Origin of the sequence: Pedobacter steynii (assembly GCF_001721645.1) — a bacterium.
In the GTDB taxonomy this organism is placed as follows: domain Bacteria; phylum Bacteroidota; class Bacteroidia; order Sphingobacteriales; family Sphingobacteriaceae; genus Pedobacter; species Pedobacter steynii_A.
The window spans coordinates 2,422,199-2,479,869 of sequence record NZ_CP017141.1; the positions used below are offsets into that span (position 1 = coordinate 2,422,199).

The following is a 57,671-nucleotide window of genomic DNA, read 5'->3' on the forward strand; positions in this document are numbered from 1 at the left end:
ACGGCTTGTCATTTAGCGAGACCAGGAGATATCATCCTGCTTGCCGGAAAAGGTCATGAGAAGTATCAGGAAATCAATGGTGTAAGGTATCATTTTGATGATAAGGAAATATTAACGGAACAACTAAACTTAATCAGCTAATGTTATACTACCTGTTTGAATATTTAAATCAGCATTACGATTTCCCTGGATTGAGGTTGTTTCAGTACATCACTTTCCGTACTTCATTAGCGGTAATTATTTCTTTGATCATTACTACAGTATATGGTCGCAGGATTATTGATTATCTGCAAAAAATGCAGGTAGGTGAGACCGTGAGAAATTTGGGGCTGGAAGGACAAATGCAAAAACAAGGAACGCCAACAATGGGTGGAATCATGATTCTTTTGGGAATTCTGGTGCCTACACTTTTATTGGCGAATCTTTCTAATATTTATGTGTTGCTAATGATCATCACCACCGTATGGATGGGGATTATCGGTTTTGTGGATGATTATATCAAGGTCTTTAAGAAAAATAAAGAAGGCTTAGCCGGAAGGTTTAAGATTGTCGGGCAGGTTGGTCTGGCTTTAATCATTGGATGGACGATGTATTTCAATCCAAATATTGTGGTGAGACAAACGGTAGATGAATCCGGAATCTCAAAAACCACGGCCCCAATGGTATTGAGGCAAAAAGGAGAAAGCTTTTACTATACTCAGGATGTGAAATCTACCCTGACAAATGTGCCTTTCTATAAAAATAATGAGTTTGATTATGCTAAAGTCCTTAAGTTCCTGGGTGATGGCTATGAGAAATATGCGGTATTTGTATTCCTGTTGTTTGTGGTGATTATCGTAACCGCGGTCTCCAACGGAGCGAATATTACAGATGGGATTGACGGCCTGGCAACAGGTACTTCGGCCATTATCGGACTTACACTGGGCTTATTGGCTTATGTATCCGGTAATACCGTGATCGCTGATTACCTGAATATCATGTATATTCCTAACTCGGGAGAGCTGATGATTTTTGCAGGTGCTTTTGTGGGTGCGTGTGTTGGCTTTTTATGGTACAACTCCTATCCTGCACAGGTGTTTATGGGAGATACCGGAAGTCTTGCCATCGGAGGGATCATCGCCGCATTCGCAATTATGATTCGTAAAGAATTGTTAATCCCGGTTTTATGCGGTGTATTCCTGATAGAAAACCTATCGGTAATTATCCAGGTGAGCTATTTTAAATATACCAAAAAACGTTTTGGAGAAGGTAGAAGGGTGTTCCTAATGTCTCCTTTACACCATCACTATCAGAAAAAAGGATACCATGAGGCTAAGATCGTTACCCGTTTCTGGATCATTGGAATTCTACTGGCTATTATTACCATCATCACTTTAAAACTAAGATAATGGAAAATAAAAGGATAGTTGTTTTAGGTGCCGGTGAAAGCGGTGTAGGTGCAGCAATGCTAGCGCAGAAACATGGATTTGATGTTTTTGTGTCTGACTTTGGCGCCATAGCTTCTCAGTATAAAGAGCGTTTGCAGGAGCTGAATATCTCATTTGAAGAAAAACAACATACCCTAACGGAGATCTTAAGTGCTGCAGAAGTGATTAAGAGCCCGGGAATCCCTGATGCTGCTCCGGTCATTGTAGCGTTAAAAAAGAAAGGAACCCCCGTAATTTCTGAGATTGAGTTTGCGAAGAGGTATACCGACGCCAAAACGATCTGTATTACAGGTTCTAATGGGAAAACAACGACGAGTATGCTGACTTATCATATTCTAAAAAAGGCAGGTTTGCATGTTGGGCTGGCAGGAAATATAGGAAATAGCTTTGCGGCTTTGGTAGCTACAGCTGATTTTGATTGGTATGTACTGGAAATATCGAGCTTTATGTTGGATGATATGTATGATTTCAGAGCGGATATAGCTGTTTTATTAAACATTACTCCGGATCATCTGGACCGATATGACTACAAATTAGGAAACTATGCTGCATCGAAAATGCGCATTGCCCAAAATCAGGGTAGTAATGATACCTTCATCTATTGTGCCGATGATGAAGAGACGATAAAGGCAATGAAACACATCAGGTTTAATTCAAAAATGTACCCCTTTTCTATTCGAAAACAAATCGAAGAAGGAGCATACCTGGAAAGTAACAACATGCATATCAATATAAACCATAAAGACCCATTAACCATGTCCATCATAGAACTAGCGTTACAAGGCAAGCATAATATTTATAACTCTATGGCCTCTGGCATAGTGGCAAAGGTATTAGAGATCAGGAATGCTACCATTCGCGAGAGTATGGGGGATTTCAGAAATATTGAACACAGATTGGAGCATGTGGCCAAGATCTCGGGTGTGGAGTATATCAACGATTCTAAGGCAACGAATGTAAATTCTACCTGGTATGCCCTGGAAAGTGTGAATACGGATGTAATTCTGATCATGGGTGGCGTGGATAAAGGAAATGATTACGATATGCTGAAGGATTTGGTCCGCCAGAAAGTAAGGGCGATCATTTGCCTTGGAAAAGATAATAAGAGGATTCATGAGGCTTTTGAAGATGATGTGGAAGTGATTGTAAATACTTTTTCTGCAAATGAAGCGGTTCAGGTTTCTTATCATCTGGCTAAAAAGGGAGAAACGGTATTGTTATCTCCGGCCTGTGCAAGTTTTGACCTGTTCAAGAATTATGAAGACCGAGGCAATCAATTTAAGATGGCTGTGAAAGAATTATAGATTATGATCGCAATAAATAAGATTTTAGACAAAACAAAAGGAGATCGCTGGATATGGCTGATCATTATCCTTTTGTCTCTGATCTCTATACTTACCGTGTATAGTGCTACAGGAACCTATGCTTATAAAGTTGGTAAAACAGTGGAGAAAGTTTTATTAACCAAGCATTTGATTTTTGTAATTATCGGGGTAGGAATGATCTATGTTGCGCATTTATTGGATTACAAATATTACGCAGGGATATCAAAGATCCTGATGATCATTACAATTCCATTATTGTTTTATACCGCAATATTCGGAGCGAGCATCAATGAAGCATCCCGTTGGGTCAAGATTCCTGTTATCGGATTAACTTTCCAAACTTCCGATTTGGCGAAACTGGCTCTGATTACTTTCCTGGCAAGAATGCTGACAAAAAAACAGGAAAATATTAAGGATGTTAAAGAGGCCTTTATCCCAATCATGGGGTCGGTATGTGTGGTTTTCGCATTGATTGCATGGGCGAATTTATCCACTGCAATTATGCTTTTTGGTGTAAGTATCCTTTTGTTGATCATTGGAAGAATTAGTATTAAACAGATCTCTATTGTATGTGCAGGAGGAGCTGTGTTGTTGCTGTTAATTGTATTCTTAGGTCCGAGATCAGGCACTTATAAATCCAGGGTAAATGCTTTCTTGCATCCAGAGAAGCAGAATTCAGATAAAACATATCAGGCGGACCAATCTAAAATAGCGTTGGCGACCGGCGGTGTTTTTGGAAAAGGCCCGGGAAATAGTACTCAAAGAAATTTCTTACCCCATCCATATTCTGACTTTATTTTCGCAATTATCGTAGAAGAATATGGTTTGATGGGAGCAATAACAGTGATTGTATTGTATCTGGTCTTACTCTATCGATGTGTCCGGATTGTAACCCAAAGCCCGAAGGCTTTTGGGGCTTTGCTGGCGGCGGGCCTAAGTTTTAGTCTCACTATCCAGGCTTTTGCTAATATGGCAGTAGCTGTAGGATTGGGTCCGGTAACAGGGGTTCCATTACCACTGGTAAGTATGGGAGGAACATCGATGATCTTTACCAGTATCGCATTCGGAATTATTCTGAGTGTGAGCAGAGATGTAGAAGAAAAAGGCAGTAAAAAAGTAGTAGTAGGTGAAATACCTGCTATGGCATAATATAAGATGAAGAGAGCAACGAGGATAATTATTTCAGGTGGTGGTACCGGCGGACATATATTTCCGGCGATATCAATAGCTAATGCTTTAAAACGCATGGAGCCGGGCTGTGAAATTTTATTTGTCGGGGCTACAGGTAGAATGGAAATGGAAAAAGTTCCCGCTGCCGGATATAAGATTATTGGTTTAAACATCAGCGGTATACAAAGAGGCTCCATAGCGAAAAATTTAAGTTTGCCATTTAAATTGCTTGGAAGCATGCGTAAGGCCTTGCAGTTAATTGCTGATTTTAAACCTGATGTGGTGGTTGGTGTTGGGGGGTATGCTTCTGGTCCGATCTTGTTTGCAGCATCATTGAAAAATGTTCCGTATCTGATTCAGGAGCAGAATTCTTATGCAGGGATTACGAATAAATGGCTGGGTAAAAAAGCGGCCAGAATTTGTGTGGCTTTTGATGATATGGACCAGTTTTTTCCAACGGGAAATATCCTTAAAACAGGAAACCCTGTGAGGAAAGATGTGGTTGACATTGCGCAGAAGCATCATGCTGGCGCAGAGTTGCTGAAGCTGGATCCGTTAAAGAAAACGATCCTGGTAACAGGCGGGAGTCTGGGGGCCGGAACCTTAAATAAAAGTATTGAAAAGCACCTTCAGGAATTAATTGATGCAGATGTGCAGGTGATCTGGCAAACCGGTAAATTTTATTATAAAGGAATTGTTGAGCGACTGGGGCTTGATTTTCATCCCAACATCAGAATCCTGGAATTTCTAAATAAAATGGATATGGCTTATGCGGCGGCTGATCTGATCATTTCAAGAGCCGGAGCAGGTACGATTGCAGAGCTTTGTTTGATAAAAAAGCCGGTTATTCTGGTGCCTTCCCCAAATGTGGCTGAAGATCACCAGACAAAAAATGCAATGGCATTGGTGAAGTATAATGCAGCATTGTTAATTGCCGACCGCTCTGCGGAGGATACTTTGGTGAGAGAGGCTTTGAGTTTATTAAAAGATAAGGAACGCGGTAAAATGTTTTCTGAAAATATAGGAAAGATGGCTTTGCCTGATTCGGATAATATAATTGCAGAACAGGTAATGATTTTAGCAGGGAAAGGAGGTCACGATGGAGTTAGAAACGATTAAACGAATTTATTTTGTGGGGATTGGTGGGATTGGTATGAGTGCACTTGCCCGCTATTTCAAGAATCGTGGCTGTGTGGTTTGTGGTTATGATAAAACCAGAACGAATCTCACTATTGCTTTAGAGAATGAAGGGATCCCGGTTTCTTATGTGGATGAAGCGGCTGAATTGCCGGCTGATTTTGCAAAACATGATGTGGATACACTGATTGTATATACCCCGGCGATTCCAAAAAACAGTGCTTTGCTAAACCATTTCAGGGAAGGTGATTTTGTGTTGAAAAAACGTTCTGAAGTACTTGGGATTATTAGTAAAGGTCAGTTCTGTATCGCAGTTGCAGGGACACATGGAAAGACGACGACTTCTTCTATCATTGCTCATGTATTAACAGATACTGGTTTTGGATGTACCGCTTTTTTAGGTGGGATAGCGACAAATTATGATAGCAACTTTTTACTGGGAGATAATCATGTGGTTGTGGTAGAGGCTGACGAGTATGACAGGTCATTTCTGACTCTGCATCCTGATCTTTCTGTAATTACTTCTATGGATGCCGATCACCTGGACATATACGGTGATGCTGGACAACTGGAAGAATCATTTCGCCTGTTTGCCGGACAGCTCAAACCGGAAGGAACCTTGTTTGTGAAATCAGGATTGCCTTTGCAGGGAGGCGTAACTTACAGTGCAGGGCAGTCTTCTGTCATTAAAGGACAGAATATCCGTGTGGAAGGCTCTAAGTTCGTGTTTGATTATTCTGATGGAGACACGATGATTACGGATTTTCAGCTGATGCTGCCAGGAAGACATAATGTCGAAAATGCAGTCGCGGCCATTGCAGTGGCCTTAAAGCTGGGCATTGATACGGATAAAATAAAGGTCGCTATTGCGAATTTTAAAGGAGTAAAAAGGAGATTTGAATATATAGTTAACGGAGATGGTCATATTTATATTGATGATTATGCTCATCATCCGGAAGAATTAAGGGCTTGTTTTGATGCAGTCAGACAGCTGTATCCGGAGAAGAAGTTGACCGTGATTTTTCAGCCGCATCTGTTCACACGGACCCGTGATTTTGCAGATGATTTCGCAAAAATATTGAGTACGGTGGATGAGCTGGTTTTGCTTGAAATTTATCCTGCCAGAGAATTGCCATTGGAAGGAATCGACGCTGCCTTTTTACTAAATAAAATCAGTCTTAAAAATAAAGAGATCATTGCTAAAGGCCTCGTGCCGGAATATATTAAAAATAAAAAACCTGAGCTGTTGTTAACAGTGGGCGCAGGTGATATAGATACGTTAATACAACCACTTAAAGCTAGTTTCACTAATGTTTAAAGACATCAATTGGAAATCGGTATTTAACAAGTTTGCTTGGATATTTTGTCTAGGTGGATTGGTGGTGCTTATGAGTTTTGTAAGCAGCAAAAAGAGTACGGTTGCGATTACTAATGTCAAGATATTAATTCCAGGTGCGGATAACTTTATTGAAAGAGAAGAAATTGATGCGGTTTTAAAACAAAGTCAGGGCTCTTTAATCGGGCGTAAACTGGAGCAGATTAATCTTCAGGACATCGAGAAAAAAATTAAGTCCAATCCTTATATCGCTCTGGCTACAGTGTATGCGGATATGGATGGAGTAATTCATATTGAAATTAAGCAACGTCAGCCGATTTTAAGGGTGATTAATGCGAATGGTCAGGACTATTATATTGATCGGAATGGGTTGAAAATGCCGGTATCTCCAAATTTTACAGCTAATGTATTGGTGGCCAATGGGAATGTTATGGAGCATTTTACCGGGAGGGTAGATACATTAATCACTAAACTGGCCAGGGATTTGTATGAGACTTCATTATTTATTAAGAAAGATACTTTGTGGGATGCACAAATCGAACAGTTGTTTGTAAATGATAAAGCTGATATCGAGTTGATCCCAAGGGTAGGTAATCAACGCATCATTCTCGGTTCTGCAGACTCTTTACAGGTGAAAATGAGAAACCTGCTTGCTTTTTATAAGCAGGCAATGCCTAAGGTTGGGTGGGATACTTATAAAACAATTAATGTAAAGTATACCAATCAGGTGGTGTGCGTGAAAAATAAACCAGATTCTGTTATCGTCAACGGAGTTAAAAGACCTAAAATTGTTGATACACTGAAGGCGAATAAAGGAGTAGTTGATAAACTGGTGATGCAGCAAATTGCCATGGAAATGAAAAATGATGGAGACGATCCTGATCTGCCTGATGGAGCAGTAGTGCCTCCACCAAAAAAAACAGTTAAGTCAGTAGCAAGTTTAAACCCGGTAACGGCAAAGACCTCTAAAGCTGCAACCGCTAAAGCGGTAAAGAAAAAAGTTGCCTTGCCTGTAAAGAAGGCAACAGTAAAACCACCGGTTAAACCGGTAGCAAAAAAGACGGCTAAACCCTCGACAACAAAAACGGTAAAAAGCACGGTTAAGAAGCCTGTAGCAAAAGACAATAGTAAAACAGATACCAAGAAGAACAAATAGTATAAAACTCAACAAATCGATATAGTTATGGGCAAAGAAAAATCTATCGTGCAGTCTCCAATCGTAGTAGGATTGGATATTGGTACTACAAAGATCTGCGTGATCGTAGGCCGGCGCACGCAGCACTCAAAAATAGAAGTACTGGGCATAGGGAAAGCGGAGTCTGCCGGGGTTACCCGTGGGGTAGTTTCCAACATCCAGAAAACGGTGCAGGGAATCGCACAGGCCGTGGAAGTGGCCAGTGGGCAATCGAATGTAGAAATCCGCGTGGTAAACGTTGGTATTGCTGGTCAGCATATCAAGAGTTTGCAGCATCGTGGAATCCTGACGAGGAGAGAGCTGAACAATGAAATCGGTAAAAAAGATATAGACAAATTAATTGATGATATGTTCAAACTGGTTATGCCCCCGGGAGAAGAAATCATTCATGTTTTGCCTCAGGAATTTACCATTGATAACGAGCCCGGAGTAAAAGATCCTATCGGAATGGCAGGAGTGCGTTTAGAAGCAAACTTTCATATCATTTCAGGACAGGTTACTGCTGTCAAGAATATCATGAGATGTGTAACCAATGCCGGGTTACAAACTCAGGAATTAATTTTGGAGCCTCTTGCTTCTTCTGAATCGGTGTTGAGCGAGGAAGAGAAGGAAGCGGGTATCGCTTTAGTGGATATCGGTGGTGGTACTACTGATATTGCTATTTTTCATGAAGGTATTATCCGCCATACTGCTGTCATCCCATTTGGAGGTAACAGTGTTACGGAAGATATTCGCGAAGGTTGTTCTGTAATGAGAAACCAGGCTGAACTGTTGAAGACCCGTTTCGGTTCTGCCCTGGCGGAAGAAAATAAAGAGAATGAAATTATTTGTGTTCCCGGACTAAGAGGAAGAGAACCAAAAGAGATTTCTGTGAAAAATTTAGCTTATGTGATCCAGGCCCGTATGGAAGAAATCATTGAGCATGTTTATTATGAAATCAAATCGTCTGGTTATGAGAAAAAATTAATCGGTGGTGTGGTTATTACTGGTGGTGGCGCTTTGCTGAAACATCTTTCTCAATTGGTAGAATATGTGACTGGTTTAGATTGCCGTGTTGGCTATCCGAATGAGCATTTGTCGAAATACGAGGACATGCCGAAGACGATTTATGATGATCTGAAAAGCCCGATGTATGCAACGAGTGTGGGACTATTGATCAAAGGAATCCAGAAAGCCGAAGAGTTGATTGAAGAAATGAAACAACCTGGAGTATATGTGGAAAAACCTAAGGATGGTAAAGACAAAACCAAGAATTCAGGTGGTGGCTTGTTTGATAAGCTGTTAGCGAAGGCTAAGGATTTTGTTAAAGACGATATGAACGTAAGTGACGAAGATTATATTAAATCATAATATTTATCCACAATAAACGATTTTTCCACATTTTAAACACTTGTGGGAAACGCCTGTTAAAAAGTGTGTATTATTACATAGGTAGATGAACAGGAAAAACGAATTTTTAAATAACTGATTCATAAAGATATGCAGTTCGAAATGTTAAAAGATAAGTCATCAATCATCAAGGTAATTGGTGTTGGTGGCGGTGGTGGTAATGCGGTAAACCATATGTACCGTCAGGGAATTACAGGAGTAGACTTTATTATTTGTAATACAGATGCGCAAGCATTGGAGTTTAGTCCGATCCCTAATAAAGTGCAATTGGGCGCAAGCCTAACGGAAGGAATGGGTGCAGGCTCAATCCCCGAGGTTGGAAAAAATTCTGCTATTGAAAATATAGATGACATCAAACAAATGCTGGGAAGCACCACTAAGATGTTGTTTATAACAGCCGGAATGGGGGGTGGTACCGGAACTGGTGCAAGCCCGATCATTGCAAAAGCAGCTAAAGAATTAGACATATTAACAGTGGCTATCGTGACTACGCCTTTTGCTTTTGAAGGTAAGAGACGTAAGATGCAGGCCAATGATGGTTTAGATGAGCTGAAGAAATATGTGGATTCGTACCTGGTAATTTCGAACGACAGGTTACGTGAGATCTTTGGTAACCTTACCCTGGGATCTGCTTTCGCACAGGCCGACGATATCTTAACTACTGCCGCAAAAGGAATTGCTGAAATCATTACTGTACCGGGATATATCAACGTGGATTTTAAAGATGTGCGTACCGTGATGAAAGACAGCGGTGTATCTATCATGGGTAGTTTTGCCTGTGATGGTGAAAACAGAGCTTTAAATGCTGTGGAGGGTGCTTTAGCTTCTCCGTTATTGAAAGATAATGAGATTGAAGGTGCCAGATATATTTTGTTAAATATCAGTTCAGGGTTACGTGAAGTAACGATGGATGAGGTAACTATCATTACTGATTATATTCAGGATAAAGCAGGTCTTTCTGCAGACCTGATCTGGGGTAACTGTATTGATGAAAACCTGGAAGATAAATTATCGGTAACGATTATTGCTACAGGATTCCAGACTACGGAGCAACGTGATGAAGAGAAAAAAAATGTAAAAAAGATTTCTTTGCTCACGCCTGAGGAGGCTCCACTGGTAAAACCTATAGAAGCAGTGAACTCTTTTATTGCACCTAAACCTGAAGCGGTTTCAAACGAGCCGGTCATGAAGGCAAAGGAAGAAATTAAGCAATCTGATCTTTTTGGTGACCTTTACGGAAACAATAAAAGAAAAATGGAAGATCCTGAAAACGGGATCGTAAGACATACTCTGGTGGAAGAAGAAGCTTCGGCATCTGAAAGTCAGGAACCTGCTTTTGAATTTGAAATCAAAGTTGCAGAGACTGATTTTGTATTTGAAAAACCAGAAGCAGTATTTAATAATGATGTTGAGCCCCTGAAGCAGGAAGTGCAGGAGACGGGTGCTGATGATGATAAAAGCGATGAATCTATTGAAGATCAGCTGAAAAAATCTAAAGAGAGAATTTTAAGGTTGAAAGACCTGAGTATGAAACTGAGAACCAGCAATGGTTTACAGGAATTAGAGAATGAACCTGCTTACAAACGTAAACAGATGCAATTGCAGCAAGTTCAGCATTCTTCTGAATCTCAGGTTTCAAGGTTTACTTTGAGTAATGATGAGGACGGATCTACAGAGATCAGACCTAACAATTCATTCTTACATGATAATGTTGACTAATAAATGATCTGAATATTTTAAAAAGCCTTAGCAATTTCTTTGCTGAGGCTTTTTTGGCATAATAATCGTACGTTGTGCCTATAAACAGGGATAATTGCTATTAAAGCATAATAACCTTAAATTTGCAAAAAATAAGATATATAATTTAAATAGATACACATTGGATATTTTTGATAAAGTAGCAAAGCGCATGGGCCCGATTGGTCAGCACCAAAAATGGTCACATGGATATTTCTCTTTTCCTAAATTAGAAGGAGATATCGCGCCTCACATGAATTTTCGTGGGAAAGAACATTTAGTTTGGAGTTTAAACAATTATTTAGGCTTAGCGAACCATCCGGAAGTAAGGAAAGCAGATCAGCAGGGAGCAACGGATTTTGGTATGGCTTATCCTATGGGTGCCAGGATGATGTCGGGAAACTCTAAGTACCATGAACAAATGGAGCAGGAACTTGCCACTTTTGTTGGAAAACCGGATGCCTTTTTGTTAAACTATGGCTATCAGGGAATGGTATCGATCATTGACTGCCTGGTAGACAGAAATGACGTTATCGTTTACGATGCAGAGTCTCATGCCTGTATCATAGATGGCTTACGTTTGCATATGGGAAAACGTTTTGTATATCAGCATAATGATATTGAGAGTGCCCGTAAGCAACTGGAGCGTGCTACTAAATTAGTAGAGCAAACCGGTGGGGGAATCCTTTTAATTACTGAAGGTGTTTTTGGAATGTCAGGGGCACAGGGTAAATTAAAAGAACTGATTGAATTAAAAAAAGATTTTGATTTCCGTCTGTTGATCGATGATGCACATGGTTTTGGCACTATGGGACCAACGGGAGCAGGTACCCATGAAGCACAGGATTGTATTGATGGAGTAGATATATATTTTGGTACTTTTGCCAAGTCTATGGCTGGAATTGGTGCTTTCGTTGCTTCTACTGAGGAATTAACGAATTTTTTCCGTTATAACATGCGTTCACAGACTTTTGCAAAAGCTTTACCAATGCCAATGGTAATTGGCTTGCTGAAACGCCTGGAACTGCTTAAAAATAGTCCTGAATTAAGAGAACGGTTGTGGAATATAGCGACTACCCTTCAAAAAGGTCTTAGAGCACGGGGATTCGATTTAGGAGTAACTAATACAATGGTAACACCTGTATTCTTAAAAGGCGAATTATTGGAAGCTACTGCATTAACGATGGACCTTCGTGAGAACTACGGCATCTTCTGTTCAATTGTAGTGTATCCGGTGATCCCTAAGGGACTAATTGAGTTAAGATTGATCCCAACTGCCGTGCATACTCTGGAAGATGTACAGCGTACATTAGATGCCTTCAGTGAGGTGTCAGATAAACTTAAAAGCGGTTATTACAAAGAGAACCAATTCTCTATGGCTTAATCATAACGGCCCTTCAAAAAAAGAGACTGCTTTTAATTAGGTAGTCTCTTTTTTATTTAAAAGATAAATCTGTTTCGATTTCGAAAGAAAGGCCGCATACTGACTCGATAAGGCTGAAAATAGTTCTCATTTGATCCCATTTATTGTCTTAAACTCTTTTTTTATTAAAATAAACATCTTACTTTAGTAATAGAGTATCAATCAAACCATTAAAAACTAAAAGGAGTAAATTAACGATGAAAAAATTTAATGAAGCAAAAGAACTTGTTGCCGCTTTAGAAGCTGATGCAGACAAATTCTACAACAAAGCCAACAGTGCTGCAGGAACTCGTGTACGTAAAGGTATGCAAGATCTTAAAAACCTAGCTCAAGCTATTCGTTTGGAAGTTCAGGAAACTAAAAACAAAGCCACTAAATAAGCTTTTTGGTTCAAAAAAAAGCGTCCAGGAAACCGGGACGCTTTTTTTATGAAATCAGTTTTTTAAGCAGTGATCCTTTTTGTCTCATTAATGATAGCCTGACGTAATTCATCTGATACCTTTACCAATGGTAGACGCACATGATCATCACAAACGCCCAATTGTTTCAGGGCAGCTTTAACACCCGCCGGATTTCCTTCTGCAAACATCTGTCTAGTAAATTCAATCAGGTTCAGGTGTAATGGAGCAGCAGTCTTGAAATCGCCCTTCAAAGCCAGTCTGATCATATCAGACAATTGTTTTGGTAAAGCATTTCCAATTACAGAAATTACACCCACAGCACCCAGGGAAATCATTGGTAAAGCTACGGGGTCATCTCCGGAGATCAGCATGAAATCCGCAGGTTTATCTCTCATGATCTGGTTAAACTGGTCGAAATTTCCGGAAGCCTCCTTTGTCCCGATGATGTTTTTAAAATCATTTGCCAAACGACAGGTAGTTTCCGGACTTACGTTACTAGCCGTACGTCCTGGTACATTGTACAGTAAAATCGGTAGTGCACTGGCTTCTGCCACTGCCTTATAATGTTGATAAATGCCTTCCTGAGTCGGCTTATTGTAGTATGGACTGGCTGATAATATCGCGTCATAACCACTCACTTCAAAATCTTTTATGCTTTGTGCAACCTCGGCAGTATCATTTCCTCCGATACCAGCAACAAGAGGTAAACGGCCATTGTTTATTTCAGCAGTAAATTCCCAGATCTTCTTCTTCTCACTCTTATTCAGGGTTGATGCTTCTCCTGTGGTACCTAAAGATACCAGGTATTCTACCTTTCCTTCGACTAAGTAATTGATGAGGCTTTTCAGTCCGTCATAATCTACTGTTCCGTCTGCATTAAATGGTGTAACCACTGCTACACCTGTTCCGTGAAATTTATTCATCTTTTATGTTTACTTCAATAACTCTAATAGGTCGTCTACAGAAATCAAGGGGACATTTAGTTTGTTTGCTTTCTCCAATTTAGAAGGCCCCATGTTATCACCTGCAACAAGGTAATTAAGCTTTGCAGAAATACCGCTTAATATCTTGCCCCCATTGTTTTCTATCATTTCTTTGAGCTCTTCTCTACTGTAATTCTCAAAAACTCCCGAAATTACAAATGTTTTTCCAGTTAATTTGTCACTTTCCAGTGTAATTTCTTTTTCTATTACTTCGAATTGCAATCCGTAGGCTTTTAATAGGTTAATTTGTTGCAAATGTTCCGGTGTTCCAAAATATTCAATGATACTTTCTGCGATTCTTTGACCAATTTCGTCAATCGCTACCAGCTCTTCCAGGCTTGCACTGGTTAGTTTGTCGATGTCTTTAGTTCCTACGGCCAGTTTTCGGGCAACAGTTTCGCCAACATACCTTATTCCCAATCCAAAAAGCACTTTTTCGAAGGGCATTTGCTTGGACTGTTCAATCCCTTTGAGCATGTTCTCAATGGAACGTTCACCAAAGCGCTCCAGAGTTTTCAATTGATCAGACTTTTCATGCAAGGTATAGAGATCGCTGATGTGCGCAACCAGACCGCGTTGATAAAAAGTTTCTATGGTTTCATCCCCCAGTCCGTCGATGTTCATTGCCTTACGACTGATAAAATGTTGTATTTTGCCAACAATCTGTGGTGGACATGCTTCGTCATTTGGGCAATAGAAAGCCACTTCTCCTTCTTTTCTGATCAAGCCGGTATGGCATTCAGGGCAAAGTGTAGGATAGTTGACTTTTACCGCTCCGGCTTTCCGTTTATCCAAATTGACATTGATAATTTTTGGAATGATTTCTCCGCCTTTTTCAACAAATACGCTATCGCCTTCATGAAGGTCTAGTCTTTCAATTTCATTTGCATTATGCAGGGTAGCCCTTTTTACTGTTGTTCCGGCCAGTTGAACTGGCTTCAGGTTGGCTACAGGGGTAACTGCACCGGTGCGCCCTACCTGATAAGTTACCTTTTCAAGAATGGTCTCTACTTCCTGGGCCTTGTATTTATAGGAAATGGCCCAACGGGGAGATTTTGCTGTAAATCCAAGTTCCTGCTGCTGGGCATAACTGTTTACTTTGATCACAATTCCATCTATCTCATAAGACAACTTAAATCGTGCTTCTTCCCAGTATTGAATAAAAGAGAGTACTTCATCCATACTGTTGCTGAGTTTGGTATGTTCACAAACATTGAATCCCCATTCTTTGAGGCTCTGTAAACTCTCCCAATGGGTTTTGAAATAATTCTTATCCGTATTCAAAGAATAAAGGAAGCAATCCAACGGGCGTTTGGAGACTTCCTTTGAATCCTGCATTTTAACGGTTCCTGCTGCAAAATTTCTGGGATTGGCATATGGGATCTCTCCAAGCTCTTCCCGTTCCTTATTGAGCCGGTCAAATGCTGCACGGTGCATAAAAATCTCCCCTCTGATTTCAAAAAGAGGAGGAATAGTTTCGTTCCTTAATTTATGAGGGATATTACGGATGGTTTTAATATTGGTTGTTACATCATCACCTTTACTTCCATCACCACGGGTTACTGCCCTGATGAGTTTGGAATTTTCGTAAGTAAGACTGATAGACAAACCATCAAATTTCAATTCGCAAACATATTCAAACTGGTCACCAATGGCTTTTCTGATGCGATCGTCGAAATCACGAAGATCTTGCTCATTATAGGTGTTGCCTAAAGAAAGCATCGGCCAGCGGTGGGGAACAGTAGTAAAGTTTTTGGTGATATCTCCCCCAACTTTTAAAGTCGGAGAGTTAGGGTCAGCAAACTCAGGGTGCTCTTTTTCGAGTTTGTCTAACTCCTCTAGCTTCTTATCAAATTCATAATCTGCAATGGTAGGCATTGCCAGAACATAATAATTGTAACTGTGTTGGTTAAGCTCCTTAACCAAGGCTTCCATTTTGTCTTTTATCTCCATAATTGGTATAAGACAAAGATAGAATAAATCAGAATAAAGGAGGAAGCATACCTTCTATGCCATTGAAAATCTCCATATAATCAGGTTCAATAGATTCTTTATATGCTTCAAGTCTTTCGGTAAGCAAAGATAACTGGACTTCTGTAAATGGATTTTCCCATAAGCGCATGCAGATGCGGTTTAGCGCATAAGAAATATTTTCCATCTTTTGATAGCTGAAAAGGTACCTGCTGGATATGAATTGTTCTAAGAAACTGAAAAATGTACTGGTGTTATTCAAGCCGCAATTTTTTAAAAAATGAGCTAATGCTGGTTTATCAGCTAGTGTTAACTGCTCATAAAATGTAGGAATACTGACTGCTCCCTTTACGGTAAGGAGGTGATCAAGAACAAGTTCAAGTCCTATGTGTGCTAGGAAAAAGGGCTTTACAGGGCTCTTCTCATCAAACACGGGTAATATGAGTTGTTTTAAAGCATTGGTTTGAGTTTTGAAAAACTCAGAAGAATGGAAGATCCGGTCTACTTCCAGGTGTTTTTCCCAACCGCTGAGTATGGATAATTGATATTTATCGGCTTCAAAAAGATGCTTTTCTTTTAATGGATAGAGATTACTTTCTTTCTGTGCATTCTTAACCAAATCTGGCAAAATGACACCAATTACCATGTTTTCATCATGGTTGTCTCGTTCAAAATAGAAATGGGATAGAAAGTTCATCGCTTTAAAAGTAGCTATTTTTGTTCAGTGCTTTTCCTATATTTGCGGCAAAAGGATATAATAATGACCAATTTTGTTGAAGAATTACGCTGGAGAGGCATGTTGCAGGATATCATGCCTGGTACTGAAGAAAAATTAAATGAGGGAATGACGTCCGGGTATATTGGTTTTGATCCAACTGCAGATTCATTGCATGTTGGTCACCTGACCCAGATCATGACACTTATTCATTTTCAACGGGCAGGACATAAGCCTTATGCTCTGGTAGGTGGTGCAACAGGAATGGTTGGTGATCCTTCAGGTAAATCTGACGAAAGAAATCTTCAAACCGAGGATATGGTAGAACATAATCTTCGAGGAATGAAAAAACAACTTTCCAAGTTCCTGAAATTTGAAGATGCGGGTAATGGTGCAGTCATGGTAAATAACAATGACTGGTTTAAAGATATGAACCTGTTTACTTTTATCAGGGATGTCGGGAAACACATTACTGTAAATTATATGATGGCTAAGGACAGTGTGAAAAGACGTCTGGATGGTGATTCCGGTTTGTCTTTTACAGAGTTTTGCTATCAGTTGATTCAGGGGTTTGACTTTTACTATTTGTGGAAACATCATAATTGTCTCATTCAAATGGGTGGCTCAGATCAGTGGGGTAATATTGTTACCGGAACAGAATTGATCAGACGTAAAGACGCAGGTACTGCATTTGCAATTACGACCCAGTTGATAAAAAAAGCAGACGGAACTAAATTCGGTAAGACTGAAAGCGGTGCTGTTTGGTTAGATCCTGAGAAAACATCGCCTTATAAGTTCTATCAGTTTTGGTTAAATGCTTCTGATGATGATACCAAGAAGTGGATCCGGATCTTTACTTTAAAAGCTAAGGAAGAAATTGAGGCATTGGAAACGGCACATGATGAGGCCCCTCATCTGCGTATTTTGCAAAAATCATTGGCAGAAGATATTACGGTAAGGACGCACTCTTCGGAAGCATTGGAGACTGCAATTAAAACCTCTGAATTTTTATTCGGAAATGGGTCACTGGAATTTTTCAATACTTTGAGTGAAACACAGGTGCTGGAAATTTTTGAAGGGATTCCTCAGTTTCGGATTTCAAAAGAAGAATTAATTTTGGGTATTGACGCTGCTACCTTACTCGCTGAGAAATCAACTGTTTTTTCTTCTAAAGGAGAGGCAAAGAAATTAATTCAGGGTGGTGGCGTTTCGGTAAATAAAGAGAAGCTAAAAGATGCTGCGGAAGTTATTTCAGCAGATCAGCTGTTAAATGATCAGTTTATTATCGTTCAGAAAGGGAAGAAGAACTACTTCTTGTTGATCGTTAATTAGTTATATTAAAAGAGTTTAAAAAATCCCGGCCTGAATCCGGGATTTTTTTATGAAATAGTTTCTTCAGGGAAAATCATTGAACCAATAGATTACAGCCTCTGATATCGGCATTGTCAAACCGGCCCAATACTTCAAAGGATCCATCAGGAAATAAACGGCCAAGATCTTGTGTAGCGATAAAAGAGCAGGAGTTAACATTTGCGAGGTCAATAACATTGATCCCGCCACTACGGTTATTGCTAAGCAAAGTTAAAGGGTCATTGGTATCTCTCAGGTAAATTTTCATCCATGGCGGACAATCAAAAATGCCCTTGCCCTTGGAGTACGCCTGAGAAAGGAGCTCGGTCATACCATATTCACTATGGATATCGGTTATTCCAAAACCATCTTGTAAAAGCTGATGTAATTCTTCTCTTACCATTTCTTTTCTTTTTCCTTTCATTCCGCCCGTTTCCATAACTACCAGTTGAGGGAAATCAATCTGATATTTTTCGATGAAATCAAGTAGGGCATAGGTTACTCCGATGAGAATGGTTTTTTGACCCGCAGCTTTTAGTTGATCCAATTTTTGATATAGTTCTTCATGGTTATGAAGAAAGTACCCGCTGTCCTGATGTTTGCTCTCCCTTATCAGGGAATCCACCATGTAAATTAAAGAAGAGCCGTCACGTTCAAGGTAAGAGGGGAGTAAGGCCAGGAAACAGGTGTTTTCGATCTTCCCGTAAAATTGCTCAAAAGCAAGGGTAAAACTCTGGTCATAGATTGAAAGATCGGTAACCAGGTGTTTGCTTTGGATCATCCCTGTAGTACCCGAACTGCTGAATGTGATTTCAACAGGAAGCGTACTACTTAATATTTCATGAGTTTTAAAAAAACTGATCGGTAGATAAGGAATTTGTGCGGAATTACTGATCTCTTCAGGCTTAACCCTGAGATGAGAAATGTATTCCTTGTAAATGGAACAATTTGAGGCCTGATGTCTGAATACTTTCAGGCAGGTTTCTTCAAACTGCCTGTGATTGCTGATAGAAAATATTTGCTTGATTAAATCCTTCACCCGGCAAAAATACAGAAGAATGTTTTAGTTAAGCAGTGGTTTTTTTAGATAATACTGCTTTTCTAAAATGATAGCCACAGAAACCACTGATTGCAGCTACGAAAGCGCCTAGTATGGTGCTAATTATCAGTACCATCCACCATGCCTTGAGGCCTATCATTTCTGCTACCCTCGATGCTAGAAGATGCTGATTAGGGATGCTTTTAAATAAAGCAAATCCCAACCACAGCAATAGAATTGCAAAAAAGGGAGACCAGAGCGAAATCTTTGCTGTTTTGCCTATAAGTCCGCAGGTTGCAAAAGAAATTACAACAATAATCCACCAGGGAAGTACCATTTGAAGGAGAAATGAGGCAATAAATATAACTATGAAAACCATCGTATTATTTTTTGGTTATTTTTAATTGAGAAATTATTTTGGCGTTTGGATCATTTGGAGATTGCATGAAATAAAGATCATACAATTTACCTGCTGCCCAGGTGTCAATCATATCGTCGTAGAAACGACTTCCGGGATTGCCGGACTGTCCACCAGGAAATACCCCATGCCCTTTAGGGTTTTTTCCTAATTCTATGACCATTCTCCAGGATGGGCCATTGCTTTCACTTAAAGCATCAATGGTCATTTTTCCACCGCCAATCAGGAGTGTTTTAGATCCGAATCCGGGTATTTTTGCCAGATGTGGCACATTCGTATGTTTAACATTGGCCCATTCCCATTTTTTGCCGATGGCTCCATATTTTCTTTCCAGGCTATCACAAGTATATTTGAAAGCTTCATTTACCAGGTCAGCCAGAGTTTCTTTTGCCGGCGTATGGATATTGTCTATCCATTTTGAATTAGGTTCCTTCAATACCAACTGGAGAGAGCGGTCACGGGATGGGAAGCGCATAGGTACATCATCAACAGTAAATTCATCTTCCCATATATTGGATTGTAATCTCTTTGTCCATAAGTCAAAAATGCTGGCTGCTAAAGATTTTGCTTCGTAGAATTTATTCCACTCCGAAGTGATGCGAAAGGCTTCTTTTTGTGTTGCATTCAATTTACTATGGTCTACCAATCCTAAAATGGCGGGTAGAATATTTTGAGCAAAAATGCTGTAAGTGTCGGTTTGCATTAAACGGATACTATCTGTCGTCGCCTTGGTCATGGCAGTTAAACGGTCATTAATTCTCTTCCCACGTTCATAAGGACTAAATTCCCAGTTGATATAATAGGGATAGCTGGGGTCTGTGGAGGATTGATTTGCTGAGCTGACAAAACCTCTTGGCGGATTCTTCACAGTAGGGTTATGCGCTGGAGGAATCCAACCCTGCCAATCATTTTTAGGATCTGTTCCATCCAGAATAAATTTCCCCTGATCTTTCCACTTTAACGGAAATTTTCCATTTGCCGTAATGGCAATGTCATTGTCTGCAGAGGCGAATATGAAGTTTTGAGCAGGAGCAGTAAAATAAGTTAATGCCTTGCGGTAATCGTCGTAATTTTTTCCGCGGTTTAGCAGATAAAAGGTTTTGAGTTCACTTGATTTTTCATGTGCAACCCAGCGAAGGGCGTGACCTACCGGAACATTTTTTGCCTTAGCATAACCAGTTGGCTTTTGCAGGTATACCACAGGACCATGATGTGTGTAATAAACAGTATCAGTTTCGGGTTTCTCTCCTTTAATTTCAATTTTTTCAAGCCGGGTAGTGGTATTTTTCCATTGGTTGTTATACCAGTAGCTTTTGTGGGTGTTGTCTTTAAATTTTATCTGATAAAAATCAAGAACATCGGCAGCGACATTGGTTACGCCCCATGCAATGTTCTGGTTAAAGCCTATAATAATTCCAGGAGCCCCGGGAAGAGATACTCCATAGGAGTTTAATCCGGGAGCATGTAATTGGATCTGATACCAGATAGAGGGTAAGGTGAGGTCCAGATGTGGATCATTAGATAAAATTGGCGCACCTGAAAGGGTCTTCGCCCCTGATAATGCCCAGTTATTACTTCCGATTCCTTCTTCTTTTTGTTTAGTCTTTACTGATCCTGTTAACACTTCGGTGAAAGAGGAAGGAGGAGTTGGAACAGGAAGCGGTTGGAAATCCCATTTTGTTCCTACCGGGATGATCGGATCTTCTTTGAAAGGATAATCAGGAAAAAGGTCCTTTACCACCTCAGTCCCAAATTTCTTTCGGATATTGGTCATATAAAATTCATCAGATCCCATGGCCAGAATAGCCGACATCTGCTTTAACAATAAAGCACACTTTAAAGGTGTCCAGTCTTCCGGTGTAAAGTCTAAAATTTTATATTCGACAGGTAGTTTTGCAGCAGATAAGGAGTGGATATAGGCGTTGATTCCAGCGGTATAAGCAAGGATCATTTCTTTAGATTTAGGATCAGCCATCATTCCATCCAATGATTTTTCTGCTCCATATACCATTCCCATTCTCCGTTGATACCTGTCGACCTCTATGGCTTTCCTTCCAACTACTTCGGATAACCGTCCGGCGGCAAATCGGGTTTGAAAATCCATTTGCCATAATCTGTGTTTGGCAGTTACATAACCCTGAGCATAATAAACATCATGATCGTTCTGGGCAAAAATATGAGGAATCATGCGATCGTCAAATGCAATGTTGACATTGGCAATCGTCTCTTTCAGCACCAGACTTTTACGTGATTTTACGGTAGCATTCTCGGCATTTTGCCAGAATCCGGTAAAGGGGTTAAGAAACTTTAATATGGGAGGTGTGTTTCCGAATTTTGTATTCAATGCATAAGCTAACAGGATCGGGATTACAATGCAAATCAGGGCTTTTATTTTATTCATCATAATTGAATTAAAGGTACGCTTTATCTTATCAATTAAAGAGCTCAGTTTTTGGTTTCTGCAATTTAACACAAAACTTAATTCGTTTAAAATGAAAATTAGATTTTGTCAATTAAATAACTAGCAGAATGCAGTTTGGATAATTAAAAAATTGTATTAAATTTAAGATAAAATTAACCAAATATAAAATTCTAACGTATGATCAAAACTTTTACAAAAGCAATCTTCACGTTTTTACTGTTCTTTGTTACTGCTGCAGTAGCACAAGCACAAAACGTCGTCATTAGTGGGACAGTGACCGATAAACTCACTAAAGAACCAATACCAGGTGTTGGGATTACAGTCAAAGGCACTACTGCAGGCACGGCTACTGATAACGCTGGAAAATATAATTTCAGTACTTCACAGAAAGCACCTTTTACATTAGTGATTTCTTATTTAGGTTATATTTCGGTTGAAAAGCAAATTACCGGAAATACGTCTAATTTAGATGTGGAGCTGGAACAAACTGCAATTCTGGGACAGGAAGTTGTTATTTCTGCGTCGAGAACTCCTGAAAAGATTCTGGAATCGCCGGTATCTGTGGAGCGGTTGGGCGCTGCTGCAATTAAAGAGGTCGCAGCACCTTCTTTTTATGATGCATTGAACAATATGAAAGGGGTGGAAATCAGCACTCAGAGTTTAACCTTTAAATCTATCAATACCAGAGGTTTTAACTCAAATGGAAATACCAGATTTAATCAATATGTAGATGGGATGGATAATCAGGCTCCCGGCCTGAATTTCTCTGTTGGTAATATTGTTGGGGTAAATGATCTTGATGTAGACAATGTTGAGTTATTACCGGGTGCTTCTTCTGCTTTATATGGTGCGGGGGGGATCAGTGGTACGATGTTGATCACTTCTAAAAATCCTTATGATTATCAAGGTGCAAGTTTTCAGTACAAAAGAGGAATTAACCATGTGAATGACAATACCAGCGATACGCAGCCATTTAATCAGCTGGATGTGCGTATGGCAAAATCATGGAACAATAAATTTGCTGTTAAAGGTACTTTCTCCTTTATGCAGGCCGAAGACTGGCATGCCAATAACTTCAGCAATTTTGACCGTGCTGCCCGCCAGGCTAAGTCTGGAGATAGAAACTCTGATCCCAATTATGATGGGATCAATAGTTATGGCGATGAAGTAAGTCAGAACATGAGAAATGTTGCTCAGGCTGTTGTTAATGCCGGTACTTCAGGTTTTGTACAGCAGGCATTAGGCTTATCCGGACCCCCAACAGCTGCTCAGATTGCTGCTTTCAGGTCTAATCCAGCTGGAAATGCGGCATTGATGGGCTTCCTAAGCACAGATCCACGGTTCAGACCATTCACTGCTGGTTTAAATACACCAGGGTTGCTGCCTGATCAGAATGTTTCCAGAACAGGGTATGAGGAGGTAAATCTGGTTGATTATAAAACTCAGTCGTTGAAAGCTTCCGGCGCTTTACATTATAGATTTACCCCTACAATAGAGGCGGTGGCTCAGGCGAACTGGGGAACGGGAACTTCTGTGTATACCGGCTCAGATCGTTATTCGTTGCGTAATTTTAACATCGGACAATATAAACTGGAACTAAAAGGTCAGGATTTCTTCTTAAAGGGATATACTACTCAGGAGCGTTCCGGAGATTCTTATATTTCTTCTATTCTGGGTAGTTACATTAACGAGAAGTCAAAGAAATCAACAGATTGGTTTCCTCAGTATGTAGGAAATTATGTTGGTGCACGTGCTGTGGGGGCAAATGATGCAGCGGCGCATGCAGCGGCAAGAGCTGCTGCCAATCAGGGAAGATTTGAACCCGGATCAGCTCAATACGAGGCTGCTAAAGATGAAATCATGAATACAACCATCGCCAGTACTGACTTTAAAAAAGGCATTTATGGTGCTAAATTCAATGATAAAACCAATTTATACCACTATGAAGGAATGTACAACTTCAGTAATGTGTTGAATAATGTAGTGGAATTCCAGCTTGGTTCTTCTTACCGTATTTATCAATTGAGATCTGGCGGTACTATCTTTAATGATCTAAATCAAAAAATTGACATTAATGAATATGGTGCTTTTGCTCAATTGGGTAAGAAATTATTCAATGATAAAGTTAAGCTGACTGTGTCTGGTCGTTATGATAAAAGCACAAATTTTGAAGGTCGTTTTACTCCAAGGGTAACAGGAGTATTTACAGTTGCACCTAACAATAATATCCGTTTATCTTATCAGACAGGATACCGAAATCCTACTACACAAAATCAATATATAGATTTATCTGTTGGCGGAGGTTCTCAAAGATTAATAGGTGGATTACCTGAGAGTCTTGAAAACTATAAACTTTATACCAATAAGCCTTATACTGACGTGAGTTATCGTGCCTTCCTGGCTTCAGCTTCAGCAGGTGCACCGAATCCGGCATTATTGCAGCAATATACTTTCGATGCTAAGGGAGTTGTTCCGGAAAGTGTGCAGGCTTATGAAGTTGGTTACAAAGGGTTATTAGGACCTAAGTTCCTGATTGATGCTTATGCTTACTATAACATGTATAAAAACTTCATTACTGCTGTAGATGTTTATCAGGGTAATGCAGATGGTTCTTTCACTAAATTTGGTGTTCCTGTAAACGCTACCGGCGAGGTAAAAGCGTATGGTGCTGCCTTAGGAATAGATTATTTATTAGGTAAATTTAACCTGAGTGGTAACGTTTCTTATAATGAGATCGGCGATCTTCCTTCTGGTTATATCAATGATTTCAACACACCTAAATACCGTTATAACCTGGGATTGGGAAATAAAGAGATCATCAAAAACGTAGGTTTCAACGTAGCCTGGCGCTGGCAGGATAAATTCTATTGGAATTCATCCTTTGCTTCGGGAGAAGTTCCTGCTTACAGCACACTTGATGCACAAATCAACCTGAAAGTACCTTCAGTAAATTCTATGATTAAAATCGGCGGATCAAACGTGTTGAATAAATACTATTTCACTTCTTATGGTAATCCTTCTGTTGGAGCACTGTATTACGTGTCCTATACTTTTAATCCCTAGGGATCTCTCTGCGTAAACGATAAAAAGCCCCGGCCTTCAAACCGGGGCTTTTTGTTGGGTAAACCTATCGCTTCCAATGGAAAAGCTGTAAAATAATCCTTTGCTTTTCATATAAATTTTAACACCTTAGTTGTACAAATTACACGATCTAGGGATCCGCTATTTTTACTTAAACGATTTTCATGGAAGAACAAAACGAACACGGGAAAGAAATAAAGAATGATGGCAAAATTCAGGAAATTGTTGAAGAGACAGTACAACATTTAAATAATCCTGTTACTGACCTCAAGCCTATTGTTAAGAAATACCTCTCAGCAGTGCAAAAGGTTAAGAAAGATGGAAATAAGTTTTATTTTTCCGATGGTGATGCAAGGGTTGAGATCAGAGTGGTGAGTGATGAGATCATTCGGGTCAGACTGGCACCGCATGGTGTTTTTTTGGATGATTTTTCTTATGCCGTTCCGGTAGTCGATCAGAAGGTAACTACTTTTAAGATGGAAGAGCAGGATGATTATTATGCGATCTCCACCAATACGATTACCTGCAAGATTAGAAAGAACGATTTTCACATCTCTTTTACGGAAAACCTAAGCCAGATGGTTATGAGCGAAGATGAATCGCCAATGCACTGGGAAGAAAATATAGAATTTGGGGGCTATTATGTTTATGCCACAAAAAAATGCCTGCCTGAAGAAAATTTCTTTGGTTTAGGTGATAAGTCAGGAAATATGAACCTTCGGGGACGTCATTTTCAGAACTGGAATACAGATGCTTATTCTTTTGGATGGGATCAGGATCCTCTGTACAGGACTATTCCCTTTTATCTGGGGGTGCATCAACAGGCTGCATATGGAATTTTCTTTGACAATACGTTTCGCTCTTATTTTGATTTTGGAAAAGAAGACCATCAAAAGACCAGTTTCTGGGCTGATGGAGGAGAACTGCAATACTATTACATTCATGGTCCACACATGATGGATGTGGTAAAAAGATACCAGACGCTTACAGGTACCCACCCTATGCCTCCTAAATGGGCACTGGGATATCACCAATGCCGTTGGAGTTATTATCCTGAAAAGAAGGTGAAAGAAATTGCCGATGGATTCAGGTCCAGAAATATCCCATGTGATGCAATCTATCTGGATATTGATTATATGGATGGTTACCGTTGCTTTACCTGGAATAAGAACTATTTCCCGGATCCTAAAAGAATGATTAAGGAACTGGCTAATGATGGTTTTAAAACTGTTGTCATGATTGATCCGGGAATTAAAGTGGACGATAATTACTGGGTATTTAAAGAAGGTAAGGAGAACAATTATTTCTGCAGAAGGAGTGATGATTACTTTATGGAAGGTCATGTTTGGCCGGGAAGATGCCAGTTCCCGGATTTTACCAATCCAACAGTAAGAGAGTGGTGGGGAAATCTATATAAGGAGCTGGTAGATATTGGTGTGGCTGGTGTATGGAATGACATGAATGAGCCGGCTGTATTTGGTGCAGGAACATTTCCTAATGATGTAAGGCATAATTTTGATGGCTATCGCGGATCACATCGTAAAGCGCACAATGTATACGGAATGCAGATGGTACGTTCTACTTACGACGGCTTGAAAAAACTCATGCGTAATAAACGTCCTTTTACCATTACGCGTGCCGGCTACTCCGGAATGCAAAGGTATGGTTGTGTATGGACAGGTGATAATGTGGCAACCTGGGAACATTTAAAAATTGGAAATATCCAGTGTCAGCGAATGTCGGTTTCAGGAGTTCCTTTCTGTGGAACTGACATCGGAGGCTTTAGCGGAGAACCAGATGCAGAATTGTTTACCCGATGGATTCAACTCGGTACTTTCTCCCCGTTTATGCGTGCGCACTCTGCCGGAGATACAGCCGAAAGAGAACCATGGAGCTTCGGTGAGCCCTATACCAGTATCAACAGAACATATATCGAGCTTCGGTATCGTTTAATGCCTTATTTATATTCTGTTTTCTGGGAGCATCACCGTTATGGGTTTCCAATCCTTAGACCTTTAGTTATGCTTGAACAGGAAAATGTGAGCAATCACTTCCGTCAGGATGAATTTACCTTTGGGGATAAAATCCTGGTTTGCCCGGTTTTGGAACAAGGAGCTACTTCACGCCTGGTGTATCTGCCCAAAGGGAAATGGTACAACTTTTGGACACATGAGGTCCTGACTGGTGAAAGCGAACATAATATTCAGGCAGCATTGGATCATATGCCTTTATTTGTACGTGCCGGATCTGTGATTCCTGAATATCCGGTAATGCAATATGTAGGAGAGAAAAATGTAGATGAAGTATTATTGAATATCTATTATTCTGATTATGAGGTGAATTCTTTCCTTTACGAAGATCATGGCGATACTTTTGCTTATGAACAGGATATCTATTCCGAGAAAAAATTCAGCGTTAAAGGGGATAAAAAAAGATTGACCATTGAGCAGGGAGTGGACGGACTTTATACACCTAATTATGAACTGTACAATTATAACATTATAGGGGTTCCTTTTAAAGTGAGTAAAATCACCGTAGATGAGAAGGACGTGACAGACTTTTATATGGATGAGCGCAATTGTTTACGCTTTAAGTCCAATAAGAATTTTATGACAATTAAGGTATACGGTGAATAATGTAAACTAGTTAAAATCATTTTTAATGAGCACATCAGGTAAAAGCAGTTCCAGTAAAAAAGTAGCCGGTAAAAAGATGAAGGCAAGTTCTGTTTTAGAAGAACGAAGAAAAAACGTTTGGGTGTATAGCTTATTTACTGATTTTGATATTTCATTATTCATTTCTGGTAAGCACTTCCGTTTGTATGAGAAGATGGGGGCACACCTCCTGAACATCGATGAAACGGATGGTGCTTACTTTGCCGTTTGGGCGCCCAATGCTCAACAGGTAAGTGTAGTCGGTAATTTTAACCACTGGGATCAGACTGCTCACCACCTGAATAAAAGATGGGATGCTTCTGGAATCTGGGAAGGTTTTATCCCTGCATTAAAGAAAGGGGAAGTCTATAAATATGCCATCAGAGGTTTTGATGGAATAGATATTGAAAAAGGAGATCCTTTTGCCAGGCGTTGGGAACATCCGCCGCAAACCGCATCTGTCATCTGGAATACCGATTACAAATGGAAGGATAAATCCTGGTTAAAAAAGCGTCCGAAGCTTAATGCTTTGAACCAGCCAATGTCAGTTTATGAGCTGCATTTAGGCTCCTGGCAAAGAGATCCGGCAGAGCCTAAACGGGTTTTGACTTATAAAGAGATTGCTAAAAGTCTTGTCCCTTATATTTTAGATATGGGATTTACGCATGTGGAGCTGATGCCGATCATGGAATATCCTTATTTCCCGTCCTGGGGCTACCAGATCACCGGATATTTTGCAGCAAGTTCCAGACATGGGACGCCTGAGGAATTAATGTGCCTGGTTGATGAATTACATCAGCACAATATTGCCGTAATTCTAGACTGGGTACCTTCTCATTTTCCTGGAGATGCGCATGGACTTTATCACTTTGACGGAACACATCTTTATGAGCATGCCGATATGCGTAAAGGTTTTCATCCGGACTGGAAATCTTATATTTTTAATTACGATAGAAATGAAGTCCGTTCCTTTCTAATTAGCAATGCATTGTATTGGCTGGATCAATTTCATGTTGATGGGCTTCGTGTAGATGCAGTGGCGTCTATGTTATATTTTAACTTTTCAAGGAAAGAAGATGAAGCGGCCACAAACGAATTTGGTGGTAGTGAAAATCTAGGGGCAATCCAGTTTTTAAAAGATCTGAATGAAGCGGTCTATGGTAATTATGAAGGAGTACAAACTATTGCTGAGGAAAGCAGCACTTATCCTGGCGTCACACATCCTGTGCATGCCGGCGGGCTTGGCTTTGGAATGAAGTGGATGATGGGCTGGATGAATGATACTTTAAAGTATTTTAAGAATGATCCGATCAATAGAAAGTATCACCACCATCAGCTCACTTTTAGCATTACTTATGCTTTCAGTGAAAATTTTATGCTGCCTTTTTCTCATGATGAAGTTGTCCATGGGAAGTCCTCTATGATCTATAAAATGCCTGGAGATGAATGGCAAAAGTTTGCAAACCTCCGCCTTTTATATGCTTATATGTTTACCCAGCCCGGTACAAAATTGTTATTTATGGGCAATGAGTTTGCACAGACCCATGAATGGAATTTCAAAAGTTCTTTGGACTGGCATTTATTGCAGCATGCCCCACATTTGGGTATGCAAAAAACGATAAGGGCAATTAATAGCTTATACCGAAGCGAACCTGCATTATATGAGCATAGTTTCTCTTATGAGGGATTTGAATGGATCAATGCTGATGACGCGGCGCATTCTGTCTATATCTACCTTCGGAAGTCTAAGAAAGCGAAGGATACTCTAATTATAATTTTAAACATGACGCCTGTTTACAGGGAAAATTATATGGTTGGATTACCGTTTAAAGGTAAGTGGAAGGAGATTTTTAGTACTGATGCGGTAGAGTTCTTCGGAAGTGGGAAACATAATGATAAATTGATGGTCTCCAAATCAGTAGGTTGTCATGGCCGGGAAAATTCCATTTCATTGCATATTCCACCACTTGGAGCAATCATTTTAAAGCAGGATAGGTAACTTTCTTATTTTTAGATCGGTAAAAGAGGAAAGTTGCGGTCAATATAAATAGAAAGGTCAGGGAAATGAGTAAATAGGAGGAAACTGACCATCCTGCTTTAGGAAGATTTACCTGCTGGTCATAACCCATAAAGATGAGGGCATCCCAATAATAGGGGAGGTATTGATCTGAAGTAAGCCTGGGATTATTTAACCAGTTTAATTTTGCTTCACGTAAAGAGGAGCTGATTTTCATCTCCTTCAACATATTTTTATACGTGTCCGCTGTTATTTTTGCTGCAGCATCATCATTCACATTCCAGAGACTGGCGATGGTCCCTTGTGTGCCAATAGCTGCAAAGCCTCTGCTTAGACTAATGATTCCCTCTCCATCTGTCATCATTCCATCGGCCGTCCTGCAGGCACTGAGAACGACCAGGCCTGGCGCATTTTTTCTGGCTGCCAGCTCAAACAGGAATACCTCGTCGTCAGAAAAAGAAAGGGTTGGTTCTTTATGCGGTCCGGAAAGATAAGAATGGGTGCTGATGTGCAATACATCTGCTTGCTCAAAAGCATCAAAGAAATTTTTAGTATCCGCTTCATTATCTATTAAAAATCGACCGGAAATCAGCTTTTTTAAGGAAGAAGCCTCTAATGCAACCGCCGGAATGAGTTGTTTATCGTTAACCTGATGAGTCATGAATAGTCCTGCAAAACCTTTATTTTCATTGCCGGAGACTATCATGTGCTTTCTTCTTGATTGGTTGATCCAGGTCTGGAGAGAGAAAGCATAAGAAATCCCTTGTTTCTTAAGGAGGAATGGCCAGCGGGCGATGGATCTCTGATACGACTGATCAGTAATTAAGCTTTCAAAAGAAAGTCTTCCAATAACCTCATCGGGAATAATAATGAGACCTTCATTTTTTTTGAAACTGAATTGACCAAGTAGGAGCTGGTAACAGCGGAAGGAAGCGTCATAGAAATCTTTAGGCTTGTTGGTCATCGCTTCGATGCCATTGTTGTAATAGGTTTCTACAAAGTCACTGATCATTTGTTTTACTTGAAGAGCATGGCTGGTTCTGATCACTTGTTGTACCTGTCTATTGTTGATTTCAACAGTATAAATGTAGTCGAGGCCTGAAAAGAATAGGATAAAATGTGTTCCGGGAGGTACTCTTTTTAGGATGCTTTGGACATTCAGTTCTTCATTCCAGGCCAAAGCAGGATAACGTTCCCTTAGCTTTTTGTTAACGTATTCCAGCTTAAATTTCAGATCAGCGCTGTTTTCTTTGGCATATTTACTACCTCCGGAGCTATGTAACGATATCTTTTCCTGATAAGCGATTGCGCTTTCCAGGTTTTGTTGCTGTAAGAAAAGACTATCCCTGGTCTGAAGGCTCAACTGCTGCTGATTGCGTCTGATGTCGTCCAGTAAAATCCTAGCTTTAGTTTGTTCTATCAGCTGGAGAATGATCTCCGCATAATGGTGTTGTTTTGTTTTCTCCAGCAATCCAAATGCAATAGTAATGGCTTTTTCTGCCATTTGTTTGGTTTCGGATTGAAAGCGCTGTTTTGTTTTTACGTCTGCAAGTTCAAAGCGTATTTTATCTCTTGTTAAAAGAGACCAATAGATATTTTGAAGCGCCTCTTTTTCTTCTCCCAGGTAGGAGTATGCCAGTGACCTCTGGTAAAAAACATCCTGTAAGCGGTTATCACCAAAAATTTTATTCTGATTGACCTGTCCTTTAGCGTCTAGCAGGCCTAAGGTATTTAAAGTCTGATTAAAATAGACTAAAGCCACTTTAGCTTGTTTTAGTCCCAGCTTTATTTTCCCAAGCTGAGTGATGATATAAGCTTTTTCCCTTAATCTGTTCCCTTTATAATATTGATCATTAGTTTGAAGCCCAAGTCGATAATAACGTTCTGCTGCCGGAAAATTTGTTAAGGCGAATTGCACATCTCCTGCTGTAGTATAACTGCTCAATAACCAATAAGCTGTTTCCTGGTCCTGTTTCATTTTTTTTTGCCTTACCATGTTCTTGGTAATAATACTTTCTGCCAGCTTCAACTCATTTTTCTCTTTGTAAATATCAGCGAGTGTATTATTTAGCAGGATAAGCGAAGAAAATGTCGCTTTCTGGCTGCCCAGTTCAATGCACTCCATCGCTTTTTTGAAATCTCCAATAGAACGGTACGAAATACCAAGATTGTTGTAAGTAGTGGCTGCAAGTTCCTCATCTTGTTCCTTCAATGCATAATTCAATGTTTTTTGTTGGATAAAAATGGCCTTTTCATAATCTCCAAGTCTGGTGTAATTATTGGCCCAAGGCTTTAACACAAAATCAGAAATATCCATGTTGACTTGATGATCCTGCCAATAATTATAAGCCTGTTCATAGCAATTAATCGAATTGAGGATATTTCCTGCATACATTTGATTGTAGCCCTGGTGACTAAGTAGCAGTACCCATGCTTGTATTTCTGTTGCGGATTTGGGTTTGCGCCAGGCAGCGGCTGCGCTATTCATCAGAAAGGAGAGGCTCTCACCCGGATAAGCCTGGGCATAATCAATTCTGGTATATATCCAATCGCTAAGGTTATTGTTTTTTTTTAAGGAATCGAGTGATCTTGTGATAACCACAGGTGGACTGCTGACTGTTTGCGCGGCCAGTGTCATTGAAAAAAATAAGAGAAAGGCTGGAAAACAGCCTGCTATGATTTTTTTGATCAGAACTTCCACGTTAAATAAGTAATTAACCTGTTGTTATTTTGTTGTAAAGTATATAAATAGCGGAAGCCAATTGCAGGACCGACATAGACCTTCCCCAGTTGGATGTCAGCAAAGAACGTATTTTGAAAATCGTTAAAACTACTGCTGATTTTTTTAAAAGTTTCTTTGATCGGTGGGCTTGATCCGGCAGCAGTTGCTTCCAGGACAATAGTACGGATTGGCTTTGCCTGTTTATCGAGATTAAAAGAAACCAGAGTACCTATGCCGGCACCAAAATATTTATTAAAATTGCGCCTCAGTTGTAATGGGACTATATTGATGCTGACTACCCTGATCTTTGCAGTACTATCGATATAGTTAATCCTTTCCTCTTTTCTATTTGGAACAGCAATGAATCTTCCATTTCCTGGTGTTCTTTGAATCAAAAATTCTTTTTCAGAAAAAGAATTCATGTACAACTCTGCCTGTAAAAAATACCGGTGCGGAGCATAAGGCGCCACGCTCAACCCAAAAGTAATGTTCTTTTGTCCGGAAAAAGGGCTATTACCATTTTCAAAAGGAAAACCATAACCAGCAATTATTCCAGGAGAGATGCCTGTTTTGTATCTTCCGGCTGCTCTGTTGGTATAGATCGGCTCGTTTTTATCGAATACAATTGCAGCACCGCTTCTGAATGGTAGTTTTTTTGGTTTTTCTAAAAAACCGATTTTATATTCGATATAGCCCATGGTAGAGTCAGCATCATTAACTCCTTTCTGTTGTAAACCTGGGAGATATATGTTTTTAAAGACAAAATGAACACTATCAGCCGTTCTTATTGTATCCATACAACTCTGATTGGTATAGGCTGAATCGCAGCTGATCACTTTAGGTTTTGAATCCAGTATTTCAATAGAGGCCATATTCAGATTTGGAGGAATGACTACACCCACATCTACTCTCTTTGCAGGTCCTTTACCAGTATTTTGAAATTTCACCTTATAAGTTAATTTTCTGTTTTTTCCTGTAAACCGATAATTCATCCTGCTGTTTTTAAGTATCATCTTATTCGGATCATGTGAAGCAACGATTTGCAGTTCCAGTGTGAAAAATTCAGTAGCTGCAAGTGCATCATCAGGAATAAACATGCCAGTTAATTTGACCACAGCATTGGTATCCTTAATCATTTCAGGAGTAGTTTTTAAATGAAGAAAAAGAAAGTTTTCCTGTCCTGCCTTCAGATTTTGAAATTTCCAGCTTTCCACTTTTCTAAAACCATTCAATTTTTCTTTGATTAGTGCTGTTCCTTCCGGATCGAATACAGGAACAACTTCCGGATATGAGGGGCCTTTTAGAGAGGCAGTATAACGATCATCCGTGATTTCAGGTTTTAAAGCAGCGAAGTATTTATCCATTGTGGACTTTTTCTCTTGATGATAGCTTCTGGCTTCAGCGAGTTCAAAATTATCTTTATTAAATTCCTTGTCGTTATATAGGAAGGCAATGGTTCCGCCTAAACTTGGAATTCCGTTTTCCGTTTTATTTCTATAACCAAGGACTACCATCATATCATCTCCAGGTTTTGGCATGCAATTGGTTCTCATCTCAACAGATCCGCCGGATTTAAAAATAGAGGGCTCCCGGTGGTGCTGGATTGATGCGAGTACGGGCCTGCTGGATCCTGGTTTAAGTGGCTTTGGTCTGGTTGGCGGACGCTTTCCATCATCATAGCTGTTGGTGGCAAAAAGACGTACCTGATAGAGAAGACTGTCGGAAAAAAAATGAAGCGGTTCTTTTTCAAATGAAAAACTACCATCGCCAAATTCCCAGAAATAGGTGTAAAATGGTTCCGGGGCACCAGCAATTTGCCTGAGGGGGCGTAAAACTGAACTGAATTTTATTCCGTTAGATTCTACTTTATGATTTATTATGGCTGGGATGGTATCTGCCGGAATAATTTGTGTTTGAGCAAATGCGTTTCCAAAACAGAGTAGAGAGAGTAAGCAGACTAGTTTTTTCATCTTAGCTAATAAATTTAACAATAAAATCTTTAAAAACCAGAAAAGATAAAGCCCCGTTAAGGACTTTATCTGATAGAAGAGCGCATATGTTTTTTAGTAATTGTCGAGGCTGTTGATTGCTGCCTGAACAGTAGATTCTGTAGTTTCAGTTAAGGTAAGCACTATATTTTGTCCGGCGCTGATGGTCACCTCTTCGGAAGCGTAGTAAAAGTGGCCATCTTTGATAGAGAATGAAAGCATACGACCCTGAACACCTATAGGCATCATGTTATCATAACTTTTTACTTTATTCGGGCCATCTGGAGTATACAACTGGGCGGCAACATTACTTCCTTTGGCGCAAAAGAATACATATGTTTCTCCACTATAAGCATGGAAATTGGCAAAGGTTCCTGGATTATTGGTCAGTTCAACGGTGACGGTAGTTTTGGGATTGGCATAGCTGTAGAAGACATCACAATTGATCCATCCCAGTGTTCCAAAGTCGAATGTAAAAGTTGAATTTGTCGCATTCACTTCTTTTTGACCTACACCGTTAGCTTGTGGTCTTGGTGCCTGCCATGCCATCTGATTATTACCTGCGGCAACTAAAGGTTTATTGTTCTGATCTACACCTACCCAGAGTTGAGTTACACCATCTCTTTTGGCGGGTATGGATATTTTTACAGGTACAGCCAGATTCTGATCGACGCTGCCACTATTGGTTTTTACATCCAGAAAGATAAATCCATCAGATGCAAGTGGCGCTCCGGAAGCATGGTTGGTATTTGCACCGGTAAATAAAACTGTACTCCTTTTCAGGACTTCATACGCTTCAACGATTACAGTTCCAGTAACTGGTACCCCGCCCTTTGTTAAAGAGCCTGCAGGGAAATTGATTTTAGTTCCTCCGGCAAGGGTGATAGTCTGAGGTAGAGCAGAGGCGTTGATTTGTACCGTTTGTTGCTGGGCTCCAAATTTCGAAGTAAAATCTTTTGCGTTTTGCACTGTACCTTCATCGGTACCTTTGTCTTTTTTGCATGCAATGGTTAAACAAACAATTGCAATAAATAGTGAGGAGATTAGGTTGAACTTTTTCATGTCTGTAAAATTTAAATTATTGTGTGATTCGAATAGATATCAAGAAGCATGAAATATTGTTACCCCCCTGCCTTCAATTTTTTTTACGGCTTGTCAAAAGAAACTTTAAATTAGCAGGACATCATTTTTGTTTACTTCATTATATGGCTAAAAATGTACATGCAGATCAACGCTTTATTATTGGACTGATAAATAATGATACCATCGTTGTCAACGATATCTATAAACGTTGTGCCCATAAAATAAAATCATGGATCACTTTCAACAACGGGACTGAAGATGATGCAGCTGATATCTTTCAGGAAGCTTTAATGGACATTTATCGGCAGGGAAAATACAAATCACTGGAGCTGACCTGTCCTTTTGAACCATACCTGTTATTGATTTGTAAGCGCAAATGGTTAAATCAGATAAAAAAAAGGTCAATTCTGCCGGTAACAAATTTGGAGGAAGATTTATTACATATTGGAGAAGATACTTTTGCTCAGGCAGATGAGCTGGAAAATCAGAGCAGGCAATCTGACTTATTTTACGGTGCATTTGAAAAACTTGGAGCACGCTGTCAGGAAATCATCGCCTGGAGTATGAAAGGAGAAGCACAAGAGAAAGTTGCAGAAGCACTTGGGGTAACTTATGGTTACCTGCGTAAAAAGAAATCTGAATGCATGGCCTCACTGATTAAAATGGTTCAATCAATTAAAATGGAAGAATAATGGCTAACGAGGATAAATTAACCAATGTGGTGCGATATGTGGAAGGAGATATGGAAGCAGGGGAGTTAGAGGCCTTTGAAATAATGCTCAGAAAGGATGCTAAATTACAGGACTTGCTGATTGAATATAGAGATATCCATCAAACGTTAAAGATGAAAATAGCTCCTGACGCTAAGGATGAAGCTTTGAAAGCGACATTGACCGAGTTAAACGGAAAATATTTCAGCAAGGGGAAAAAAGTAATGACCCTGAATGGCTATTTGAAATGGGTCAGTATTGCTGCAGTTTTAGTGATCGGACTACTGGTCTGGGCGCCATGGTCTGCTGGATTATATGAGAAATATGCCATCAGCAGGGAAATGTCAGTTGCAGAGCGGGGAGCTGCTGCATCGCAAAAAATAGAACAGGCAGCCGCACTCTATAATGCGGGCGATTTCTCCGGAGCAGCCAAAATATTGGGGCCCGTTTATCAATCCAATCCGGAAAGGGCGAGGATTGCTTATTATTATGGGATTAGTCTGATCGAGAATAACCACGAAAGTGAAGCCCGAAAGGTATTGCTAAGGTTATACGAAGGAACCTCCGTGTTTAAATACGATGCCCTGTATAATATCGGACTTAGCTATGTGAAACAGAGGAATAATAAACAGGCACTGGTATGGCTGGATAAAGTTCCTGTTGCTGATCATAACTATGAACAGGCGAGGGAACTAATTGGGAAATTGAAATAGCATTTAAAAAAAGAACCTGTACACAATTTATGATACAGGCTCTTTTATACTGTTTGAATGATTTGAATCAAGAGAAAATAATAATTACTATTGCTAATTGTAAGGACTGCTTTAATCGAAAGTAATCTGTAGTGGCCCGGAGATTTTGTCAATGTGACAGGCACATTTGCCACCTTTTACTTTAATTGTAGCTGATTTTGTCTGGTTGGTCTCTACAGATGTTCCGGTGATTTTTAAATCATCCCCTTCCTCTGACAGGCTTTTCGTATTTCCGTCATCTACGATTAAGTAGCTACCTTTCGTAAGGTTCGTCGTCATACTGGAATTCGCGTATACTCTTTCTCCAGTCCTTTGATTAATTACACTGAGGTCTTTCACTTCAGTGCCGACTGCTTTGTTATTTAGGAATGTGATCACAAATGAACGAAATTCCTCAGTACATATCCTGTCTCCACATTCAGAATCTGTTGTCTTTTTTTTACAGGATAGCAATGCGCTCCCCATTAATAATATAAGTATCAGCTTTTTCATAATTTATCGGTTTTAATGATAAACGCAACAATTCAAAAAAACGCTACAGCTGAAATTAGGTAACGGTATTAAATTGGTGTTAAATGAGTAATGTGTAAAAAAATGAAGCTGTACATAATTGCAGTGCCCCCAAAAAATATCTAACTTTTTAGGGGCACTGCAGATGCTTATTGGGGCCTCTTTTTTACTCGAAATCGTAAATGACGCGTTGTGTCAGCTGTTTTTTATCTCTCAATCGCTGGAGGTTATCATGTAAAGCACTCTTATCTTCAATGCCGGTACTGCTTAAAAGCGCCTGCTTATAAAGTTCATTTGCCACTTCCCAACGCTTCTCCTGTTCTGCATAATTCCCCATTTGTTCGTAAATGCAGCATTTACATACCCCTTTTATCAGGAGTGCCTGGCTAAAAACTTGTTCTGCTAATTTTGACATTTCCAAAGTGGTTAGCAATCGGAGGTAGGGTAGGTAAACATCAGGGAATTCTGGTTCCAGGCCGATACATTTTTTGTAGTAGTATCCCGCAGTCTGGTAGTTTTTGAATCTATCCTGATAAATATTCCCCAAATGATAATATGCCCGGGCATATTCGGGATCAATCTGAATAATTTCATTCATGAGATGAAGTGCTTTCTGAGGCTCGCCGTGTTCGAGTTCGTCGATGGCTTCGAGGTATTTCTCTTCGGTAGTATATAAAATGTCCATAAGGATACTTGTCTTTTTTTGTTCCCGGTAAGAAAATCTTCCGGAAGGGTGTTAAATCATTAATTCGGGTAATCGTTGAATATCGGAGGGATGCGTTATATCCCGGATAGAATAGGAAGATACATGCCTATCCCTGGCAGGCATACCATTGGGCTGCTGCTGTTCATATGGATATGTTGGTATTTAAGCATGTTCTTGTTTTTTACAAATGTAAGTATATGTATCTAAATATCAAAACGTTTGGCTTTTTGTGCAAGATCTTGATTGAGAAGAGGAAGGGCTTTCTTCAGAAAGAATTCTTAGATCCTGAGCAGGTCCTACCAGAGCTTATTATTGGTGTATCAAAAATATTACTCAATAATCCGCTATCTGCTCAATTCTAAAGGAAATATAGTGTCAGTATTGGAGAATCTATGTGAAGTCTGATAAAGTAGCTTCCCTTATCTTTAGTTTTTAATTAAATAATATCAGATGGAAGTTTTTTGTAAAGAAAGAACTCCATAACTATTTGTAAATTACCTGAACTAACCAAATGTATGATTCCCGGTATGAAATTATTCCGTAGCAAAAAGTTGCTTGTGATCCTTATTATTTTAGGAGTCGTGGTATTGGGCTCTTTTCTGATGCCTTCCTCAGATAAAGTAGATTTCAATACGCAAATTAAACCCATCTTGAATAAGAAATGTATTTCCTGTCATGGTGGGGTGAAGAAACAAGGTGGTTTTAGTGTGTTGTTTCATGAAGAAGCACTTGCCGCAACTAAAAGCGGTAAGCCCGCTATTATCCCGGGAGATCCTGAAGGAAGTGAAATGATCAAAAGACTACTTAGTAAAGATCCGGAACTCAGAATGCCTTATCAGCATGAAGCTTTGAATGAGGAAGAAATTGACCTTTTTAAACGTTGGATCAAACAAGGAGCAAAGTGGGGAGACCATTGGGCTTATCTTCCTGTCAAAGAAGTAGAAGTCCCTGATGTATCAGAAGACTGGGTAAGGAATGACATCGATAAATTCATTTATGCAAAGCTGGAAGAAAAGAAAATGAAACCTTCCACAGAAGCAGATAAAGCAACCTTATTAAGGAGGGTAAGTCTTGACCTGATTGGCCTGGCGCCTTCATATCAGGTGATGCGTCAATACCTCAATAGTAAAGACAGCGATAAAGCCTATGAAACGCTTGTCGATTCTTTGATGAATTCTCCTCGTTTTGGCGAAAAATGGGCTTCCATGTGGTTAGATGTTGCCAGGTACGCAGATACCAAAGGTTATGAATCTGATGGCGGCAGAGAAGTTTGGAAATACCGGGATTGGGTAATTAAAGCCTTCAATCAGGATAAACCCTATAATCAGTTTATTACCGAACAAATTGCCGGAGATTTTTTGATCAATCCCACAGATGAACAATACATCGCCACCGCTTTCCACAGAAATACCATGACCAATGATGAAGGAGGAACAAACAATGAAGAGTTCCGGGTTTCTGCTGTCCTGGACCGGGTGAATACGACCTGGGAAGGTTTATTGAGTACCACATTTGCCTGTGTACAATGTCATAGCCATCCATATGACCCTTTTAAACATGATGAGTTTTATAAGTTTATGGCTTATTTTAACAATACCAGAGATGAAGACCTGGCGTCTGAATATCCTTTACTGAGACAATACGATGATTCTTTGCAAAGAAAGCTTACTGGCTTGACTTCCTGGATAACACAAAATGCAGGAAAGGAAAAAGCAGCGGAAGTATACAAGTTCCTTAAAACCGGACAACCCAGTATTAATTCTACAACTACAGACAGTCTGAAGAATGCGGTAATTGGAAACAATAATATTGCCTTATTTTTCAAGAATAATGCGGTGGCGCGTATCCCGCAGGTAGACTTAAAAGGGGTAAGGCAAATGATTTATCGCTATTCTTCCAATTTGCCAGGTGGAAATATGAAATTGCGTTTAGCCCATCCCAATGGGCCGGTGATTGCTTCCTGGAAGGTTCCTTCAGGGGATCAATATCAGAACTTACAGGTCGAGATCAAACCTCAAAATGGGGTTCATGATATATACCTCAGTTATCAGAATCCGACAATTAAAAATAAAGATCAGTTCGCAGTATATTTTGACTGGTTTTATTTCTCGGATTCCTTTCCTGGTAAGACTAAACCTGGGTATGAGGAAAATAAAAAACTGTTTTGGACCTTGCTGAACTCAAACCCATCTTCAATTCCGGTGATGGTAGAAAATCCAGCCAACAGACAACGGAAAAGCTTTGTCTTTGAAAGAGGAGCATGGACCTCCAGAGGGAAAGAAGTGCAGGCGGGAGTGCCAAAAACGCTGGCTTATGCCATGCCTAAAAACGCACCTCAGAATAGAATGGGATTGGCTATGTGGTTAACTGATCCAAGAAATCCATTGCTCTCCCGTACCATGGTAAACCGGCTTTGGGAACAATTGTTCGGAACCGGAATTGTAGAAACACTGGAGGATATGGGAACCCAGGGAATGACGCCCACACATAAAGAAATGCTGGATCATTTGTCGTGGGAGTTCATGCACAAACATAAATGGAGTGTAAAGTCGATGCTGAAGGAAATGGTGATGAGCGCGACGTACAGACAGGATTCCAAACTTTCAGAAGAGGTTAAGGAAAAAGATTTATTCAATCATTACTATGCCAGAGGACCACGAACCCGTTTGAGTGCGGAACAGCTAAGGGATCAGCACTTAATGGCAAGTGGGGTCCTGAGTACCAAAATGTATGGACATGGTGTAATGCCATGGCAACCCGAAGGAATCTGGAATTCACCTTATAATGGTGCAAAATGGGAGAACTCAAAAGGGGAAGATCAATATAGAAGGGCAATTTATACTTATTGGAAAAGATCTGCACCATATCCTTCTATGATTGCATTTGATGGGGCGCAAAGAGTCGTTTGCAGTCCAAGACGAATTCGTACCAATACTCCCTTACAGGCATTGGTTACCCTGAATGATGAGGCTTACATAGAAATGGCACGTCACCTTGCAAATAGAATGGAACAGAAAGGTGGCAAAGATATCGGACAGCGGATCAGCAATGGGTATCAATGGATTATGTACAGACCTATTGCTACAGCTAAGCTCCAAATCCTGGATAAACTGTATATGCAAGCCTTTAATGACTATAAACATAATCCTGCGAAGATGGAAGAGATCCTTGGAACAGGAAATAAAGATAAAAAGCCGGAAAAAGCAGCTTTGGTAATTGTAGCGAATGCCATGTTGAATCTGGATGAGGTAGTGACCAAAAATTAAATAACGTCATGACAAGAGATGAATTAAATGCACATCGCCTGGTAAAAGAGGCTAAGGAAACAGAGTTGAGGTCTTTTACCCGCCGACATTTTTTAAAAGAAAGCGCAATGGGTCTGGGTGCTATTGCAATGGGTTCCTTATTGGGAGGTTGTAACTTTGGAGCTAAGACCAATAACCCGGTTTTATACGATCCAGCACATCCTTTATTGCCTAAGTCGCCGCCGTATTTTGGAAAGGCTAAAAGTGTCATCTATCTGCATATGGCCGGAGCACCTTCTCAACTGGAGCTTTTTGACTATAAACCGGAACTGGTGAAAATGGACGGTCAGGACTGCCCGCCTTCTCTTCTTGCAGGGAAAAAGTTTGCCTTTATTACCGGTGTTCCTAAAATGCTGGGCCCACAGGCTCAATTTGCTCAACATGGACAGAGCCGTGCCTGGATTAGTGATAATATGCCTCATTTTTCTACTATGGCAGATGAGGTGAGTTTCCTGAAAGCAGTGAGTACTGATCAGTTTAATCATGCTCCGGCGCAACTGCTGATTCATACCGGAAGTGCTCGTCTGGGCAGACCAAGTATTGGTAGCTGGGCCACCTACGGACTTGGAACGGAGAACCAGAACTTGCCGGGATACGTAGTGCTCACTAGTGGAGGAAGCTTCCCCGATGCAGGAAAGAGTATCTGGGGGAGCGGTTTTTTACCCTCAGTTTATCAGGGAGTACAATGCAGAAGTGAGGGGGATCCTGTTTTATTTATTAAAGATCCGCACGGTATGAGCCGTGATTTACGCAAAGCCTCAATTGATGCCATCAATGCTTCAAATGAGCTGGAATATGCAAACTATAATGATCCGGAGATTCTTTCCAGGATCTCTCAATATGAAATGGCTTACCGGATGCAGATTTCGGCTCCTGAAGTGATGAACATCAATGATGAACCGCAATATATTCATGAGATGTACGGCACTGAGCCAGGGAAATCTTCATTTGCGAATAATGTACTGCTGGCCCGCAAGCTGGTGGAAAAAGGAGTGAGGTATGTTCAGCTCTTTGACTGGGGATGGGATGCTCATGGTGACGGGCCCAATAACTCACTTAATATTGGTTTGAAAAATAAATGCAGGAGTACAGATAAACCGATTACAGCTTTATTACTGGATTTGAAACAAAGAGGATTACTGGACGAAACCCTGGTGGTTTGGGGCGGTGAGTTTGGTCGTACGCCAATGATGGAGAATAGAAACGGAATTCAAAATCCATATAACGGAAGAGATCACCATACTGAAGCATTCACAATGTGGATGGCTGGTGGTGGAATCAAAAAAGGCTTTACACATGGCGAGACCGACGAAATTGGCTATAGTGCGGTGAGTGGAAAAGTAGATCCTTTTGATATTCAGGCTACCATACTTAACCAGCTTGGGTTTAATCATGAACAGTTTACCTATCCTTTTCAGGGTAGACCATTCCGTTTAACCGATGTTGCGGGAAAGGTAATTCAGGACATCGTTGCCTAATCTAAAATTAACCAAACAACCACAGAAATCAATGCACCAAAACCGAAGGAATTTTATTAAAACTACTGCCACCGCTACTGCTGCGGGAATATTTAGCCCGCTTACGGAGCTGATTGCGAAGAATACTATTGATGTTAAAGCTGCTATAGGTTATGAATTGCTGTTTATGGCTACCGACTGGGGCTTCAGCGGTAGTACTGACGACTTCTGCCGGGAGGCAAAAAAGGAGGGGTACGAAGGAGTTGAGGTATGGTGGCCTGCGGACAATACTGCCGCACAGCAATTGTTATATGATGCTTTAAAAAAGCATCAGCTACAGGTCGGTTTTCTTTGCGGCGCTGGTCAGCCTAAAGCAAAACCTCACCTGGAAACGTTTATGAAAAACCTGGATGCTGCATTAAACAGTACCCAAAAGCCTGTTTATATCAACTGTCATTCGGGAAAGGATTATTTCAGTTACGACGAAAATAAAGCGATTATTGACTATACTACTAAGAAATCCAAAGAAAGTGGGATTCCCGTTTATCATGAGACCCATCGTGGACGTATGTTATATTCAGCACCTGTAGCACGTCAGTTTATAGAGAAGAATCCGGAGCTACGTCTCACCCTGGACATTTCACATTGGTGCAACGTGCATGAAAGTTTATTGGCAGACCAACAGGAAACGATTGATCTGGCATTGGAAAGAGTCTCTCATATTCATTCCAGAATTGGACATCCTCAGGGACCACAGGTAAATGATCCAAGAGCCCCGGAATGGGAAAATGCACTCCAGGCACATCTGGCATGGTGGGATAAGGTAATTGCCCGTAAAAAGAGAAACGGAGAGAGGATGACGATTCTGACCGAATTTGGTCCGGCAGATTATATGCCAACGCTCCCGTTTACGCGTCAGCCAGTCGCCGATCAATGGGGGATAAATGTGTATATGATGAATCTATTGCGTAAACGTTATCAATAACTTGAGGCCATAATGATGCTTTTATCTATATCAGACCTTATCGGGAGACTTCATCCCATATTGGTACACCTTCCAATAGGAATTTTATTAATGGGCTGTTTGTTTCAACTGCTCAGCAGATACCCTAAATTCTCGGGAATAAAAACCGCAATTCCTTTGATTTACCTTTTTGGTTTTTTTGGAGCGGTATTTTCTTGTGTGAGTGGTTATCTTTTATCTCAGAGCGGAGATTATGATGGTGGTCTTGTAGGGATTCACCAATGGCTGGGGATCGGTACAGCACTCTTTTCTCTGTTTTCATATTTCATGGTTCAAAAAGCTATTCGGGAAGTTATCTTAAATATAGCGGCTGTAGGATTATTGTTACTGATTACGGTGACAGGACATTATGGGGGCTCTTTGACTCATGGTTCTGATTATCTGACAGTAGCATTGGCAGATAGCCCGGCAAAAGGAGGGGCCGCAATCCCTCCGGTAGCAAACGTACAACAGGCGATGGTCTATACACATATGGTTCAGCCCTTGCTGAAAAACCGGTGCTACAGTTGCCATGGCAGTGAAAAACAAAAGGGAAAGCTTCGGTTGGATAACCGTGAATTTATGCTGAAAGGTGGAGAAGAGGGAAAGGCACTGGTCCCTGGAAGTGCGGAAGAAAGCGCGCTGATCAAAAGGCTGCTGTTACCGATCAGTAATGAAGACCACATGCCGCCAAAAGAAAAGCCGCAGCTTTCGGCTCAGGAGCTGGCTCTATTGGAATGGTGGATCAAAGAGGGCGCAGATATTAATAAAAAAGTACAGGACCTGAAACAAAATGAAAAGATTAAGCCTGTATTGCTGAGTTTTCAGACAGGAGCGAAGAAAGAAGCGGTAAAGATTTTGGAAATTCCCGAAAAAGAAGTGGGCAAAGCCGATACTAAAGTGATTGCAAATCTGAAAGCTGCTGGAGTGGTGGTGATTCCGGTAACAAACAATAGTAATTATCTATCGGTCAGTTTTGTAACAGCCAAACCATCTGCCGATTTATTAGTGCTGCTGAAATCTTTAAGTGCACAACTGATCTGGTTAAATCTGGCCAATACGAATCTGGATGATAAAGGAATGGAGGTAATCGCAGGATTAAAAAACCTGGTCAGGATTAATTTGACCCAAACACGGATTACCGACAAAGGATTGTCTCTGTTGAAAGCAATAAATACCTTGCAATATCTAAACCTGACAGGCACGAAAATAACGACAAAAGGATTGATTGCTTTGAAAGGTTTAAAGGAGCTTCGGCAAGTTTATTTATACCAATCTTCAGTAAATAAGATGGAGGAACAGGAACTGAAGAAAAGTTTTCCAAAAACTGTTCTTGACTTTGGAGGGTATCAGGTACCTACACTGGCCAAAGACACGACAGAAGTAAAACCATAAAAATATCGGTTGTTAGCATCATATAAGAATGGAATCACTATTTTAGAAATAGAATTCATCTGCTAAACCTAGTTTTATTAATGACCACCTTAACCAAAGAAAAAAGTGCACTGACATATTTGCTGAGTGCACCTGTGATTGTAGCTTCCCTGGGCTATTTTGTCGACATTTATGATCTCCTTTTGTTTGGAATTGTACGAATCCCCAGCTTAACAGAGTTAGGTCTTGACGAAGCTGCACGTTCCATAGAAGGAGCAAGTATCCTCAATTGGCAAATGACTGGCTTGCTGCTAGGAGGCGTGTTATGGGGTGTATTAGGTGATAAAAAAGGGCGGCTTTCTGTACTTTTTGGTTCGATCATTACTTACTCCATCGCAAATTTTGCCTGCGGTTTTGTACATGACGTTTTTATTTATAAGGTTTTACGTTTTATTGCAGGCATTGGCCTGGCTGGGGAGTTGGGGGCCGGAATTACCTTGGTTTCCGAGAGCTTGCCAAAGCGTTTACGGGCATTAGGTACTTCATTGGTTGCGGGAGTTGGGGTGCTCGGCGCAGTGGTCGGCTACTTTACAGTGGAGTTGTTTAGCTGGAGAAATGCTTATTTCATCGGTGGGGGCATGGGAATCCTCTTGTTGTTCTTAAGGATCGGTGTGTTTGAATCCGGAATGTTCCATGCGATGAAGGCAAAAGAACAGCTGAGTAAGGGGAATTTCTTTTCTTTTTTTACCAGGAAGAGCCGGTTGATCCTATACCTGAAATGCATTGGCGTTGGACTTCCCACCTGGTTTGTAATTGGAATTCTAGCCACATTTAGCAATGAAATTGGAAAAGCATTACACATCTCTGAAGTGATTAAACCCGGTCTGGCGGTAATGTGGTGTTATGTTGGTCTGGCAGCAGGAGACCTGGTGAGTGGCTTATTGAGTTATTGGCTGGAATCACGGCGTAAGGCAGTCGCTTTACTGATGTTATTTGCAGCTATTGGAACACTGATCTTTTTATATGCCGGAATTAGAACCTCTACAGGGTTATATCTCATGTGTCTCTGGACCGGCTTCGGAATCGGATATTGGGCCATGTTTGTCACCATTGGAGCAGAGCAGTTCGGTACGAATGTACGTGCAACAGCAGCGACTACCATTCCAAATATGGTAAGGGGCACTGTGGTCTTAATGACTACACTTTACACCTTTTTAAAACCACAGGTGCTGGAACTTTATGCGGCAGGCATCGTTGGCCTCATCTGTTTTGGAATTGGCTTTTATTGCATTAAAACAATTCCTGAAACACACCATAAAGACCTGGATTTTGTGGAAGATTGATCTATTAACTATTTGATTTTATGAAATAAATGCTTGCTTTTCAGCCATTATAAAACAGGTTGCAGAATCACAGACTTTAATTTGAATAATTCTTTCGCATTTGTTTCCGGACTTATTTTTATTGTATAAATCCCTGTTTTGGCCACAGATACAATAGCTACAGGGTGTTTAATAAATAATAATGGTTTTCCCGAACTGTATTCGGAAGTTCTCAGGGTTTGAAATTTGTATGTTTTATGGGCAAATTCCATAATTCCTTCCTGTTTTGCATTTTCTTCGGAACAGGAGTATTCCAATAGAATTTTATAGTCGCCAGATGCTGTAATGTTAAATTTAAATTCTACCTGATCCTCAGGTTTGGTCATATGGAGGATGCAGGGAATATGTTTCCAGTCTCCGAAATAATGACTGTAAGTAAGGGTTTCCATTTTTGCAGCTCCACTGGTGTTGGCATTAGCCACCTCCAGAATATTCGCTTCATATTGATCGGAAACCGTTGGGATATTGTTTAGATAGCCATCATTCAATATTCCTTTATACTCTACCGCAATCACAGTATTGTACTGGTCTGGGGAATGCGGCATGTCGACGCTAAGGATCTGATCTTTCAGGGAATATTTTAAAGGAGCATTATCGGTGAGCCGGTAAACTTTAGTAATGGTGCTGTTTATGCCTGGCACAATGATTTTGCCATTTCCTGGGGGATAAAGAACATGAAGAAATAATCTTCCAGGTTTAGAAGTGCTGACACCCCAGGGCTGCGCTGGAATGGGCCCGTAGGTACTTTCGTATATGCTTTCTCCGTTAGCTTTTAACCAGACACCGGTTGCCCTGAGAAATTTTTCTGAATAATAGGGGATTTTTCCTTCTCCATCCGGACCTACATTAAGCATCAGATTTCCACCTTTAGAAGCCACATTTGCCAACAGGTGAATGATTTCAGCAGGTGATTTGAAATTCATATCATGACTGATGTAACCCCAGGAGTCATTATGGGTATAGATGGATTCCCAGGCACCCTTAATTGGAGTTGCAGGAACTTCCGAATCCCCAAAAGTCCGGTAGTCGCCTAATCCCTGCCCAACGCGGCTGCTAAACAAACTTTTAGGCTGAAGAGCATGCATTTCGTCTACCAGTTTCTGAGTCTGTTCTTTATTTAATCCACCAGGCATATCAAACCAGACTATGCCAAGATTGCCATAATTGGTTAATAATTCTTTGAGTTGCGGGATCGATTTTTCCTTATAATATTTTAGATAGTCTTTATCTGCCTCTTTGAAATCCCATTTGTTACCTCCTCCATTAGGCTCATGCCAGTCTAGAAACTGAGAATAATAAAAACCAAATTCAATGCCTCTTTTTCTGGTAGCATCTGCCAGGGCTTTCATGGGATCTTTGCCATAAGGAGAGGCTTTTACGATATTGAAATCACTGACTTTAGAGTCATACATCGCAAATCCTTCATGATGTTTTGCGGTGATCACCAGATAACGGATTCCGGCATCTTTCGCCAGGTCTGCCCATTTCTGAGCATTAAACTTAACCGGATTAAAACTGGAAGCAACCTTTGCATATTCTGTGGCAGGGATTTTTGCCTGATTCATCAGCCACTCTCCACTACCATAATAATCTTTATCTTTCCATACACCAGCCAGCTTTGAATATAGTCCCCAATGAATAAATAGGCCAAACTTGGCATTCTTAAACCAAAGGGTATTTGGATTTTCCTTTGCATTTACCTCTTTGTCCCATCTGTCAATATCCTGTGCAAATGAAAAGCTATAGGACAAAAAGCATAAAAAAATGCAAATAATGGTTTTTCTGATATGGTTCATACAATTATTAGTCCTTGCTGGTTAGTCGGTTACTAAGTTAATAAGCATGAATTTTTATTGTTCTCTCTTTATAGCTAATCATTAAGCTTTTTTGGCAAGATATTCACATTCTTGGGCAATACTTGGTTGTTTGCGTTAAATGGTTTAGGTTTATCCTCCCAAATGTGCAGAAAGCGTAGAAATAGAAGCTGGAATAGAAATGGAATTAGGTAGAATGACGAATATTAAAGTAACAATTAACTGGCTAGATTTATTAAAAGTAATCGCTGTATTTATGGTGATTGTAGCACATGCAAATGATTGCATTATCCTAAATCAGGACGGTAATTTTAATTTTGAATGGGGCACTTATATCGGCTCTTTATATCGTTTTGCGGTTCCTTTGTTTGTGTTGATATCGGGAGTACTGTTACTGCCTACAAAGCTGAATCTATTGGAGTTTTATAAAAAACGCCTCTGGCGGATCCTCCCTGCACTACTTTTTTGGGGTATGGCATATGTTTTGTTCGATGGGATCATTCTGAACCCTAAAACCTGGGATAAAATATTCATGGATATCGTCAGACTTCCATTGAGCTTTGGAGATGCTTCCCCCCACCTTTGGTATTTATACATGTTGGTAGGATTATACCTGATCATTCCACTCATTTCTCCATGGGTAGCTAAAGCGACAAAAAGAGAACTGGAAATGGTATTGGGCATCTTTATTTTCTCCACTTTCATTCCGTATCTGAAGTTTCTGACGGGCCTGGCATTTGGAGTCTGTGACTGGAATGAATTTCACTCCTTTTATTATCTGTCTGGTTTTATAGGATACTTATTAATGGGGTATTACCTGTATACTTATTTGCCGGGATGGAGCATTAAAGCAAAAAGATGGACTGGTATGTTTCTGTTTCTAACAGGATATGGAATAACCTATTATCTGACGATCAGTGTACCTTTCTCCATTCCCAACATTGAAATGGTATGGTATTACTGCTCTCCTAATGTTCTTTTAGAAGCTGTCGGTATATTTATGCTACTAGAAGGAATAACGATTAAAGAAGGTTTTTTCTTAAAGATGATCAATGCCATTGCACATTACTCTTTTGGAATTTTTCTCGTTCATTATTTTTTTATTGGGCCAGTTTTCAGATATATGGCAGTTCACTTTGGCCTGCATCCGGGATTAAATGTATTGGTATCTGCCACATTAACGTTAATGATTGCTTTCGTGATAACCTGGCTTCTTGCGCGCCTTAAGCTGACCCGGAAATTAGTGAGTTAAGCTTACTGAGTTCCTTCGATCAGGATGATTGCCCGTAGCGGCTGCATGCCAATCGAAGGAAATACTGTTATTTTTCGTAATTTGCTCCCAGTATCTTTTTGATCAGCCTCAGTATCCGTTGGAGGTTGTAGTTATGGTTCTGATCTGACATGATATGAGACAGGATAAAATTCTCGTCACAGGCCTTTATGGTGGCCAAAGATACCTCAAGGATTTCAGCAATTTTTTTTAATGAATCGTCTCCGATCACAGCTCTCTGTTCCATTCTTGATACTGCCTGCTGACTTACTCCCAGAGCCTTAGCTAATGTTTCCTGTTTCATTTCACGAGCTGTACGGATGCGGCTTACGTTCTTTCCCAAATGAGGTTTCCTTGTCATAATGTTACTTTGTTTTTAAAATTTGTGGTATTGCCTGAATAACCATTTGTATAATACAACCTCTTCGTTTGTTAATTACAACGTTACATAATGAAGTAAATAAAGTTGTTATTTTTACTTTTGGTTAATTAAAGCGAAAATTATGACAATTATATCTAAAAGAAAAGAAAGTAGCCTAAAAGTTAGTTTTGTAACCTTCGATCTGATCTATTTCATTCAGATGAAAAGAATTGCCTGCAGCTTGTCTCAGGAAGAACTGTCCTTTTTAATCGGTAGAGGAAATAATTTTATTACCGAGCGGGAAACCTTTAAAATGAACAAAGAATTGTGGTTGGGGGATATTTCAGTGATGTCAATGATATTTGACTGCAGGCCTGCGGAATTTTTCAGAAAGGTGAGGGGAAAGGAAAACGAGATTCGATTGTTATCCAGACAAAGCGTATTGGGCGATTATATTCAGTATGAGGTGTTTGGCTTGCGTCAGGATGATTCAATTGAATTGTTATATATGATCAATGAAGAAGACCCTTCAAAGAAGTATGATGATAGAGAAAAGTCATTTCTGTTAAAAATTGCGAAGAAAGAGGTGACCGGATTGATCAATGAAGGTTATTTTGCCGGAATAGAAAGGGGGCCTTTTGAAATATTCAGAGAATGCCGCACAAGAGGAGGACATTTAATTAAAGCATATTTTGTAGCTCAGGCATTAAATGAATATTTGTTGGGAACCGGTCGCCTGGCCGTACTTAAGAAATATAAACATAAGGATAAAGGGTTTGTATATCAGGGCTCATAAGGAGGATCACCCGCTAAATAGATGGAAATTAATATTCACTTAAATGGTATTTTTAATATTTTAGTGAAATCTTATTTTTTACGACCACTAAACCAACGAAAATGAATTTAAAAATTAGCGCTCTGTTAGTGACTTCTGTTTTGCTTCCAGCTTTAAAATTTCTGAATAATGAGCAACCCAAAAATGTTCCTATTAAAGGAACCTGGCAGCTGGTATCGGGAATTACGATTCAAAAGGGAGATACTACCTTTACTGATTACAGAAAAGGTATGAAGCAGATAAAGATTATCAATGATACCCATTTTGCTTTTCTTAACCACGATTTGAAGATGGGAAAGGATACTGCTTCGATTTTTGTTGCCGGGGGAGGGAGGTATACTTTAAAAGGAGATGAATATACCGAGCACCTGGAATATTGTAATTACAGGGAATGGGAGAATAAGACTTTTGTATTCAAAGTAAAGTTAAAAAATGATACCTTGACTCAGCAGGGAATAGAGAAAGATGAGAAAATTGGGGTGGACAGGGAAATCATTGAAAAATATATTAAATTAAAGGATTAATGATGAAGCCAAGGGATATTTCTAGTATCAGGTTAATTAACCAGCAAATTGAAACAAGTAGCTTTACCTGTGGAAAAGAGCTGGTATCCTGGATGGGAGCCATGCAGGCACAAGATTATGCAATGGCCAGCTGGGGAATCGGATTAAGAATCCCTGGTTTTACAGAAAAAAAGGTTCAGGCAGAAATTGATCAGGGGAGAATTCTAAGAACTCACCTGCTGCGGCCAACCTGGCATTTTGTGGCGGCGGATGATATCTGGTGGATGCTGGAACTCACTGCTTCTCATGTAAAGACAAAGTCCAGATCCAGGTTTAAAGAACTTGGCTTAAGTCCCGAGATCTGCCAGAAAAGTAACCGGATTATAGAAAAGGCTTTTTCAAAAAATAAATACTTAACCAGAGAAGAACTACATGCTGAAATTGAAAACAATAAGCTAAGCATCGATAAGGATCGTTTGACTTACCTTATCTTTTGGGCAGAATTAGAAGGGATTTTATGTAGCGGAATAAAAAGAGATAAAAATCAAACTTACGCGATTCTCGGGGACCGGGTGCCTAAACCCAGTTCTTTATCGAGGGATGAAGCATTGGCGAAACTGGCATTTACCTATTTTTCGAGTCATTGTCCGGCGAGCCTTGCCGATTTTTCCTGGTGGTCGGGATTGTCTGTTACAGATGCAAAAAGAGCGATGGAAATAATCCGTCCAAAATTTATCTTTGAAACAATTGCCGATCAGCAATATTGGTTTCCGGAAAACTTTTCTACGCCCTTCCCTAAAAATTCTTCTGTGCATTTGCTGCCGGCTTTTGATGAATTTCTCATCAGCTATAAAGATAGAACTGCTGCATTTCCTCTGGGACATCACCCTAAAGCATTCACCATTAATGGAATTTTTCATCCTGTTATTGTTGTAAACGGGCAGGTTAAAGGGATATGGAAGAGAACAATAAAGAAAGATAAAGTTTACTTCGAACCTTTCTTTTTTAATCCGGTACCGCAAAAAACTTTAGACTTAACAAAGAAAGCTGCCATAAATTTTGCTGAATTTCTGGATAAAAAAATAGAAATTTTAAATCAGGATAAATTTGATGAAAAAAGATAGAGACGCTGCTGTTATGGGAATTTTTTATATCCAGGCATTTGGGCTATCTTTGTTTAATGAATTCCGCCAGGCAGTTAAATAAAACAGGAAATAGTCAGTTTGCTACGCAATTGCGGACCGCTATAACAATGTTCTGCCGTTTTCTTTCCCAGCAATATCGATTGGGAGATTCTTTTCTTAAAAGTAGCAAGGACTTTATTAATTAAGCCCCAGCCTCTCTGAAGGTTTGGGGTTGGTTACCTTACTCTCTTTTTCTTTTACCTTTTTGTTTTCATCATGAAAAAATTGGATATGACGCCTCTTTTTAAGGCTGTTCTTATGCTTCCTTATTTATTGAACCTCTTTGTTTTATTGCTCGCAGTCTTCTTATTGAAACCAATATGGATTGGCCTTTCTGTGTCTTTTTATATAGGATTATCGGAGATTCAGTCCGTACGGATAACATGAAAGGTGAATACTTGAAAAAGATGAAAAAATTAATCAGGAGAACCCAGGATTTTGATGATTTGGCCCCAGTTGAATTTTAGACTGGGGCTAAGGGCAGTAAAATTATTTGAATCATTTAATCCATATACACATGAACACAACATCATTAAAAATAGACAATACACCAATTATATTATCAACAGGAATTTTTGATTTGTTAAAAGACCATATCAGAAGAAGAAAGTTAAGCAGGTTCAATGAGGAAAAACTGAAACTGGAGCTTCGTTATGCAAGACAGGTACTAAGAAAAGAATTGCCTGAGGAGGTCGTGACTGTAAACCGTCGGGTTCGCGTAAAGGAATTGGAATCCGGAAAGGAATTTACCTATAAACTGGTTGCTCCGGGAAAAGCAAGAGATAAGCATAAGACCTTATCTATTTTATCACCTATAGGCGTGGCAATGTTGGGTTATATGAAAGGAGCTAAATTGCAATGGGAAATGTCTGATGGGATAAAAGCATATCAGATAGAAGAGGTGACCGAACTAAATTAATAATAGACTAAGGCCGTTCAGAATATCCGTCTGAACGGCCTTAATTATAGGAAAGAGGCAGGCTTTTCTTTGTTAAGTTTTATCAACCTGTAATTCTGTTTTTATAGCTGCGGGTTTTGTGCTACTCCTGTATTTGACCAGGTTAATGAGAAGCACACTTGCCAGGATAACTACCAATCCTAAAATCTGAATTAAGGTCACCTTCTCATTGGTAAAGCATATACTCAGTAGCACTGCTACTACGGGATTCACATAAGCGTAGGTACTTACCTGTGTTGCAGGACGAACGCTCAACAACCATACGTAAGCACTAAAAGCGGCAATGGACCCGAAGATAATGAGATAGCCAATAGATAACCAGGCATCTAATGGGATGCTATTCCAATGGAAGTTATTGAATTCTGAATTGAGTAAACTCCCCGGGAAAAATGCGACCCCGGCGGCAAGCATCTGCCAGGAGGTATTTACTGCTACCGAACTGTTTGGATCAGATTTGTATTTAGAGAATAAAGATCCGCCGGCCCAGGCAACCGGACCAATAATTAATAAGACCATCGCTAAAATCTGCGTGGTACTCTGACTGGTATTCAAGGCATGAATCAGCTGTTCACCGAATAGTAAAATGACCCCGATAAATCCAATAATGAGACCGGCAATTGTCGATTTGCTACCGAGATTCTCTTTCCATTTAGGTTTATCCAGAATTACGAACCAGATGGCGGCTGATGCGACCATAATGGCAACCAGGCCACTTGGAATATACTGCTCAACCCAGATGACGATACCATTCCCGACACCGAGCATTAGAAAACCACTTATCGCAGCGTATTTTATATTCTGCTTATCGAAAATTTTTTCTCCCTTAAAACGACACCACGATAGGAGTAAGGCTCCGGCAACCAGGAAACGAAAAGTCCCCAGAATAAATGGAGGGAAGCCTGCAAGGGCCTTTTGGATGAAGAAGTAAGTAGAGCCCCATACCACATAAACTGTGGCAAAAGCCAGGTAAACAAGAAGTGGGGAAGCGGTTTTATTTGCGTGTGCCATAGGATGGGTTATTTATCTGGGATGACTAATTGTTGTGCTTCTTTTACTGTTTCCAGTACAATAGTAGTTCGAATAGAAAGTATATTGGGGATCTTACTGAATGAATTACGCATTAAAGCCATCAAAGAGGCTGAGTCAGTAGTCCGGACTTTTACCAGGTAACAGTCATCACCGGCAATAATATGAACTTCCTGGACTTCTTCAATTTTAGCAAGCTCATTGGCAGTATCTGTGCAACCTAAACTGTGTGATGCTTTCATCGAAATGAAGGCCAGTAGTTTCAGATCAACGGCAACCGGATTGATTCTCGCTGTGTATTGAGTAATTACATTTTTCTGTTCTAATTTTTTTACCCGTTCCAGAACCGCAGATGGAGCCATCTCCAGTTCTTTTGCCATGTGAACATTAGAGATTCTTGAGTTTTCCTGCATCAACCTTAAAATGGACAGGTCAATCTTATCTAAACTGATGTTGTTTTCGATTATCATTCTATAAAGTTATGTAAAATCAGAATAATATTCAAAATTATATTTAAAAATGTGATTATAATTCTATTTACATCCTCCTGAGGTCTATTTGCTAAGAGAGCTGTATTAGTGAAAAAATCATGAAGAATATAACGGCATTTCTTCTGTTCAGCGATGGATTTGTGAAGGAAAATTTTGTCTCGAATGCCCCCTTAGATTGACATTTACGACACCCCTTAAGCGCTGGATTTAATCTTAACTTAGGTATTGTTAATCAAATAATTTTTGAATCTAAAAATCTAATAAAAATGGAAGAGCTAAAAACAGATAAAAAGGCATTCATTGAAGGATTTATATTACTTTATGATTTACATACTGCACTATTTGCTAATGTGATTAAAGATGTTTCAGAAAAAGATGCTCATAAGCGCCTGGATACAAAAGCAAACCATATAGCCTGGCTGGCAGGAAGTCTTGTGCAGGAGCGGTTTGATCTCGCCAATGCCTTAAATATCGACCAGCAGCAAAAAGCTGCTACCCTGTTTGAAGGGCATAAAGGAATTCAGGATGGGCTGACTTATCCGGCATTGGAAAGTTTTAAAGAGGATTGGGACCGTATTTCTCCACTGTTGAGGACTGCATTATTAGCGGTAAGCCAAGAGAAGTTAGATAGCTCAATAGAAATGCCGGATGGAGAAATGACCTTTTTTGATTGGGTTTTCTTTATCGTTCACCGGGAATCTTACTGCATTGGACAAATTGGACTTTGGCGCAGGTTACTTGGGTATGAAGCAATGAAGTATCCGATGGAAGGTGAAAAAAAATAAAGATGGAAAAGAAAGCAATGCTTAAAGAAATGGAGGAAACGATGACCGGATGGACGGAAGTGCTTTCCTCGTTTAATCAGGAACAACTCAACATGGTTCCATTTGAAGGTAGCTGGACAGCAGGACAGATCGCAAAACATTTGATCATGGCAAATTTTGGATTTCTGGAAGTATTGAATGGAACTGAAGGAGAAACTGACCGGCCTGCGGACCAGAAGGTAGCTCGGATAAAATCTGATTTTTTGGATTTTACGACAAAAATGCAATCTCCTGATTTTATACTCCCTAAAGCAATAGATTATGATAAGGGGATACTGGTCAGTAATATAGAAGAGCTGAGAGGTAAGCTGACAGAAGTTATTCTTTCTTCAGATCTCACCAAAACCTGTTTGGCATTTGAAATGCCAGTGTATGGATACTTTACCCGATGGGAAGCTATTTATTTTGTCATTTATCATAGCCAGCGCCATTTGAATCAGTTGAAAAATATCGCCAAAAACTAAACAGGACTGGAGGATCTATAGATCTGCATCAATAATTTTATTCTTAAAGGCAAAAACGACAAGACCGGCTACATTTTTAGCACCTGTTTTTACCAATAGATTATTTCTGTGCCCGTCAACAGTCCTCAGACTGATAGAGAGTTGATCTGCTATCTCGGCAGTGGTGAATTCCTGACAAATCAAAGTCAGGATTTCTTTTTCCCTTTGGGTAAGGGATGAGCCGGCATCGAATCCCCTTACGTTTGCTTTATTGAGCAGTTTACCGGATTGAAGGGTTTTTAAAACCATTTCATTGAAATAAAAACCATTGTGAAAGGTCGTTTCTATAGCATTTTTAAGCTCACTTAACTCGGAATTCTTAGCAATATAGCCATTAACGCCCTGTTGAATCATCCTGGTAATGTGTTTCTCTTCTCCATGAACGGATAAAATAATTACTCTTACATCCGGAAAAGCTATTTTTAACTCCCTGGTTGCTTCCATTCCATTCATTTCGGGCATGTTCAGGTCCATCAGCACAATGTCGGGCTTTAGTTCACCGCAATTATTCATCGCGTTCAGTAGTTCTATCCCATTTCCAGCTTCAAACATAACCTGCATGTTTTCGAAGCTTTTAATATTATTTACAAGACATTCCCTAAACATTACCTGGTCATCGGTAACTGCTATTCTTATCAATCTGTTCATATGTTAAATTTTAACAGGAAAATGTATGGAAATCCCAAATCCCTTTTGTGCGGTATGATAACTCAGGTCACCACCATTCATTTCTACCCGATTGGTTATGTTGTGTAAACCCAATCCCCTGCGTATCTGCTCATGATCAAAGCCTATGCCATCATCTTTGTAATCATATCGTATTTCGCCATTATTACAAAGCAGTTTAATTTCTACATGTTGTGCGGCGGCATGTTTTACTGTATTGCTGATTAATTCCTGAGTAATGCGGTACAGGGCAAGTTCTATTTCCTGATTTCCACATTTATCAAGCCCCTGACTATCAAAATCTACTTCCAGGTCATCTGAGCCTTCAATCTGGAAACATAATTCTTCTATCGCTGCAGCGATTCCAAACATCTCCAGCTCATTGGGTATCATGTTATGAGAAATTCTTCTGACACTCATAATGCCTTTGTCTACGAGAAGTTTGCTTTCTTTAATCAGTTCAATACTTCCGGATGTCGCATGGTGTTTTTTCTCAAATTGTATGATCTTCATTCCTAGTGTAGAGAAAATACTCCCTACTTCATCATGAAGATCTTTAGCCACTCTGCGTCTTTCTTCTTCTATCTTCTCAATGTTATTACGGGTTAGCTTTCTCTGATAATCTGCTTCTGTTTCCTTTAACTGTACCTGCTGATTATAGAATTTTTTCTGGTACACAAAAAAGAGAACCACAACTGCAGCACTAAGCAGAAACATAACCAGCATGCCTGTAAACATAAAAAAGTAGACATCTATACCTTCCTGCGTTGCCATAAACCGATAAAGATTAAAGAATAAAGTATGCAGGAGAGGAAAGCATGCAATTGCCACACGATCATATTGAATTTCAGGCTGAGTGGCAAAATGTAATTGCTGAGCATAAATAACAGAAAACTACCTGAAAAATAAATAAAGAAACCCGTGTTGATCCAGAATGTAGCGCTTTTCTCTATTTGTATATATAAGGTTTGCCTTGTTATCTTATAATAATAAAACAGGGAAGTACTGATAATAACAATACTCTGCAGGGTACGGGGATATGTATTGAATATAT

At 39.9% G+C, this 57,671-nt stretch carries 47 protein-coding genes (2 of these 47 running past the window's edge); 29 read left to right on the top strand and 18 right to left on the bottom strand.

What is annotated here, in order from left to right:
* From BFS30_RS09995 to BFS30_RS10045, 11 genes are all read left to right on the top strand, one after another.
* Positions 1-141, top strand: the end of a protein-coding gene (locus BFS30_RS09995; RefSeq protein WP_069379160.1) for a UDP-N-acetylmuramoyl-L-alanyl-D-glutamate--2,6-diaminopimelate ligase. Its footprint begins 1,317 nt before the window's first position; the window shows 141 of its 1,458 coding nt (coding positions 1,318-1,458); its start codon lies off the left edge, out of view; it ends in the stop codon at positions 139-141.
* Complete coding sequence (gene mraY, locus BFS30_RS10000) at positions 141-1,388, top strand: phospho-N-acetylmuramoyl-pentapeptide-transferase (RefSeq protein ID WP_069379161.1); 1,248 nt, start codon at positions 141-143, stop codon at positions 1,386-1,388. Before BFS30_RS09995 ends, mraY begins: the two co-directional genes overlap by 1 nt.
* Complete coding sequence (gene murD / locus BFS30_RS10005) at positions 1,388-2,731, top strand: UDP-N-acetylmuramoyl-L-alanine--D-glutamate ligase (RefSeq protein WP_069379162.1); 1,344 nt, start codon at positions 1,388-1,390, stop codon at positions 2,729-2,731. Before mraY ends, murD begins: the two co-directional genes overlap by 1 nt.
* 3 nt (positions 2,732-2,734) lie before the next feature.
* Positions 2,735-3,901 (top strand): FtsW/RodA/SpoVE family cell cycle protein, encoded by a 1,167-nt coding sequence (locus BFS30_RS10010; protein ID WP_208603049.1) that lies wholly within the window; start codon positions 2,735-2,737, stop codon positions 3,899-3,901.
* 6 nt (positions 3,902-3,907) lie between these two features.
* Positions 3,908-5,041 carry an undecaprenyldiphospho-muramoylpentapeptide beta-N-acetylglucosaminyltransferase gene (gene murG / locus BFS30_RS10015; protein ID WP_069379163.1) on the top strand — a complete coding sequence of 378 codons (1,134 nt, stop codon included), beginning with the start codon at positions 3,908-3,910 and terminating at the stop codon, positions 5,039-5,041.
* Positions 5,022-6,377 carry a UDP-N-acetylmuramate--L-alanine ligase gene (murC, locus tag BFS30_RS10020; protein ID WP_069379164.1) on the top strand — a complete coding sequence of 452 codons (1,356 nt, stop codon included), beginning with the start codon at positions 5,022-5,024 and terminating at the stop codon, positions 6,375-6,377. Before murG ends, murC begins: the two co-directional genes overlap by 20 nt.
* Positions 6,370-7,551 carry a cell division protein FtsQ/DivIB gene (locus BFS30_RS10025; protein WP_237028734.1) on the top strand — a complete coding sequence of 394 codons (1,182 nt, stop codon included), beginning with the start codon at positions 6,370-6,372 and terminating at the stop codon, positions 7,549-7,551. Before murC ends, BFS30_RS10025 begins: the two co-directional genes overlap by 8 nt.
* Positions 7,552-7,578: 27 nt before the next feature.
* Complete coding sequence (ftsA, locus tag BFS30_RS10030; protein WP_069379165.1) at positions 7,579-8,940, top strand: cell division protein FtsA; 1,362 nt, start codon at positions 7,579-7,581, stop codon at positions 8,938-8,940.
* A 129-nt stretch (positions 8,941-9,069) separates the two neighbouring features.
* The gene (gene ftsZ / locus BFS30_RS10035; protein WP_069379166.1) at positions 9,070-10,698 is read left to right on the top strand and encodes a cell division protein FtsZ; all 1,629 of its coding nucleotides are present in this window, start codon (positions 9,070-9,072) and stop codon (positions 10,696-10,698) included.
* 160 nt (positions 10,699-10,858) lie between these two features.
* Entirely contained in the window at positions 10,859-12,100 is a 1,242-nt protein-coding gene (locus tag BFS30_RS10040; protein ID WP_069379167.1) for an aminotransferase class I/II-fold pyridoxal phosphate-dependent enzyme, read from the top strand.
* Between the two features lie 236 nt (positions 12,101-12,336).
* Entirely contained in the window at positions 12,337-12,519 is a 183-nt protein-coding gene (locus tag BFS30_RS10045; protein WP_069379168.1) for a histone H1, read from the top strand.
* Positions 12,520-12,581: 62 nt separating this feature from the next.
* Here the strand turns inward: BFS30_RS10045 and dapA are convergent, their stop codons facing one another.
* The 3 genes from dapA to BFS30_RS10060 are packed head-to-tail and all read right to left on the bottom strand — an operon-like array spanning position 12,582 to position 16,191.
* A complete protein-coding gene (gene dapA / locus BFS30_RS10050) occupies positions 12,582-13,463 on the bottom strand; it encodes a 4-hydroxy-tetrahydrodipicolinate synthase (protein ID WP_069379169.1) in 882 nt (293 codons plus the stop codon).
* A gap of 9 nt (positions 13,464-13,472) precedes the next feature.
* Positions 13,473-15,476 carry an NAD-dependent DNA ligase LigA gene (gene ligA / locus BFS30_RS10055; protein WP_069379170.1) on the bottom strand — a complete coding sequence of 668 codons (2,004 nt, stop codon included), beginning with the start codon at positions 15,474-15,476 and terminating at the stop codon, positions 13,473-13,475.
* Between the two features lie 28 nt (positions 15,477-15,504).
* Positions 15,505-16,191: an ACP phosphodiesterase gene (locus BFS30_RS10060; RefSeq protein ID WP_069379171.1), complete on the bottom strand. Its 687-nt coding sequence runs from the start codon at positions 16,189-16,191 to the stop codon at positions 15,505-15,507.
* A 63-nt stretch (positions 16,192-16,254) separates the two neighbouring features.
* Here BFS30_RS10060 and tyrS point away from each other — a divergent pair, with 63 nt between their 5' ends.
* Positions 16,255-17,541 carry a tyrosine--tRNA ligase gene (gene tyrS, locus BFS30_RS10065; RefSeq protein ID WP_069379172.1) on the top strand — a complete coding sequence of 429 codons (1,287 nt, stop codon included), beginning with the start codon at positions 16,255-16,257 and terminating at the stop codon, positions 17,539-17,541.
* 73 nt (positions 17,542-17,614) lie between these two features.
* Here tyrS and BFS30_RS10070 read toward each other — a convergent pair whose 3' ends face one another.
* From BFS30_RS10070 to BFS30_RS10080, 3 genes are read right to left on the bottom strand one after another with little or no spacing between them, the layout of a single operon-like run.
* Positions 17,615-18,598 (bottom strand): acyl transferase, encoded by a 984-nt coding sequence (locus BFS30_RS10070; RefSeq protein ID WP_069379173.1) that lies wholly within the window; start codon positions 18,596-18,598, stop codon positions 17,615-17,617.
* A gap of 28 nt (positions 18,599-18,626) precedes the next feature.
* Entirely contained in the window at positions 18,627-18,977 is a 351-nt protein-coding gene (locus tag BFS30_RS10075) for a hypothetical protein (RefSeq protein ID WP_069379174.1), read from the bottom strand.
* A gap of 4 nt (positions 18,978-18,981) precedes the next feature.
* The gene (locus BFS30_RS10080; RefSeq protein WP_335645362.1) at positions 18,982-21,420 is read right to left on the bottom strand and encodes a penicillin acylase family protein; all 2,439 of its coding nucleotides are present in this window, start codon (positions 21,418-21,420) and stop codon (positions 18,982-18,984) included.
* Positions 21,421-21,615: 195 nt separating this feature from the next.
* On the opposite strand from BFS30_RS10080, the gene BFS30_RS10085 reads away from it, so the two are divergent.
* From BFS30_RS10085 to glgB, 3 genes are all read left to right on the top strand, one after another.
* Positions 21,616-24,501 carry a TonB-dependent receptor gene (locus tag BFS30_RS10085; protein ID WP_069379175.1) on the top strand — a complete coding sequence of 962 codons (2,886 nt, stop codon included), beginning with the start codon at positions 21,616-21,618 and terminating at the stop codon, positions 24,499-24,501.
* 182 nt (positions 24,502-24,683) lie between these two features.
* Complete coding sequence (locus BFS30_RS10090; RefSeq protein ID WP_069379176.1) at positions 24,684-27,155, top strand: glycoside hydrolase family 31 protein; 2,472 nt, start codon at positions 24,684-24,686, stop codon at positions 27,153-27,155.
* A gap of 25 nt (positions 27,156-27,180) precedes the next feature.
* Entirely contained in the window at positions 27,181-29,172 is a 1,992-nt protein-coding gene (gene glgB, locus BFS30_RS10095; protein WP_069379177.1) for a 1,4-alpha-glucan branching protein GlgB, read from the top strand.
* On the opposite strand, the gene BFS30_RS10100 is transcribed toward glgB, so the two are convergent.
* The 3 genes from BFS30_RS10100 to BFS30_RS10110 all read right to left on the bottom strand — a co-directional run bounded on the left by BFS30_RS10100 (position 29,150) and on the right by BFS30_RS10110 (position 34,962).
* Positions 29,150-31,828, bottom strand: a complete 2,679-nt coding sequence (locus tag BFS30_RS10100) for a CHAT domain-containing protein (RefSeq protein ID WP_157262900.1) — start codon at positions 31,826-31,828, stop codon at positions 29,150-29,152. The genes glgB and BFS30_RS10100 overlap by 23 nt on opposite strands.
* A gap of 50 nt (positions 31,829-31,878) precedes the next feature.
* On the bottom strand, positions 31,879-33,882 hold the full coding sequence (locus tag BFS30_RS10105; RefSeq protein ID WP_069379179.1) for a PKD domain-containing protein: 2,004 nt from the start codon (positions 33,880-33,882) through the stop codon (positions 31,879-31,881).
* A 93-nt stretch (positions 33,883-33,975) separates the two neighbouring features.
* Entirely contained in the window at positions 33,976-34,962 is a 987-nt protein-coding gene (locus tag BFS30_RS10110) for a hypothetical protein (protein WP_069379180.1), read from the bottom strand.
* A 143-nt stretch (positions 34,963-35,105) separates the two neighbouring features.
* Here BFS30_RS10110 and BFS30_RS10115 point away from each other — a divergent pair, with 143 nt between their 5' ends.
* The gene (locus BFS30_RS10115; protein WP_069379181.1) at positions 35,106-35,675 is read left to right on the top strand and encodes an RNA polymerase sigma factor; all 570 of its coding nucleotides are present in this window, start codon (positions 35,106-35,108) and stop codon (positions 35,673-35,675) included.
* Positions 35,675-36,406 carry a tetratricopeptide repeat protein gene (locus tag BFS30_RS10120; RefSeq protein ID WP_069379182.1) on the top strand — a complete coding sequence of 244 codons (732 nt, stop codon included), beginning with the start codon at positions 35,675-35,677 and terminating at the stop codon, positions 36,404-36,406. Before BFS30_RS10115 ends, BFS30_RS10120 begins: the two co-directional genes overlap by 1 nt.
* Positions 36,407-36,517: 111 nt before the next feature.
* Here BFS30_RS10120 and BFS30_RS10125 read toward each other — a convergent pair whose 3' ends face one another.
* On the bottom strand, positions 36,518-36,937 hold the full coding sequence (locus BFS30_RS10125) for a hypothetical protein (protein WP_069379183.1): 420 nt from the start codon (positions 36,935-36,937) through the stop codon (positions 36,518-36,520).
* A gap of 184 nt (positions 36,938-37,121) precedes the next feature.
* Positions 37,122-37,640 (bottom strand): tetratricopeptide repeat protein, encoded by a 519-nt coding sequence (locus tag BFS30_RS10130; RefSeq protein WP_069379184.1) that lies wholly within the window; start codon positions 37,638-37,640, stop codon positions 37,122-37,124.
* 548 nt (positions 37,641-38,188) lie between these two features.
* Here BFS30_RS10130 and BFS30_RS10140 point away from each other — a divergent pair.
* From BFS30_RS10140 to BFS30_RS10160, 5 genes are all read left to right on the top strand, one after another.
* Positions 38,189-40,927: a DUF1553 domain-containing protein gene (locus tag BFS30_RS10140; RefSeq protein WP_069382377.1), complete on the top strand. Its 2,739-nt coding sequence runs from the start codon at positions 38,189-38,191 to the stop codon at positions 40,925-40,927.
* 8 nt (positions 40,928-40,935) lie between these two features.
* Complete coding sequence (locus tag BFS30_RS10145; protein ID WP_069379186.1) at positions 40,936-42,444, top strand: DUF1501 domain-containing protein; 1,509 nt, start codon at positions 40,936-40,938, stop codon at positions 42,442-42,444.
* Between the two features lie 31 nt (positions 42,445-42,475).
* Complete coding sequence (locus BFS30_RS10150) at positions 42,476-43,408, top strand: sugar phosphate isomerase/epimerase family protein (RefSeq protein WP_157262901.1); 933 nt, start codon at positions 42,476-42,478, stop codon at positions 43,406-43,408.
* A 12-nt stretch (positions 43,409-43,420) separates the two neighbouring features.
* On the top strand, positions 43,421-44,821 hold the full coding sequence (locus BFS30_RS10155; protein ID WP_069379187.1) for a c-type cytochrome domain-containing protein: 1,401 nt from the start codon (positions 43,421-43,423) through the stop codon (positions 44,819-44,821).
* An 80-nt stretch (positions 44,822-44,901) separates the two neighbouring features.
* Positions 44,902-46,143, top strand: a complete 1,242-nt coding sequence (locus BFS30_RS10160) for an MFS transporter (protein WP_069379188.1) — start codon at positions 44,902-44,904, stop codon at positions 46,141-46,143.
* A 47-nt stretch (positions 46,144-46,190) separates the two neighbouring features.
* Here the strand turns inward: BFS30_RS10160 and BFS30_RS10165 are convergent, their stop codons facing one another.
* On the bottom strand, positions 46,191-47,978 hold the full coding sequence (locus tag BFS30_RS10165) for an alpha-L-fucosidase (RefSeq protein WP_069379189.1): 1,788 nt from the start codon (positions 47,976-47,978) through the stop codon (positions 46,191-46,193).
* A 214-nt stretch (positions 47,979-48,192) separates the two neighbouring features.
* Between BFS30_RS10165 and BFS30_RS10170 the strand changes: the two genes are divergently transcribed.
* Positions 48,193-49,248: an acyltransferase gene (locus BFS30_RS10170; RefSeq protein WP_069379190.1), complete on the top strand. Its 1,056-nt coding sequence runs from the start codon at positions 48,193-48,195 to the stop codon at positions 49,246-49,248.
* A gap of 67 nt (positions 49,249-49,315) precedes the next feature.
* Here BFS30_RS10170 and BFS30_RS10175 read toward each other — a convergent pair whose 3' ends face one another.
* Positions 49,316-49,627 carry a helix-turn-helix domain-containing protein gene (locus tag BFS30_RS10175; protein ID WP_069379191.1) on the bottom strand — a complete coding sequence of 104 codons (312 nt, stop codon included), beginning with the start codon at positions 49,625-49,627 and terminating at the stop codon, positions 49,316-49,318.
* A 142-nt stretch (positions 49,628-49,769) separates the two neighbouring features.
* Here BFS30_RS10175 and BFS30_RS10180 point away from each other — a divergent pair, with 142 nt between their 5' ends.
* The 4 genes from BFS30_RS10180 to BFS30_RS10195 all read left to right on the top strand — a co-directional run bounded on the left by BFS30_RS10180 (position 49,770) and on the right by BFS30_RS10195 (position 53,068).
* Positions 49,770-50,423 (top strand): hypothetical protein, encoded by a 654-nt coding sequence (locus BFS30_RS10180; protein ID WP_069379192.1) that lies wholly within the window; start codon positions 49,770-49,772, stop codon positions 50,421-50,423.
* Positions 50,424-50,524: 101 nt separating this feature from the next.
* Entirely contained in the window at positions 50,525-50,986 is a 462-nt protein-coding gene (locus BFS30_RS10185) for a lipocalin-like domain-containing protein (protein ID WP_069379193.1), read from the top strand.
* Positions 50,986-52,089: a winged helix DNA-binding domain-containing protein gene (locus BFS30_RS10190; RefSeq protein ID WP_083252012.1), complete on the top strand. Its 1,104-nt coding sequence runs from the start codon at positions 50,986-50,988 to the stop codon at positions 52,087-52,089. Before BFS30_RS10185 ends, BFS30_RS10190 begins: the two co-directional genes overlap by 1 nt.
* 577 nt (positions 52,090-52,666) lie before the next feature.
* Positions 52,667-53,068 carry a GreA/GreB family elongation factor gene (locus tag BFS30_RS10195; protein WP_069379194.1) on the top strand — a complete coding sequence of 134 codons (402 nt, stop codon included), beginning with the start codon at positions 52,667-52,669 and terminating at the stop codon, positions 53,066-53,068.
* A 72-nt stretch (positions 53,069-53,140) separates the two neighbouring features.
* On the opposite strand, the gene BFS30_RS10200 is transcribed toward BFS30_RS10195, so the two are convergent.
* Both BFS30_RS10200 and BFS30_RS10205 read right to left on the bottom strand, forming a co-directional pair.
* Entirely contained in the window at positions 53,141-54,115 is a 975-nt protein-coding gene (locus BFS30_RS10200; protein ID WP_069379195.1) for an EamA family transporter, read from the bottom strand.
* A gap of 8 nt (positions 54,116-54,123) precedes the next feature.
* A complete protein-coding gene (locus tag BFS30_RS10205) occupies positions 54,124-54,603 on the bottom strand; it encodes an Lrp/AsnC family transcriptional regulator (RefSeq protein ID WP_069379196.1) in 480 nt (159 codons plus the stop codon).
* Positions 54,604-54,890: 287 nt separating this feature from the next.
* Between BFS30_RS10205 and BFS30_RS10210 the strand changes: the two genes are divergently transcribed.
* Complete coding sequence (locus BFS30_RS10210; protein WP_069379197.1) at positions 54,891-55,409, top strand: hypothetical protein; 519 nt, start codon at positions 54,891-54,893, stop codon at positions 55,407-55,409.
* 2 nt (positions 55,410-55,411) lie between these two features.
* Positions 55,412-55,912, top strand: a complete 501-nt coding sequence (locus BFS30_RS10215) for a DinB family protein (protein ID WP_069379198.1) — start codon at positions 55,412-55,414, stop codon at positions 55,910-55,912.
* A 15-nt stretch (positions 55,913-55,927) separates the two neighbouring features.
* On the opposite strand, the gene BFS30_RS10220 is transcribed toward BFS30_RS10215, so the two are convergent.
* The 3 genes in view from BFS30_RS10220 to BFS30_RS10230 are tightly spaced (at most 3 nt apart) and all read right to left on the bottom strand, a layout consistent with a single transcriptional unit that may run on beyond the window.
* On the bottom strand, positions 55,928-56,599 hold the full coding sequence (locus BFS30_RS10220) for a response regulator transcription factor (protein WP_069379199.1): 672 nt from the start codon (positions 56,597-56,599) through the stop codon (positions 55,928-55,930).
* 3 nt (positions 56,600-56,602) lie between these two features.
* Positions 56,603-57,391, bottom strand: coding sequence for a sensor histidine kinase (locus BFS30_RS10225; protein WP_069379200.1), 789 nt, complete (start codon positions 57,389-57,391; stop codon positions 56,603-56,605).
* Positions 57,370-57,671 carry the 3' portion of a hypothetical protein gene (locus BFS30_RS10230; protein WP_157262902.1) on the bottom strand. It continues 286 nt past the right edge of the window, so the window shows 302 of its 588 coding nt (coding positions 287-588); its start codon lies beyond the right edge, outside the window; the stop codon is at positions 57,370-57,372. Before BFS30_RS10230 ends, BFS30_RS10225 begins: the two co-directional genes overlap by 22 nt.

Coding starts and splice junctions, on each gene's coding strand:
- BFS30_RS10045 (WP_069379168.1), top strand. CDS start 12,337: ATGAAAAAATTTAATGAAGCAAAAGAACTTGTTGCCGCTTTAGAAGCT.
- BFS30_RS10125 (WP_069379183.1), bottom strand. CDS start 36,937: ATGAAAAAGCTGATACTTATATTATTAATGGGGAGCGCATTGCTATCC.
- mraY (WP_069379161.1), top strand. CDS start 141: ATGTTATACTACCTGTTTGAATATTTAAATCAGCATTACGATTTCCCT.
- BFS30_RS10120 (WP_069379182.1), top strand. CDS start 35,675: ATGGCTAACGAGGATAAATTAACCAATGTGGTGCGATATGTGGAAGGA.
- BFS30_RS10225 (WP_069379200.1), bottom strand. CDS start 57,391: ATGGCAACGCAGGAAGGTATAGATGTCTACTTTTTTATGTTTACAGGC.
- tyrS (WP_069379172.1), top strand. CDS start 16,255: ATGACCAATTTTGTTGAAGAATTACGCTGGAGAGGCATGTTGCAGGAT.
- ftsA (WP_069379165.1), top strand. CDS start 7,579: ATGGGCAAAGAAAAATCTATCGTGCAGTCTCCAATCGTAGTAGGATTG.
- murG (WP_069379163.1), top strand. CDS start 3,908: ATGAAGAGAGCAACGAGGATAATTATTTCAGGTGGTGGTACCGGCGGA.
- BFS30_RS10080 (WP_335645362.1), bottom strand. CDS start 21,420: ATGATGAATAAAATAAAAGCCCTGATTTGCATTGTAATCCCGATCCTG.
- BFS30_RS10010 (WP_208603049.1), top strand. CDS start 2,735: ATGATCGCAATAAATAAGATTTTAGACAAAACAAAAGGAGATCGCTGG.
- BFS30_RS10220 (WP_069379199.1), bottom strand. CDS start 56,599: ATGAACAGATTGATAAGAATAGCAGTTACCGATGACCAGGTAATGTTT.
- BFS30_RS10075 (WP_069379174.1), bottom strand. CDS start 18,977: ATGGTTTTCATAGTTATATTTATTGCCTCATTTCTCCTTCAAATGGTA.
- BFS30_RS10160 (WP_069379188.1), top strand. CDS start 44,902: ATGACCACCTTAACCAAAGAAAAAAGTGCACTGACATATTTGCTGAGT.
- BFS30_RS10210 (WP_069379197.1), top strand. CDS start 54,891: ATGGAAGAGCTAAAAACAGATAAAAAGGCATTCATTGAAGGATTTATA.
- BFS30_RS10175 (WP_069379191.1), bottom strand. CDS start 49,627: ATGACAAGGAAACCTCATTTGGGAAAGAACGTAAGCCGCATCCGTACA.
- glgB (WP_069379177.1), top strand. CDS start 27,181: ATGAGCACATCAGGTAAAAGCAGTTCCAGTAAAAAAGTAGCCGGTAAA.
- BFS30_RS10085 (WP_069379175.1), top strand. CDS start 21,616: ATGATCAAAACTTTTACAAAAGCAATCTTCACGTTTTTACTGTTCTTT.
- BFS30_RS10185 (WP_069379193.1), top strand. CDS start 50,525: ATGAATTTAAAAATTAGCGCTCTGTTAGTGACTTCTGTTTTGCTTCCA.
- BFS30_RS10190 (WP_083252012.1), top strand. CDS start 50,986: ATGATGAAGCCAAGGGATATTTCTAGTATCAGGTTAATTAACCAGCAA.
- BFS30_RS10180 (WP_069379192.1), top strand. CDS start 49,770: ATGACAATTATATCTAAAAGAAAAGAAAGTAGCCTAAAAGTTAGTTTT.
- murD (WP_069379162.1), top strand. CDS start 1,388: ATGGAAAATAAAAGGATAGTTGTTTTAGGTGCCGGTGAAAGCGGTGTA.
- BFS30_RS10215 (WP_069379198.1), top strand. CDS start 55,412: ATGGAAAAGAAAGCAATGCTTAAAGAAATGGAGGAAACGATGACCGGA.
- BFS30_RS10130 (WP_069379184.1), bottom strand. CDS start 37,640: ATGGACATTTTATATACTACCGAAGAGAAATACCTCGAAGCCATCGAC.
- BFS30_RS10200 (WP_069379195.1), bottom strand. CDS start 54,115: ATGGCACACGCAAATAAAACCGCTTCCCCACTTCTTGTTTACCTGGCT.
- BFS30_RS10205 (WP_069379196.1), bottom strand. CDS start 54,603: ATGATAATCGAAAACAACATCAGTTTAGATAAGATTGACCTGTCCATT.
- BFS30_RS10025 (WP_237028734.1), top strand. CDS start 6,370: ATGTTTAAAGACATCAATTGGAAATCGGTATTTAACAAGTTTGCTTGG.
- BFS30_RS10150 (WP_157262901.1), top strand. CDS start 42,476: ATGCACCAAAACCGAAGGAATTTTATTAAAACTACTGCCACCGCTACT.
- BFS30_RS10145 (WP_069379186.1), top strand. CDS start 40,936: ATGACAAGAGATGAATTAAATGCACATCGCCTGGTAAAAGAGGCTAAG.
- BFS30_RS10165 (WP_069379189.1), bottom strand. CDS start 47,978: ATGAACCATATCAGAAAAACCATTATTTGCATTTTTTTATGCTTTTTG.
- murC (WP_069379164.1), top strand. CDS start 5,022: ATGGAGTTAGAAACGATTAAACGAATTTATTTTGTGGGGATTGGTGGG.
- BFS30_RS10100 (WP_157262900.1), bottom strand. CDS start 31,828: ATGACACTGGCCGCGCAAACAGTCAGCAGTCCACCTGTGGTTATCACA.
- BFS30_RS10090 (WP_069379176.1), top strand. CDS start 24,684: ATGGAAGAACAAAACGAACACGGGAAAGAAATAAAGAATGATGGCAAA.
- BFS30_RS10140 (WP_069382377.1), top strand. CDS start 38,189: ATGAAATTATTCCGTAGCAAAAAGTTGCTTGTGATCCTTATTATTTTA.
- BFS30_RS10170 (WP_069379190.1), top strand. CDS start 48,193: ATGACGAATATTAAAGTAACAATTAACTGGCTAGATTTATTAAAAGTA.
- dapA (WP_069379169.1), bottom strand. CDS start 13,463: ATGAATAAATTTCACGGAACAGGTGTAGCAGTGGTTACACCATTTAAT.
- BFS30_RS10155 (WP_069379187.1), top strand. CDS start 43,421: ATGATGCTTTTATCTATATCAGACCTTATCGGGAGACTTCATCCCATA.
- BFS30_RS10105 (WP_069379179.1), bottom strand. CDS start 33,882: ATGAAAAAACTAGTCTGCTTACTCTCTCTACTCTGTTTTGGAAACGCA.
- BFS30_RS10115 (WP_069379181.1), top strand. CDS start 35,106: ATGGCTAAAAATGTACATGCAGATCAACGCTTTATTATTGGACTGATA.
- ftsZ (WP_069379166.1), top strand. CDS start 9,070: ATGCAGTTCGAAATGTTAAAAGATAAGTCATCAATCATCAAGGTAATT.
- BFS30_RS10110 (WP_069379180.1), bottom strand. CDS start 34,962: ATGAAAAAGTTCAACCTAATCTCCTCACTATTTATTGCAATTGTTTGT.
- BFS30_RS10195 (WP_069379194.1), top strand. CDS start 52,667: ATGAACACAACATCATTAAAAATAGACAATACACCAATTATATTATCA.
- ligA (WP_069379170.1), bottom strand. CDS start 15,476: ATGGAGATAAAAGACAAAATGGAAGCCTTGGTTAAGGAGCTTAACCAA.
- BFS30_RS10060 (WP_069379171.1), bottom strand. CDS start 16,191: ATGAACTTTCTATCCCATTTCTATTTTGAACGAGACAACCATGATGAA.